Source organism: Streptomyces sp. NPDC020875 (assembly GCF_040641415.1).
Taxonomy (GTDB): Bacteria; Actinomycetota; Actinomycetes; order Streptomycetales; family Streptomycetaceae; genus Streptomyces.
Window position 1 is genome coordinate 1 of sequence record NZ_JBFADP010000021.1, and the last position, 54,128, is coordinate 54,128.

Annotated in this window: 57 protein-coding genes and 2 pseudogenes (1 of these 59 running past the window's edge); 26 read left to right on the forward strand and 33 right to left on the reverse strand. The window is 72.6% G+C overall.

The features are described from left to right. Positions 1–284: 284 nt before the first annotated feature. Positions 285–965, reverse strand: coding sequence for a response regulator transcription factor (locus tag AB0G74_RS14235; protein WP_358823127.1), 681 nt, complete (start codon positions 963–965; stop codon positions 285–287). Further along, entirely contained in the window at positions 962–2,236 is a 1,275-nt protein-coding gene (locus tag AB0G74_RS14240) for an ATP-binding protein (RefSeq protein WP_361145043.1), read from the reverse strand. The genes AB0G74_RS14235 and AB0G74_RS14240 overlap by 4 nt, the downstream gene beginning before the upstream one ends. 219 nt (positions 2,237–2,455) lie before the next feature. Here AB0G74_RS14240 and phoU point away from each other — a divergent pair, with 219 nt between their 5' ends. Together phoU and AB0G74_RS14250 are read left to right on the forward strand one after the other, a co-directional pair. Continuing rightward, the gene (gene phoU, locus AB0G74_RS14245) at positions 2,456–3,181 is read left to right on the forward strand and encodes a phosphate signaling complex protein PhoU (protein WP_361145046.1); all 726 of its coding nucleotides are present in this window, start codon (positions 2,456–2,458) and stop codon (positions 3,179–3,181) included. A gap of 173 nt (positions 3,182–3,354) precedes the next feature. Beyond that, positions 3,355–3,516 (forward strand): hypothetical protein, encoded by a 162-nt coding sequence (locus AB0G74_RS14250; RefSeq protein ID WP_361145049.1) that lies wholly within the window; start codon positions 3,355–3,357, stop codon positions 3,514–3,516. Between the two features lie 73 nt (positions 3,517–3,589). Here the strand turns inward: AB0G74_RS14250 and AB0G74_RS14255 are convergent, their stop codons facing one another. Further along, complete coding sequence (locus tag AB0G74_RS14255; RefSeq protein WP_361145052.1) at positions 3,590–4,960, reverse strand: MFS transporter; 1,371 nt, start codon at positions 4,958–4,960, stop codon at positions 3,590–3,592. A gap of 148 nt (positions 4,961–5,108) precedes the next feature. Here AB0G74_RS14255 and AB0G74_RS14260 point away from each other — a divergent pair, with 148 nt between their 5' ends. Continuing rightward, positions 5,109–5,870: a phosphoglyceromutase gene (locus AB0G74_RS14260; RefSeq protein WP_361145055.1), complete on the forward strand. Its 762-nt coding sequence runs from the start codon at positions 5,109–5,111 to the stop codon at positions 5,868–5,870. Between the two features lie 487 nt (positions 5,871–6,357). On the opposite strand, the gene AB0G74_RS14265 is transcribed toward AB0G74_RS14260, so the two are convergent. Together AB0G74_RS14265 and AB0G74_RS14270 are read right to left on the reverse strand one after the other, a co-directional pair. Beyond that, positions 6,358–7,593: a helix-turn-helix transcriptional regulator gene (locus AB0G74_RS14265; RefSeq protein WP_361145058.1), complete on the reverse strand. Its 1,236-nt coding sequence runs from the start codon at positions 7,591–7,593 to the stop codon at positions 6,358–6,360. Then, positions 7,574–7,888: an antibiotic biosynthesis monooxygenase gene (locus AB0G74_RS14270; RefSeq protein WP_361145061.1), complete on the reverse strand. Its 315-nt coding sequence runs from the start codon at positions 7,886–7,888 to the stop codon at positions 7,574–7,576. Before AB0G74_RS14270 ends, AB0G74_RS14265 begins: the two co-directional genes overlap by 20 nt. A gap of 215 nt (positions 7,889–8,103) precedes the next feature. On the opposite strand from AB0G74_RS14270, the gene AB0G74_RS14275 reads away from it, so the two are divergent. From AB0G74_RS14275 to AB0G74_RS14285, 3 genes are read left to right on the forward strand one after another with little or no spacing between them, the layout of a single operon-like run. Further along, complete coding sequence (locus AB0G74_RS14275) at positions 8,104–8,502, forward strand: ATP-binding protein (RefSeq protein ID WP_361145064.1); 399 nt, start codon at positions 8,104–8,106, stop codon at positions 8,500–8,502. Next, positions 8,496–8,852 (forward strand): hypothetical protein, encoded by a 357-nt coding sequence (locus AB0G74_RS14280; protein ID WP_361145066.1) that lies wholly within the window; start codon positions 8,496–8,498, stop codon positions 8,850–8,852. The genes AB0G74_RS14275 and AB0G74_RS14280 overlap by 7 nt, the downstream gene beginning before the upstream one ends. Continuing rightward, positions 8,849–9,166: a hypothetical protein gene (locus tag AB0G74_RS14285; protein ID WP_361145069.1), complete on the forward strand. Its 318-nt coding sequence runs from the start codon at positions 8,849–8,851 to the stop codon at positions 9,164–9,166. Before AB0G74_RS14280 ends, AB0G74_RS14285 begins: the two co-directional genes overlap by 4 nt. Positions 9,167–9,211: 45 nt before the next feature. Here AB0G74_RS14285 and AB0G74_RS14290 read toward each other — a convergent pair whose 3' ends face one another. Next, positions 9,212–9,478, reverse strand: a complete 267-nt coding sequence (locus AB0G74_RS14290; protein WP_361145072.1) for a hypothetical protein — start codon at positions 9,476–9,478, stop codon at positions 9,212–9,214. Positions 9,479–9,558: 80 nt separating this feature from the next. Between AB0G74_RS14290 and AB0G74_RS14295 the strand changes: the two genes are divergently transcribed. Continuing rightward, positions 9,559–9,822 (forward strand): hypothetical protein, encoded by a 264-nt coding sequence (locus AB0G74_RS14295; protein ID WP_361145074.1) that lies wholly within the window; start codon positions 9,559–9,561, stop codon positions 9,820–9,822. A gap of 28 nt (positions 9,823–9,850) precedes the next feature. Here AB0G74_RS14295 and AB0G74_RS14300 read toward each other — a convergent pair whose 3' ends face one another. Next, positions 9,851–10,399 carry a hypothetical protein gene (locus AB0G74_RS14300; protein ID WP_361145077.1) on the reverse strand — a complete coding sequence of 183 codons (549 nt, stop codon included), beginning with the start codon at positions 10,397–10,399 and terminating at the stop codon, positions 9,851–9,853. Positions 10,400–10,589: 190 nt separating this feature from the next. On the opposite strand from AB0G74_RS14300, the pseudogene AB0G74_RS14305 reads away from it, so the two are divergent. Further along, positions 10,590–10,937: pseudogene (locus AB0G74_RS14305) on the forward strand (hypothetical protein); the annotation flags it as partial. 274 nt (positions 10,938–11,211) lie between these two features. Here the strand turns inward: AB0G74_RS14305 and AB0G74_RS14310 are convergent. Together AB0G74_RS14310 and mshA are read right to left on the reverse strand one after the other, a co-directional pair. Further along, positions 11,212–11,733, reverse strand: coding sequence for a YbjN domain-containing protein (locus tag AB0G74_RS14310; RefSeq protein ID WP_361145080.1), 522 nt, complete (start codon positions 11,731–11,733; stop codon positions 11,212–11,214). Beyond that, positions 11,726–13,105 carry a D-inositol-3-phosphate glycosyltransferase gene (gene mshA / locus AB0G74_RS14315; protein WP_361145083.1) on the reverse strand — a complete coding sequence of 460 codons (1,380 nt, stop codon included), beginning with the start codon at positions 13,103–13,105 and terminating at the stop codon, positions 11,726–11,728. Before mshA ends, AB0G74_RS14310 begins: the two co-directional genes overlap by 8 nt. A gap of 395 nt (positions 13,106–13,500) precedes the next feature. On the opposite strand from mshA, the gene AB0G74_RS14320 reads away from it, so the two are divergent. From AB0G74_RS14320 to AB0G74_RS14330, 3 genes are all read left to right on the forward strand, one after another. After that, complete coding sequence (locus AB0G74_RS14320) at positions 13,501–14,310, forward strand: class I SAM-dependent methyltransferase (RefSeq protein ID WP_361145086.1); 810 nt, start codon at positions 13,501–13,503, stop codon at positions 14,308–14,310. Between the two features lie 411 nt (positions 14,311–14,721). After that, complete coding sequence (locus tag AB0G74_RS14325; RefSeq protein WP_361145089.1) at positions 14,722–15,864, forward strand: NlpC/P60 family protein; 1,143 nt, start codon at positions 14,722–14,724, stop codon at positions 15,862–15,864. Positions 15,865–16,280: 416 nt separating this feature from the next. Then, entirely contained in the window at positions 16,281–17,684 is a 1,404-nt protein-coding gene (locus AB0G74_RS14330) for a PP2C family protein-serine/threonine phosphatase (RefSeq protein WP_361145091.1), read from the forward strand. A gap of 106 nt (positions 17,685–17,790) precedes the next feature. Here AB0G74_RS14330 and AB0G74_RS14335 read toward each other — a convergent pair whose 3' ends face one another. The 3 genes from AB0G74_RS14335 to AB0G74_RS14345 form a co-directional block, all read right to left on the reverse strand. Further along, entirely contained in the window at positions 17,791–18,135 is a 345-nt protein-coding gene (locus AB0G74_RS14335; RefSeq protein WP_361145094.1) for a DUF2516 family protein, read from the reverse strand. Positions 18,136–18,258: 123 nt separating this feature from the next. Further along, positions 18,259–19,002 carry a hypothetical protein gene (locus AB0G74_RS14340; protein ID WP_361145097.1) on the reverse strand — a complete coding sequence of 248 codons (744 nt, stop codon included), beginning with the start codon at positions 19,000–19,002 and terminating at the stop codon, positions 18,259–18,261. Positions 19,003–19,035: 33 nt separating this feature from the next. After that, positions 19,036–19,590 carry a helix-turn-helix transcriptional regulator gene (locus AB0G74_RS14345; protein WP_361145100.1) on the reverse strand — a complete coding sequence of 185 codons (555 nt, stop codon included), beginning with the start codon at positions 19,588–19,590 and terminating at the stop codon, positions 19,036–19,038. A gap of 349 nt (positions 19,591–19,939) precedes the next feature. Between AB0G74_RS14345 and AB0G74_RS14350 the strand changes: the two genes are divergently transcribed. From AB0G74_RS14350 to AB0G74_RS14400, 11 genes and pseudogenes are all read left to right on the forward strand, one after another. Next, on the forward strand, positions 19,940–20,170 hold the full coding sequence (locus tag AB0G74_RS14350; protein WP_361145103.1) for a hypothetical protein: 231 nt from the start codon (positions 19,940–19,942) through the stop codon (positions 20,168–20,170). A gap of 155 nt (positions 20,171–20,325) precedes the next feature. After that, entirely contained in the window at positions 20,326–20,604 is a 279-nt protein-coding gene (locus AB0G74_RS14355) for a DUF6228 family protein (protein ID WP_361145106.1), read from the forward strand. Then, positions 20,601–21,074 (forward strand): hypothetical protein, encoded by a 474-nt coding sequence (locus AB0G74_RS14360; protein ID WP_361145109.1) that lies wholly within the window; start codon positions 20,601–20,603, stop codon positions 21,072–21,074. The genes AB0G74_RS14355 and AB0G74_RS14360 overlap by 4 nt, the downstream gene beginning before the upstream one ends. Before the next feature lie 126 nt (positions 21,075–21,200). Next, positions 21,201–22,118 (forward strand): alpha/beta hydrolase, encoded by a 918-nt coding sequence (locus AB0G74_RS14365; RefSeq protein ID WP_361145112.1) that lies wholly within the window; start codon positions 21,201–21,203, stop codon positions 22,116–22,118. Between the two features lie 92 nt (positions 22,119–22,210). Continuing rightward, positions 22,211–23,319 (forward strand): annotated as a pseudogene (locus AB0G74_RS14370) (MerR family transcriptional regulator). Further along, positions 23,316–23,636, forward strand: a complete 321-nt coding sequence (locus AB0G74_RS14375) for a hypothetical protein (protein ID WP_361145115.1) — start codon at positions 23,316–23,318, stop codon at positions 23,634–23,636. Before AB0G74_RS14370 ends, AB0G74_RS14375 begins: the two are co-directional and overlap by 4 nt. A gap of 120 nt (positions 23,637–23,756) precedes the next feature. Continuing rightward, complete coding sequence (locus tag AB0G74_RS14380) at positions 23,757–27,056, forward strand: FG-GAP-like repeat-containing protein (RefSeq protein WP_361145117.1); 3,300 nt, start codon at positions 23,757–23,759, stop codon at positions 27,054–27,056. Between the two features lie 236 nt (positions 27,057–27,292). Continuing rightward, positions 27,293–28,231, forward strand: a complete 939-nt coding sequence (locus AB0G74_RS14385; protein WP_361145120.1) for an aminoglycoside phosphotransferase family protein — start codon at positions 27,293–27,295, stop codon at positions 28,229–28,231. Between the two features lie 38 nt (positions 28,232–28,269). After that, a complete protein-coding gene (locus AB0G74_RS14390) occupies positions 28,270–28,857 on the forward strand; it encodes a DinB family protein (protein ID WP_361145122.1) in 588 nt (195 codons plus the stop codon). Between the two features lie 108 nt (positions 28,858–28,965). Further along, a complete protein-coding gene (locus AB0G74_RS14395) occupies positions 28,966–29,469 on the forward strand; it encodes a helix-turn-helix transcriptional regulator (RefSeq protein WP_361145125.1) in 504 nt (167 codons plus the stop codon). 10 nt (positions 29,470–29,479) lie between these two features. After that, entirely contained in the window at positions 29,480–29,899 is a 420-nt protein-coding gene (locus AB0G74_RS14400; protein ID WP_361145128.1) for a VOC family protein, read from the forward strand. Positions 29,900–30,165: 266 nt separating this feature from the next. Here the strand turns inward: AB0G74_RS14400 and AB0G74_RS14405 are convergent, their stop codons facing one another. From AB0G74_RS14405 to AB0G74_RS14430, 6 genes are all read right to left on the reverse strand, one after another. Next, positions 30,166–31,263, reverse strand: coding sequence for a selina-4(15),7(11)-diene synthase (locus AB0G74_RS14405; RefSeq protein ID WP_361145131.1), 1,098 nt, complete (start codon positions 31,261–31,263; stop codon positions 30,166–30,168). Between the two features lie 669 nt (positions 31,264–31,932). After that, positions 31,933–34,098 (reverse strand): AAA family ATPase, encoded by a 2,166-nt coding sequence (locus AB0G74_RS14410; protein WP_361145312.1) that lies wholly within the window; start codon positions 34,096–34,098, stop codon positions 31,933–31,935. A 198-nt stretch (positions 34,099–34,296) separates the two neighbouring features. Next, positions 34,297–35,076, reverse strand: a complete 780-nt coding sequence (locus tag AB0G74_RS14415) for a TetR family transcriptional regulator (protein WP_361145134.1) — start codon at positions 35,074–35,076, stop codon at positions 34,297–34,299. Positions 35,077–35,279: 203 nt separating this feature from the next. Continuing rightward, the gene (locus AB0G74_RS14420; protein ID WP_361145137.1) at positions 35,280–36,359 is read right to left on the reverse strand and encodes a phosphotransferase; all 1,080 of its coding nucleotides are present in this window, start codon (positions 36,357–36,359) and stop codon (positions 35,280–35,282) included. A 197-nt stretch (positions 36,360–36,556) separates the two neighbouring features. Further along, positions 36,557–37,315, reverse strand: a complete 759-nt coding sequence (locus tag AB0G74_RS14425) for an HAD family hydrolase (protein WP_361145140.1) — start codon at positions 37,313–37,315, stop codon at positions 36,557–36,559. A 160-nt stretch (positions 37,316–37,475) separates the two neighbouring features. Further along, complete coding sequence (locus AB0G74_RS14430) at positions 37,476–38,474, reverse strand: winged helix-turn-helix domain-containing protein (protein WP_361145315.1); 999 nt, start codon at positions 38,472–38,474, stop codon at positions 37,476–37,478. A gap of 323 nt (positions 38,475–38,797) precedes the next feature. Between AB0G74_RS14430 and AB0G74_RS14435 the strand changes: the two genes are divergently transcribed. Then, positions 38,798–38,965, forward strand: a complete 168-nt coding sequence (locus tag AB0G74_RS14435; protein WP_361145143.1) for a hypothetical protein — start codon at positions 38,798–38,800, stop codon at positions 38,963–38,965. A 139-nt stretch (positions 38,966–39,104) separates the two neighbouring features. On the opposite strand, the gene AB0G74_RS14440 is transcribed toward AB0G74_RS14435, so the two are convergent. The 3 genes from AB0G74_RS14440 to AB0G74_RS14450 are packed head-to-tail and all read right to left on the reverse strand — an operon-like array spanning position 39,105 to position 42,224. Then, positions 39,105–40,433, reverse strand: a complete 1,329-nt coding sequence (locus AB0G74_RS14440; RefSeq protein WP_361145145.1) for a GNAT family N-acetyltransferase — start codon at positions 40,431–40,433, stop codon at positions 39,105–39,107. Positions 40,434–40,456: 23 nt separating this feature from the next. Then, entirely contained in the window at positions 40,457–41,458 is a 1,002-nt protein-coding gene (locus AB0G74_RS14445) for an asparaginase (RefSeq protein WP_361145148.1), read from the reverse strand. A gap of 52 nt (positions 41,459–41,510) precedes the next feature. Further along, the gene (locus tag AB0G74_RS14450) at positions 41,511–42,224 is read right to left on the reverse strand and encodes a hypothetical protein (RefSeq protein WP_361145151.1); all 714 of its coding nucleotides are present in this window, start codon (positions 42,222–42,224) and stop codon (positions 41,511–41,513) included. Between the two features lie 152 nt (positions 42,225–42,376). Between AB0G74_RS14450 and dtd the strand changes: the two genes are divergently transcribed. Further along, the gene (gene dtd, locus AB0G74_RS14455; protein ID WP_358823165.1) at positions 42,377–42,814 is read left to right on the forward strand and encodes a D-aminoacyl-tRNA deacylase; all 438 of its coding nucleotides are present in this window, start codon (positions 42,377–42,379) and stop codon (positions 42,812–42,814) included. Between the two features lie 70 nt (positions 42,815–42,884). On the opposite strand, the gene AB0G74_RS14460 is transcribed toward dtd, so the two are convergent. The 6 genes from AB0G74_RS14460 to AB0G74_RS14485 all read right to left on the reverse strand — a co-directional run bounded on the left by AB0G74_RS14460 (position 42,885) and on the right by AB0G74_RS14485 (position 47,638). Then, complete coding sequence (locus tag AB0G74_RS14460; RefSeq protein WP_361145154.1) at positions 42,885–43,877, reverse strand: folate-binding protein; 993 nt, start codon at positions 43,875–43,877, stop codon at positions 42,885–42,887. 136 nt (positions 43,878–44,013) lie between these two features. Then, positions 44,014–44,547, reverse strand: a complete 534-nt coding sequence (locus tag AB0G74_RS14465; protein WP_361145157.1) for a transcriptional repressor — start codon at positions 44,545–44,547, stop codon at positions 44,014–44,016. An 87-nt stretch (positions 44,548–44,634) separates the two neighbouring features. After that, complete coding sequence (locus AB0G74_RS14470) at positions 44,635–45,207, reverse strand: FABP family protein (RefSeq protein ID WP_358823168.1); 573 nt, start codon at positions 45,205–45,207, stop codon at positions 44,635–44,637. A 357-nt stretch (positions 45,208–45,564) separates the two neighbouring features. Continuing rightward, positions 45,565–46,509, reverse strand: coding sequence for a hypothetical protein (locus AB0G74_RS14475; RefSeq protein WP_361145160.1), 945 nt, complete (start codon positions 46,507–46,509; stop codon positions 45,565–45,567). Beyond that, complete coding sequence (locus AB0G74_RS14480; protein WP_361145162.1) at positions 46,506–47,249, reverse strand: hypothetical protein; 744 nt, start codon at positions 47,247–47,249, stop codon at positions 46,506–46,508. The genes AB0G74_RS14475 and AB0G74_RS14480 overlap by 4 nt, the downstream gene beginning before the upstream one ends. Continuing rightward, positions 47,246–47,638, reverse strand: coding sequence for a hypothetical protein (locus AB0G74_RS14485; RefSeq protein WP_361145164.1), 393 nt, complete (start codon positions 47,636–47,638; stop codon positions 47,246–47,248). Before AB0G74_RS14485 ends, AB0G74_RS14480 begins: the two co-directional genes overlap by 4 nt. Positions 47,639–48,114: 476 nt before the next feature. On the opposite strand from AB0G74_RS14485, the gene AB0G74_RS14490 reads away from it, so the two are divergent. Then, complete coding sequence (locus AB0G74_RS14490; protein ID WP_361145167.1) at positions 48,115–48,477, forward strand: DsrE family protein; 363 nt, start codon at positions 48,115–48,117, stop codon at positions 48,475–48,477. Positions 48,478–48,507: 30 nt separating this feature from the next. Here the strand turns inward: AB0G74_RS14490 and AB0G74_RS14495 are convergent, their stop codons facing one another. The 4 genes from AB0G74_RS14495 to AB0G74_RS14510 form a co-directional block, all read right to left on the reverse strand. Next, complete coding sequence (locus AB0G74_RS14495; protein ID WP_361145170.1) at positions 48,508–48,828, reverse strand: DUF3099 domain-containing protein; 321 nt, start codon at positions 48,826–48,828, stop codon at positions 48,508–48,510. 151 nt (positions 48,829–48,979) lie between these two features. Further along, entirely contained in the window at positions 48,980–49,267 is a 288-nt protein-coding gene (locus AB0G74_RS14500; protein WP_004986406.1) for a DUF1416 domain-containing protein, read from the reverse strand. A 66-nt stretch (positions 49,268–49,333) separates the two neighbouring features. Beyond that, complete coding sequence (locus AB0G74_RS14505; RefSeq protein WP_361145173.1) at positions 49,334–50,179, reverse strand: sulfurtransferase; 846 nt, start codon at positions 50,177–50,179, stop codon at positions 49,334–49,336. Positions 50,180–50,484: 305 nt separating this feature from the next. Beyond that, positions 50,485–50,568: a putative leader peptide gene (locus AB0G74_RS14510; RefSeq protein ID WP_350807544.1), complete on the reverse strand. Its 84-nt coding sequence runs from the start codon at positions 50,566–50,568 to the stop codon at positions 50,485–50,487. Between the two features lie 228 nt (positions 50,569–50,796). On the opposite strand from AB0G74_RS14510, the gene AB0G74_RS14515 reads away from it, so the two are divergent. Continuing rightward, complete coding sequence (locus AB0G74_RS14515; RefSeq protein WP_361145175.1) at positions 50,797–51,462, forward strand: TetR/AcrR family transcriptional regulator; 666 nt, start codon at positions 50,797–50,799, stop codon at positions 51,460–51,462. 504 nt (positions 51,463–51,966) lie between these two features. On the opposite strand, the gene AB0G74_RS14520 is transcribed toward AB0G74_RS14515, so the two are convergent. Both AB0G74_RS14520 and AB0G74_RS14525 read right to left on the reverse strand, forming a co-directional pair. Next, positions 51,967–52,719, reverse strand: a complete 753-nt coding sequence (locus AB0G74_RS14520) for a DUF2993 domain-containing protein (RefSeq protein WP_361145178.1) — start codon at positions 52,717–52,719, stop codon at positions 51,967–51,969. A 168-nt stretch (positions 52,720–52,887) separates the two neighbouring features. Beyond that, positions 52,888–54,128, reverse strand: the 3' portion of a protein-coding gene (locus AB0G74_RS14525) for a hypothetical protein (RefSeq protein ID WP_361145319.1). 211 nt of this gene lie beyond the right edge of the window; 1,241 of the gene's 1,452 nt are visible here — the last part of the coding sequence; the start codon falls outside the window, past its right edge; it ends in the stop codon at positions 52,888–52,890.

Below are 54,128 nucleotides of genomic sequence, written 5' to 3' on the forward strand. Positions count from 1 at the left end.
ACCTCGGAGGGCACCGGCACACGCCGATGGGCAGCCGAGAACCCGACGAACGCTGTCGACACGCTGACAGCGGGGGGCGCCCTTCGCGTACCCGGCGGACGGCCGGGGTCGGCGGCTCCCGTTCGGGTCCGGGGGCGCGGCGAGCGCCGGAGCCCGTACGGACTCGTACGCCACCGGTCCCGGACCCGTACGGACCATTCCGCCCGCGCCGCCCGTCCGGCCCGTTCAGCCGGTACGGGCCGTTCAGCCGGTACGGGCCGTTCAGCCGGTACGGGCCGGACGGCCTACGGCTCGAACTTGTAGCCGAGGCCGCGGACCGTCACCAGATACCTGGGCGCGCCCGGGTCGGGTTCGATCTTGGCGCGCAGCCGCTTGACGTGGACGTCGAGGGTCTTGGTGTCACCGACGTAGTCCGCGCCCCAGACCCGGTCGATCAGCTGCATCCGGGTGAGGACCCGGCCCGCGTTCCGCAGCAGCATCTCCAGCAGGTCGAACTCCTTCAGCGGGAGGTCGATCTTGCCGCCGGAGACGGTGACGACATGCCGGTCGACGTCCATCCGGACGGGACCGGCCTCCAGGGCCGCCGGGGCGACCTCCTCCGGTTCGCCGCGGCGGCGCAGCACGGCGCGGATCCGGGCGACCAGTTCGCGTGAGGAGAACGGCTTGGTGACGTAGTCGTCGGCGCCTATCTCCAGGCCGACGACCTTGTCGATCTCGCTGTCCTTCGCGGTCACCATGATGACCGGGACGTTGGAGCGGCCGCGCAGCTGCCGGCAGACCTCGGTACCGGGGAGTCCGGGCAGCATCAGATCGAGGAGGACGAGATCGGCGCCGTTGCGCTCGAACTCGTCGAGTCCTTCGGGTCCCGTGGACGCTACGGCGACCTCGAACCCCTCTTTGCGGAGCATGTAGGAGAGCGCGTCACTGAACGACTCCTCGTCCTCGACGACAAGCACTCGGGTCACGGAAGGACCTCCGGGGCAGGGATCTCGGTATGTGGATCGGTGGGGGGATGGGGCCGGTCGGCTCTGTGGGCGCGATCCGGTTCCGGTGGGAATGCGGATTCGGTACGGGCCCGTCCGGATACGGATCCCGCTTCCGGGAGTCGCAGGGTGAAGGTGGAACCCTGGCCCTCGGAGCTCCAGACCGTGACCTCCCCGCCGTGCGAGGCGGCCACGTGCTTGACGATAGCCAGCCCGAGGCCGGTGCCTCCGGTGGCGCGGGAGCGGGCGGGGTCGACGCGGTAGAACCGTTCGAAGACCCGCTCGCGGTCCTTCTCGGAGATGCCGATGCCCTGGTCGGTCACGGCGATCTCGATCAGGTTGCCGCCCGGTGCCGGGACACGGCGCGCCGAGATGCCGACGCGGGTCCTGGCCGGGGAGTAGTTGACGGCGTTCTCGACCAGGTTGCCGAGGGCGGCGGCGAGCTGGCCCCGGTGTCCCCAGATGTAGAGGTCGTCGGTGCCGCCGGAGACCATGGTGATGTTCTTGGCGGACGCCGGCTGACGGGACCGGTCTATCGCCTCGGCGACCACCTTGTCGACCCTGACGGGCTCGGCGCCGTCCAGCGGGTCGTCGTTCTGGACCCGGGAGAGGTCGATCAGTTCCTGGACGAGGCTGGTCAGCCGGGCGGCCTCGATCTGCATCCGCCCGGCGAACCGGGAGACCGCCTCCGGGTCGTCCGAGGCGTCCATGACGGCCTCGGCGAGCAGGGAGAGCGCGCCGACGGGGGTCTTCAGCTCATGGCTCACATTGGCGACGAAGTCCCGGCGTACGGCTTCGATCCGGCGGGCCTCGGTGAGGTCCTCGACCAGCAGCAGGACGAGCCGGGAGCCGAGGGGCGCGACCCGGGCGGAGACGGCCAGCGCCTCGCCCCGGCCGGTGCCCCGGCGCGGCAGATCCAGCTCGACCTGGCGGATCTCGCCGTCGCGGCGGGTGTCGCGGGCCATCTTCAGCATCGCTTCGACGGTCAGCTTCCCGCCGCGTACCAGCCCGAGGGCGTACGCCGCCGAGCTGGCCTTGACGACGGAGTCGCTTTCGTCCAGTACGACGGCGGAGGAGCGCAGCACGGAGAGTACGGTGTCGACACCGGGCGGCAGTATCGCGTCGGTGTGCAGCGACGACCGGGTGGGCCGGCGCTGTTCCCGCTCGCTCCAGCGGAACGCCAGCACGGCGAAGACGCCGGTCAGAAGACCGGCGATCGCCGCCGCTGCGGCGACCGCCGCGTTCACGTCCATGCCTCAAGGTTAGGCATGGTCATCGCGTCGGTCCCGGTCGTGGACGTTCCGCACGGGACTCGTCGCCCAGAGTTCACCGGGGGGACGGGGCCGGTTCACCTGTGCGGATGGGCGGCGTCGACTGGGGCGCCGACCGTGGGAGCGTAGGGCCCGAACCCGAGGCCCTGCCCGGATCCCGGTCACCGCGACCGGAGCACGGTCACCGAGAGAGGGAGCTCCATGCGGGACGCGTACCACGAGGAACTGGACTCGATCAGCGAGAGTCTGGTGGAGATGGCCCGGCTGGTCGGGTCGGCCATAGGGCGCGCCACGACGGCGATGCTCGACGCGGATCTGAAGCTGGCCGAGAGTGTGATCGCCGCCGATCAGAAGGTCGACGATCTCCAGCACGATCTGGAGGGGCGGGCCATCGCCCTGCTGGCGCGGCAGCAGCCGGTCGCCACGGATCTGCGGATCGTGGTGACGTCGCTGCGGATGAGCGCCGACCTGGAGCGCTCGGGCGACCTGGCGCAGCATGTGGCGAAGCTGGCCCGGCTGCGGTTCCCGGAGTCGCCGGTTCCGCGCGACCTCCAGGCGACGATTCTGGAGATGGGCCAGCTGGCGCAGCGGCTGATGGCGAAGGCCGCCGAGGTCATCATTACCAAGGACGTCGATCTGGCGCTCCAGCTGGAGACCGACGACGACGAGATGGATCTGCTGCACCGGACGCTGTTCCAGCATCTGATGGACGACCGGTGGAAGCACGGCATCGAGACGGCGGTGGACGTCACACTGCTGGGCCGGTACTACGAGCGGTTCGCGGACCACGCGGTGTCGGTGGCGAAGCGGGTGGTGTACCTGGTGACGGGGGAGCACGCGGACGAGCTCCAGCCGGACACCATGGCCGGGGTGGACCCGGCGGACCCGGTGGACACGATCGACCCGCAGGGGCCGGTGGAGCCGTAGGGACGCGGGTGAGGGGCGGGACTCGGGGACTCCGCGGTCCGGCCTCCCGGGGCCGGTTCCGTGCCCCTGCGCGCGGTTGACGCGCCTGTCGGGGCGGGCATCAAGATGGGGAGAGGCGGAAAGGCGTGCGCGCCGGGGGCGGGCGCGCCTCCGCATCCCTTGAGGAGGAGTCCATGGCCGAGTCCCCCACTCCGGACCCCCGGCGGGAACCACCCGCCGACGGGTCCCGCGACGCGATCCGACTTCCGCTGCTGGGCGCCTGCGGCTGCGGCTCGGGCTGCGGCTGCGGCTGCCAGTCGGGGTCGCCGTGCCAGTGCGGCGGCTGCTGCGGCTGAGGTCCGGCCGCCACGGATGTGAGTACGGGGGAGGGCCCGCCGGTCGTCATGACCGGCGGGCCCTCCCCCGTACTCAGTCGGCGGTCTCCCGGGCGGTCTCCCGGGCGTGGGCGCGGCCGTGGGCCGGGCGCGGCTCGGGCTCCCCGGCCGCCGGTTCGGTGACGGGGACGAGGCCCGGGGTCTCCACCAGGCCGGGGATCTTCGCGGTGCCCTCGGCGACGGGCCCGGCGTCCTCCCCCGCCCCGAGACGGCGCATCAGCACCCAGTACCCGGCGGCGGCGACGGTACCGAGGGCGGCACACATGGCCCAGAGCCATTCGGCGCCGTAGCGGTCGATGACCAGCCCGGCCATCAGGGGCGCGACGAGGGTGGCGACGGACCAGGTCATGTTGTGGACGCCCTGGTAGCGGCCGCGCCCGTGGAGCGGGGAGAGCCGGACGACGAGCCCCGCCTGGGTGGGGGCGCTGATCATCTCGCCGAGGGTCCAGACGGCGACGGTGAGGGCGTAGAAGGCCATGGAGCCCGCGAAGGCGGTGAGCCCGTAGCCGTACCCCGCGAGCAGGGCGGAGGCGATCAGCAGCGGGCGGGGGTCGCGGTGCTCGATGAAGCGGGTGACCGGGATCTGGAGGGCCACGATCAGTACCCCGTTGAAGGCCATGACCAGGCCGAACTGCGACGAGGAGAATCCGTCGTCGCCCATCGCGAGGGGCAGTCCGACATAGCCCTGGGTGAAGATCAGCGCCAGCAGGAACCAGAGGCCGACGAGGCTCATGAACTTCCCGTCGCGGGCGACGGACCACATGCTCACGGAGGTCTCGGCCGGGTCGGCGCCCTTGCCGCCGGGCTGCTCGGGCCGGGACTCGGGCAGCTTGACGAAGACGATGATCGCGCAGGCCAGGGTCATCACGGCCTCGCCCAGGAAGCCGATCAGATAGCTGTACTCGGCGATGAACCCGGCGGCGGTCGCGGAGACGGCGAAGCCGAGATTGATGGCCCAGTAGTTGAGGGAGTAGGCGCGGACCCGGTCCTCCGGGGGCACGATATCGGCCATCATCGCCTGGACGGCGGGCCGGGACGCGGTCGTCACCACCCCGACGAGCGCGGCGACGGCGGCGATGGCGGCCGGATGCTGGACGAAGCCGAGCACACCGACGGCGACGGCGGACGCCAGCTGGGTGACCAGCAGGGTGGGCCGCCGGCCGAGCCGGTCGGCCATGATCCCGCCGCCGATCGCGCCGACGACGCCGCCGAATCCGTAGAGGGAGACGACGAACCCGGCGAAGGAGGCGGAGTGCCCCTGCTCGGCGGTGAGGTAGAGCACGAGGAAGGTGGCGACGAAGCCGCCGAGCCGGTTGACCAGGGTGCTGGTCCAGAGCCACCAGAACTGCGGGGGCATCCCCGCCACACTCTCCCGTACGGCGCGCCGTACCCCCGCCCAGACCATGCGACGTCCCCCCGACTCCCGCTCGATGTAAGTGTCTCTATCTGCTTCCGCACATTACACACACTGTGGTGGGGACACCAGACGTTTGACGGCCGTCGTCAACCGTCCCGGAGGTGGGCCGGGGAAGGGTTCCATTAGGCTCGTACGCATGGCCGACGCACCGTACAAGCTGATCCTCCTCCGCCACGGCGAGAGCGAATGGAACGCGAAGAACCTGTTCACCGGCTGGGTGGACGTCAACCTCACCGAGAAGGGCGAGAAGGAGGCGGTCCGCGGCGGTGAGCTGCTGAAGGACGCCGGGCTGCTGCCCGACGTACTCCACACGTCCCTCCAGAAGCGGGCGATCCGCACCGCCCAGCTCTCCCTGGAGTCCGCCGACCGGCACTGGATCCCGGTCCACCGCTCCTGGCGCCTCAACGAGCGCCACTACGGCGCCCTCCAGGGCAAGGACAAGGCCCAGACGCTCGCCGAGTTCGGCGAGGAGCAGTTCATGCTCTGGCGCCGCTCCTACGACACCCCGCCGCCCCCCATCGAGGACGGCTCCGAGTACTCCCAGAGCGCCGACCCCCGCTACGCGGACATCCCGCCGGAGCTGCGCCCCCGCACCGAGTGCCTGAAGGACGTCGGCGTCCGGATGCTGCCGTACTGGTACGACGGCATCGTCCCGGACCTCCTCGCGGGCCGCACGGTCCTGGTCGCCGCCCACGGCAACTCCCTGCGCGCCTTGGTCAAGCACCTCGACGGCGTCTCCGACGAGGCCATCGCGGGCCTGAACATCCCCACCGGCATCCCCCTCTACTACGAGCTGGACGCCGCCTTCAAGCCGCTCACCCCCGGCGGTACGTACCTCGACCCGGACGCGGCGGCAGCGGCGATCGAGGCCGTGAAGAACCAGGGCAAGAAGAAGTAACGCCTTTCCAAGTCTCTTCGACCGAGCCCCCTGCCTGCACCTTTCCGCAGGCAGGGGGCTCGGTGCTTAGCCGGAGCCCGCCCCGGGGCCGCCAGGGGGGATCACACCCTGGGCGGAGGGCCTGAGGATCTCGATCGAATCCGGGCGGCACCACACGCGCGAGAGCCGTCGGCAGACCGGTCGCGGCAGCCCTTTCAGCGGGCTGAACAGCAGTCAGTGCGGAACGCCGACCCGGCGGCGGCACGCCTCCGATGTCCGCAGTGGCCGCACGCGTCCCCGACCCACAGGGGCCTGATACGGACGGTGTAGCGGGGGTGGCGGTTCAGTGTCACGGCGATCACTCCTCTCAGAGGCGGGATCCACGTCATACGCGAAACGGCAATCGCACCCCCTGTCCCCGGCCGGGACACCGACCTACCGGTCGGTCACAAGGGGAGCCTGCCGACACCCTCCACGGTAACTCGCACACGAAGTACTGTCTAGTACTTCAGGTACCAGTCCGCACTTCTTGTACGCCCAACTCCCTTGCGAGCTCACGAAGCTGATCGGACGGCAGGGGGCTCATCGCCAGCAGGTCGGAGACGAGCTGCTTGACCGTGGGCTTGGCGCGGAACATCTCGGGCAACAGTTCGCGGGCCCTGACCAGGGAGTCGACCGCCTGGTCGATCTGACGACGCTGGGCGTGTGCCTTGGCGAGGTCGATGCCGAAACGGGCCTGGCGCTCCGAGGACAGCCCGGAGGCGTCCACGTCCTCCGCCGCCCGCAAGGCGATTCCGGCATCCCCCAGGTCGACGGCGACGGCGACTTCGTGGAGTGCGACGTTGGTGGGCCCGAACTCCGTGTTGTAGTCGTTGCGTCCGTCGCCGACCCGCGCGGCCAGCTCCTTCGCCAGGCGGAGGTAGGCGTAGGCGTCGTCCGCGTGGTTCAACCGGCCGGCGGCCACGGCGCGCTGAAGGGTGAGAGCCCCTCGCATCGCGACGGCTCCGGGCTCGCCGCCTTCGGCCAGCGGCGCGAGCGCGTCCGCGGCACTTCCCGATACACGGGCGGCCTGCTCGTAATGACGTGCCCCGAGGAAGACGATCGAGAGCCGGAACTCACCGGCCGCCATCAGCAGGGGATCCCCTGCCCGCTCGGCCGCGACCACGGCACGGTCCACCGCGATCCACGCGGCCTCCGGCTCGCCCGAGTTCGCCAGCGCCGCACTGCACGTGTGGTACATCGCGGCGAGCAGCCGGAACAGCCCGGGACGCTCTTCTTCGGCGCCTCCGCGGGTAGCCGACTCCAGGCGCGGGACCAGGTCCTCCAAGAGGTCGGCCAGATCGGCGTAGTTACCTTCATGTGTCAGGGACCAGGCCCGATCGACATCGGCCCGCAGTGCGGGGATGTCCGGCGGTGCGGACTGCCCGAGAATCGCCTTGAGCGAGTGGGCCGAGCTGAGTACAAGCCGCAGCCGACTCGCCCCCGGGGGCTCGCCTTCGGCGACGGATGCCACGATCGGCGCCTCCGCCGCCAACTCGGCTACGGGCATATCGAGGACTTCGGCGACCTTCTCCAGGACCGTCATCCGGTCGACACGGCGAACGCCGCGCTCCACCTGGGAGACCCAGGCTTCCGACCGGTCCAGCAGACCGGCGAACTCCTTCTGTGACAGCCCCCGTCGCTTGCGGTTGAAGGCGATCTTCCGCCCGAGGGACTTCTCGTACTCAGCGCTCAACGTCCACACCCTTGCCCGAAACGAAGTCCAGGCGATCCACCTGGGTCGAGGAGAGGTACCGCTCCCGCTCTTCGAGGAACTCCCTTACGTAGCCCTGCGACTCATGCGCCTCGAAGGCGGCGGCGTCGCGGTAGAGCTCGTAGAAGATCCGCTCCAACGGCCGCCCGTCAACGCGATGCACGGCGTAGATCACCGTTCCAGGTTCGTTCGCACGAATGTGCTCTCCGGTCCGCGCCACCAGCTCGTCGAACGCGGCAGCGGCAGCCTCGTCCTTGCACGTGAACCGCACCATCAGCCCGAACATCCGGGTCCCCTTCTCCTCGGCGAAACGGCCAGGCACCGACCTACGGCGAACGCTATGCGGCATCCATCCGCACGAAAAGTTCGATCCCGCACTTCAAGTGCCCGCACAGCAAGTACGGTGCTAGTACTAATTCTACGGCTCATGAGGGTTCGCGTCAGCCGATGGCCGCAGAGCCGTACGAACCAGCAGGTCACCAGGGATGGAGGACACGCACCGTGCCGACTTATCAACGCCTCTTCACCGGGCAGCCCCAAGAGGTCAGCCGCGCCCGCCACTGGACCCGGGTCGCCCTCGGCCCCCATCCGTGCATGGACGAAGCACTGCTGGTCGTCACCGAACTCGGCACCAACGCCATCGCCCACAGCCGTGACGGTCGCGGAAGTTTCCACCTGACCGTCACCTACACGGAGACCACCGCGACCATCACGGTCACCGACTCCGGCGGTACCGGTAGCCGCCCCCGCGTCACACACGCGGACGAAGACTCCCTCGGCGGCCGGGGCCTGGCCCTGGTCAGCGCCTACGCGGCCGAGATCCGTATCAGCGGCGACCACCACGGCTACACAGTCACGGCCGAACTCCGCGCCGAGGCCGCGGGGGTGGGGGCATGCTGACCATGTCGCGGATGCCTCGGCTGGAGCTTCGACTGGTTTTCTGGTGCCGGGCGATCGCCTACACCCCCTGCACCAACCGAACGTTCCGACTCGGCTCACACCCTGCCGCGACCCCACGCCTCGCGGTCCGCTGGCTCCACATGAGGGCCGACCACATCGCCGAGCAACTCGACCTACAGGCAGCCACCGCGGTCCGCCACTGGCTCACCAACCGAGCCGAACAGGAGAACGCCTTAAGCCTCCTGGCAAGGGGCGAGCCGTACAGCCGCGCCATCCAAGACGACGGAATCCGCTACCTTCTGTCCGCATTCCCCATCAGCCGTACCGCGCGCCGCCAACAGGCCCCGTGACTATCCCCACCGCCTGCGACGGCGACGGCCGGTCCGACGAGCGCCCCCTCCGCCCGGAGGTCGAGCAGGGCTATCAGGACGACTTCCGCGCGTCTATGAACGCGGTCGTCCGCTTCTGTCGCGATGTGGTCAACGAGCACAGCCACCACGGCAACTGGTCTCCCCGAGGCGACAGCCCGACCCATGACGAACTGATCGCCCAAGCGCGCCGCGACATCCTCTCCCGGCTCCACCTCGTCCTGACCTGCGCCGAGGCAGTCGCCACCGAGATCGAACGCGACCGCCAACGCCCACACCGCCGCCGGCCGGAGTGAGTTGCAGCTCTCTCCACTACTTCAAGGCGCCTCGCGGGTCTCTGATCAGAAAGGCCGAGGAATCCCGTGCGCTGCCAGCGCTTCGGTATAGCGCTGAAGCCTGGCGTCCAGTTCGTCCAGCAGCAGGGCCGCCGTCTCCCGGGCCTCGGCCAGGTCGCCCGTGGCGCACAGGTCGGCCAGTTCGGCGACGTCCGACCGGATCGTGCTGAGGGTGTCGCCCTGGATCAGGACCCCGGGGAACCGCCGTCCGGGAAGGCGGACCACCGCGTCGTTGCCGCCGTCGGTGAACAGTTCGGCTGCCACGCGTTCCATCGGTGCCTCGCCTCGGTCTCATGGGGTCATGGGTCATGGCCATCGGCCGACGCGTGTCGGCCGGTGGCTAGGTTGAGATCATGAAAGATGACGAGGCAATCACCATCAAGCTCACGCGTGATCAGGCGTTCGTGCTGTCGGACTGGCTCTATGAGGTGATGTTCCGATCCGACGCGCTTCAGGAGATCGTGTCCGACCGGGCCGTCTGGTCGCCGGTCTACGCGATCTCGGGGACGTTGGACAAGTCGTTGAGCGAGCTGTTCCAACCGGACTACGCCGAGCGCCTCGAAGCGGCGCGGGCGCGCCTTCGCGCGGAGATGTACGGGGACGACGAGGAGGGCTGAGGGGCGTTCTCCGAGGGGGCGGGGGTTTCTAGCGGCGTACCGGTGGCGTGTGCCGGTCGGCTCGGGCGCGGTTGAGGAGCCACACCAGCCCGGCGACCAGGAGCGCCACCCCCAGCGCGTAGACCGGGAGCCAGCGGGTCGTGGTGAAGGCGAGGCAGTCCGCGACCGCCTCGTGGGATGCCTTTTGGACCGCGAAGGACAGGGACTCGGGGTTCGTGGGGAGGGACGCCCGGGTGCGGAGGGCGGCGTACGTGCCCAGGGACGGGCAGTCCGCGCGGGTCGCAGGCATGGGGAAGAGCCACGACCAGCGCTGTATCGCGGGGGCCAGGGCCAGGGCCGCGCTCAGGCCGATGATCAGGGCGTAGGCCGTCAGATCGCGGGCGTAGGCGGGGGTGTCGCCGGGGGTCGGGGCCGGGCGCGGGTAGAAGCAGACGATCAGGGCGATCAGCGTCAGGCCGATGTACGTGGAGAACCACTCCCACGAGCCTTGCGCGAAGGCCGCCGCCAGGACCGCCGCGAGGGCGAGGCCGACGACGGCCGGTTCGCCCGGGGACGCCGGTCGGGCGGGGTGGGGCATGGTCCGCTCCTGAGTGGGACGGGTGGAAGGGTTCTCAGGATGCGCGGGTGCATCTCGCGGCCGGTGCGCCATGCCGGGGCGGGGCGGGAAACTCCGCCGGTCGGCGGGGAGGAGAGGGGAAACCCTGTGGTGGGAGGAGCGGCGGGGCGATAGCGTCCCTGGTCACCGACCGCGACCGGAGAGCCGAGCCATGACGACCGTACGACCCACCACCACCCTCTGGCGGCCCACCGGGCCCGAGGAGCTGGCGTTGGTGGCGGGGCTGGAGTGGCGTGCGTGGCCGCCGAGGCTGCCCGAGCAGCCGATCTTCTATCCCGTGCTGAACGAGGAGTACGCGATCGCCATCGCGCGGGACTGGAACGTCAAGCACTCCGGCTCCGGGTTCGTCACCCGGTTCGAGGTCGACTCGGAGTTCCTGCGCCGGTATCCCGTACAGCAGGCCGGTGGGCGGACCATTCTCGAACTGTGGGTACCCGCCGAGGAGCTGGACGAGTTCAACACGCACATCGTGGGGCGGATCGAGGTCGTGCACGAGTTCCACCGGGACCCCGGTGCCGCGCGGGACGCGCGGATCGCCGCCGTGGTGGAGCTGGCGCGGCCCGGGTGGGAGGCGGCCCGGGACACCGACGCCCTCCAGGCGTTCCTCAAGGAGAACGGCTGTCATGGCGCGGAGGCCACCCGGGTGACCATGGCCCTGCTGGGGTGCGGGCTCCGGGAGGCTTCCGAGGCGTACTTCCGGGCGCCGTGCCGACAGGACGACGCCGCCTTCCACAACGGGGTGATCGACGCGCTGGAGGAGGCCGCCGACGAGGTCAGTCCTTCGCCGGGGTCTCGCCCGTGAGGTGGGTGAAGGCCGCCAGGTTGCGGGTCGACTCGCCGCGCGAGACCCGCCAGGCGTACTCCTTGCGGATCGCGCTCGCGTAGCCCAGCTCCAGCAGGGTGTTGAACGCGCCGTCCGAGGCTTCCAGGACCGCCCCCAGCAGCCGGTCGAGTTCGCCGGGGGTGATGACGGTGAGCGGGAGGCGGCCGGTGAGGTAGATGTCGCCGAGGTGGTCGATGGCGTACGAGACCCCGTACAGCTTGAGGTTCCGCTCCAGCAGCCAGCGGTGGACCGCCGCGTCGTTCTCGTCCGGGTGACGGATGACGAACGCGTTGACGGAGAGGGAGTGCGCGCCGATCCGCAGGGCGACGTTCGTCGTCAGTTTGCGGCTGCCGGGGAGGCTGACCACATACGAACCCGGCTCCGGGCTCTCCCACTCCGCGCCCGTCTCGCGCAGGGACCTTTCAAGGGTCTCGGCGGGGGACTCCGATGCGGATACGCCGTCGTCAGACATGGTGCGAGCGTACCCGGCGGCGGTGTTCCTGCATGGCGGCGGTGTAGACCTCGGCCGTGGCCGCCGCCGCCGCGTCCCAGCCGAAGGACTCCGCGTGCCGGGCCGCAGCCGTGCCCATCCGGTCCGCCAGCGCCGGATCGTCCAGCAGCCGGCGGAGCGCGTCGGCGTAGTGGGCCGGGTCGTGGCCGTCGACGAGGATGCCCGTACGGCCGTCGCGGACGGCGACGGGCAGTCCGCCGACCGCCGCCGCGACCACCGGTGTGCCGGTGGCCTGGGCCTCGATCGCCACCAGGCCGAAGGATTCGCTGTACGAGGGCATCACCAGCACGCTCGCGGCCCGGAACCAGTCCGCGAGCCGGTCCTGGCCGACCGGCGGATGGAAGTGGACGACATCGGCGGTGCCGAGCCGGGCGGCCAGCTTCTGGAGGCCCTCGGGTTTGGCGAGGCCGCTGCCGCTGGGGCCGCCGACGATCGGGACGTACAGCCGGGAGCGGAGGGACGGGTCGCGGTCCAGCAGGACGGCGACGGCGCGGAGAAGGACGTCGGGGGCCTTGAGGGGCTGTATTCGTCCGGCGAAGAGGGGGACGAAGGCGTCCCGGGGGATGCCGAGCCGGTCCCGGGCCCGGTCGCGGGACGTACTCCCGGACGCGGTCGGGATGAGGCCGGGCGCCGGCGCCGGGACCGGGCGGAACCGGTCGAGGTTGACGCCGGGGTGGACCACGGCGACCTTCGCCGGATCGGCGTCGTAGAAGCGGATCAGTTCGTCCGCCTCCTCCGCCGTGTTGGCGATCAGCCGGTCGGCGGCGGTCACGATCTGCGTCTCGCCGATGACCCGGGAGGACGGTTCGGGGGTGTCGCCATCGGCCAGTGCCGCGTTCTTGACCTTGGCCATGGTGTGCATGGCGTGGACGAGGGGGACGCCCCACCGTTCGGCGGCCAGCCAGCCGACATGGCCGGAGAGCCAGTAGTGGGAGTGGACCAGGTCGTAGTGGCCGGGGCGGTGGCGGGCCCAGGCCCGCATCACACCGTGGGTGAAGGCGCAGAGCTGGCCGGGCAGCTCCTCTTTTGCCAGGCCCTCGTACGGACCGGCGTCCACATGCCGGACCAGGACCCCGGGGGCCAGTTCGACCGTGCCGGGCAGACCGCCCGCGGTGGACCGGGTGAAGATCTCCACCTCGATGTTGATGGCGGCGAGCCGCTTCGCCAGCTCCACTATGTAGACGTTCATCCCGCCCGCGTCGCCCGTGCCGGGCTGGTGGAGGGGTGAGGTGTGGACGCTGAGCATCGCGATCCGGCGCGGCTTGCGGTGCGCCCCGGGGAATCTGAGCCGGGGGGCCAGACCGGTGGAGATGCGGGAGACGTACTGGCTCACGCGAAGGCCCTCCTCGTTCCGGACACGGCAAATCGGCGGCAGCTCTCGGACTTCCGCCACCGCACAACAGCGGAGGGCATCCTTCCATTTCCTATCGTCCAGCACTTTGCCAAATCGTGACCGGACGGGCACGCGGGGTACGGGCACAAGCACGGCCGGAAGCACGTAAAGAGGCAGGTAAAGGGGCACAGACGGGGGCAAGGGGGCGGGTGGGCCGGGGCGCGGGTCCCGGCCGTACGGGGGCACGGGTTCAAGCCGTCCGGGGCACGGGTTCGGGCCGCCCGGGGCGCGGGTTCGGGCCGCCCGGGGGCGCCCTACCGGGGCCGTCGGGGGCGTCCGGCGGGGGCCGCCGGGCGTTGCGTACCGCCGGTCCCGGCGCGGCATACCCTCGGTGCATGAGCTCCCGCCCCGTCGGTACCGCCACCCGCGGGACGACCAACCCGAACCGGCTGCGCCGGATGGACCGCTGGATCGCGGCCGTCCACGGCCGCGCGCTGCGGGCGAGCGGGCGGCCGCTCGCCGTGGACCTCGGGTACGGCGCCGCTCCGTGGACCACCCTCGAACTGGCCCGGCGGCTGCGCGCCGAGGCCGACCCCCGGTGCGAGGTGGTCGGGATCGAGATCGATCCGGAGCGGGTGCTGGCGGCGCGGCCGTACGAGGAGCCGGGGCTGACCTTCCGGTACGGGGGCTTCGAGGTCCCTGTGGACGTACCGCCGACGCTGATCCGGGCCGCGAACGTACTGCGGCAGTACGACGAGGAGGAGGTGGCGGCCGTCTGGGCCCGGCTGTGCGGGCGGCTGGCGCCGGACGGGCTGCTGGTCGAGGGGACGTGCGACGAGATCGGGCGGCGGCACGTATGGGTGGCGCTGGGTCCCGAAGGGCCGCGTACGGTCACTTTCGCGACCCGGCTCGGCTCCCTCGACCGCCCCTCCGACCTGGCGGAACGACTGCCGAAGGCGCTGATCCACCGCAATGTGCCGGGTGAGCCGGTGCACTCCTTCCTACGGGATTTCGACCAGGCGTGGGCGGCGGCGGCGCCGTACGCGTCGCTCGGCGCGCGGCAGCGGTGGATCGCGGCGGTGGGGGCGCTGGCGGCGGACTGGCCGGTCGGGGACGACCGGAGGCGGTGGCGGCAGGGGGAGGTCACGGTGGCATGGGAGGCGCTGGCGCCGCGCGGAGGGCAGAGGGAGCACGCCGGGGAGTGAAGGGGGCGGCCGTTCACCCGTTCGAATGACGTGCGGGTGGGCGGGAACCCTGGCGGGCGGCGATGCGTATGGAAGGTGACAGGGAATCGCTTCGCGGTGGTACGGCGGCGGAGAAGGGGGTTCGGAGGGGGTTCGCGGTTTGACGGGCCGTCGGTTCCGGGGTGTTTTTGGGGAGTGTTCTCGGGGGTCTCTGCCGAGGGTCTTTCCGGGAGTCCCTCCCGGGGGCGCGGGCGGCCTCATGAGCGGCGGTTCTCCGTGGCGGGTCCCCTGTCCGTTCCGGTGCGGGCGTGGCGCCGTCACGGCAGCGCCGGAATGTCACTGACGGCAATTCAGGACCGATACGGATGTCTGATGTCGTACGCGCGACGAGGCGTACGGGCTCATGCGGGAGCAGGAGCAGGAGGGGGAATCGTGACGCGACGACTCTGGGCCGCGGCGGCGGCCGTGCTGGTCAGCGCGCTGACGCTGTCGGCGGCCTCAACCGCGACGGCTTTCGCGGCACCGGGCGAGCCGACTCCCCCGGTGGCCCCGGCGGCCCCCGGCTCGGTCGGCGGGGCGACCGGCGGCCCGCCGGGTATCGGCACGGGCGCGGGGACGGGGACGGGCGCGGGCACCGGCGGCAAGACCCTGGAGCAGATCAGGGTCGAGATAGAGGACCTCTATCACCAGGCCGTGTCCGCGACCGACGCGTACAACCTGGCGGAGGAACGGGGCGAGCGGCAGTCCGCGGAGATAGCCGAGCTCGGGAAGGACGCCGCGCGGGCCCAGGAGCGGATCGACGATCTGCGGGCGGCGGCCGGGGCTGCGGCCCGGTTCCAGTACCGGACGGGCGGAATGCCGCCCCAGGCCCGGTTCCTGCTGGCGAACGACCCCCAGACCTTCCTCGACGAGGGGAACCGGCTGCTCCAGGGCCAGAAGGCGACCAAGGACCTGCTCGGCAATCTGGAGCAGGCCAGGACCGAGCTGGACGTGTACGCGACGAACGCGAGTACGCAGTGGAAGCGGCTGGAGACCGAGCGGCTCCGGATGGCCGACGCGAAGAAGCGGATCGCCGCGAAGATCGCCGAGGCCAGGAAGATCGAGGACCGGCTGGCCGAGAAGGAGAAGGCCAGGCTGCTGGAGCTGGAGAAGCAGGCGGCCGACCGGGCCCAGAGCGACTGGCTGCGGTCCGGGGCGCTCCAGCGGGTCGAGGGGACGATCACGGTCGAAGGCGGCCGGGCCGTGGAGTTCGCCCTCGACCAGGTCGGGCTGCCGTACGAGTGGGGCGCCGAGGGCCCGGGGTCGTACGACTGCTCGGGGCTGACGTCCAAGGCGTGGGCGGCGGCCGGGGTGCCGATACCGAGGACGTCCCAGGAGCAGTGGCGTCAGCTGAAGCGGATCGACATCGGGGAGATGCGCCCCGGTGACCTGATCATCTACCACGACGACGCCAGCCATGTCGGGATGTACATAGGCGACGGCAAGATCGTTCACGCCCCGCGCCCCGGCCGGACCGTCACCGTCGCGGGCGCCGGTGCCAACAAGATCCTGGGCGTGGTCCGCCCGGGGGCGTAACGGGACGCGGCGGGGGCGCGGCGGGTACGTGACACCGGCGCGGCGGGACCGGCGCCCGCGCGGGCGCGGTCGGTACGGGGTGGGGCGGGTGGCGCCGCAAGGGGCGCGCAGGGCTGAAGGGAGCCGATGGCGTGGGGGCGCATCGGGACAGGTGCGGATGGAAGGGGCGTACGGGGCGCGCAAACCCTGTCCGGCGGGGCTGGTGGGGCGCGTGGGGCGTGTCACTCGCGGCGGGGCGTATCGCGTGATGTATCTCATGGGGGCGGGGTCAAGTTGCGGTACCCGGCGGGAAGATGGCCCCTGTCCTCCCCGTAACGGCATTCCGCTGTACCGCGCGCTACCGCTATGGTCCCCGTCGGCGGACCGTCGATCGTCGGCCCGCCGCGCCCTCGGGGGAGGGAAAGGAAACCGGACCCATGCCCGTACCAGTACCGCGACAGAGGAACTCCTCCGTCACGGAGAACAGTGCGCCCGTGCCGACGCGGTCGCCCGCCGACGGCGATCCGCACGGCACCGGTGACCCCGGCCCGGCGGACACCGGGAGCGCCGTGGCCGCCGTGGAAGCCCCGGACGCCTTGGACGCCTCGGACTGCGGGGCCGTGCCCGGTGCCGTGAGCGGCGCCGAGCCGACCCAGCTCACCCTGCTGGTCATCGAGGACGACCCCACGGGCACGTTCTCCGTACCCGAGCTGACGGAGTCGGGCGGCGGCACGGCGACCCGGGTACGGATCCGGACCGCGCGGAACCTCACCGAGGCGGAGCGACTGCTCACGGACGACGTGCACTGCGTACTGCTCGACCTGGCGCTCTCCGGCGGCGGGACCGGCGGGGGCGGGGCGGCCGCCGCGGACGGGCTCGGCCCGCTCCGGCACGTACTGAGGATCGCGCCCCGGCACGCCGTACTCGCCCTGACCACCTCCGGGGACGGCGAGCGCGCGGCGGCGGCGGTCCGGCTGGGGGCGCAGGACCATCTCTTCCGGGACGAGCTGGACGGCCGGCTGCTGAGCCGTACGGTCCGGTACGCGGTCGAGCGCAAGCGCGCCGACACCGCCCAGATGAAGCTCGCCGAGTCCCGGCTGCGGGCCCAGGAGAACGCCCGGCTGGAGCGGGGGCTGCTGCCCACTCCCCTGCTGGAGGGCTCGGAGCTGCGGTTCGCCTCCCGCTATCGGCCCGGCCGCTCCCGCGCGCTGCTCGGCGGGGACTTCTACGACACGGTCCGCACCCCCGACGGCACCGTCCACGCCATGATCGGCGACGTCTGCGGCCACGGCCCGGACGAGGCGGCGCTCGGGGTGGAGCTGCGGATAGCCTGGCGGGCCCTGACCTTCGCGGGCCTGTGCGGGGACGAGCTGCTGTCGACGCTCCAGCGGGTGCTGGAGCACGAACGGGAGAGCGACGAGATCTTCGCGACGCTCTGCGCGATCGATATCGCCCCCGACGGCCGCCGGGCCGGGATCTGTCTCGCGGGCCATCCGTCACCGCTGGTCATCCGGGGCGGCCGGGCGGCCCAGCTGCTGCCGCCCGAGGACGGCGGACCGGCGCTCGGACTGCTGCCCCGGGCCCGCTGGCCGCGCCACCAGATCACCCTGGGCGGGGCCTGGTCGCTGCTGCTGTACACGGACGGGCTGATCGAGGGCCGGACCGGACCCGGCGAGCGGACCCGGCTGGGCCAGGAGGGTCTCCAGTCCATGATCACGCGGCAGCTCGCGGCGGGCCACGAGGGCGAGGATCTGCTGGAGACGGCGGTCGAGGAGGCCCGGGCGCTGAACGGCGGGGAGCTGACGGACGACCTGGCCGTCCTGCTGCTGAGCCGGGGCTGAGGCCCCTCTCCGGGGCCGGAACCGGGAAACGGCGAGGGCCCGGGCGAACCCGGGCCCTGTACGCGCGTACGCGTGGGTGCTTCTCGGTACGGAACCGCCCCGAGGGTTATCGGCCGCCGTTGTACGGGCCGTACGGACCGTCGCTGCTGGATCCGCCGCCGCGCCGCCGTCCTCCGCCGCTGACCTGCTGGACCGCGGGCCGGACGTCGACGAAGAAGACGATCGTGGCGACCAGCCCGATCAGCTTCAGGAAGAGCATGGACGGGAGCAGCAGATTCACCAGTACCGTGACGCCCAGGATGATCAGCCAGAACGGCTTGGTCTTCTTGTCGGCGGCGCGAAAGGCGTCCTCACGCGTCATCGCGGCCATCACCAGGGCGACCACGGCGGTGCCCAGAAAGACCCAGTAGAGAAAGAACCACAGGGTCAGGTCGAAGTTCGCGCGCAGCATGCGTGGCACCGCCTAGGGGATCGATGAATGTAGTGCCCTCCCGACAACCGTACCCGGCGGGGGCGGCGAGCGGACCGGACGCCTGAAAGGTGCCCGGTCCGTGTTCTCGTACACCCGTTTGAGTCACTCCGCGGGCGGCGGGGTCTTCTTTCCGGCCGTCTTACGGGCGGCGGGGGCCCGGCGCGGGGCCGGGGTCTTCTTCGCGGCGGCGCCCTTGGGGCGCTCGGTCTTCCCGGCCTCGGCGGCGCCCTCGGCACCGGCGGCCGTACCCGGCTCGGCCTTCGGGGAGCGGGGCCGCGGCCGGGTGGCGGCGGGCCGGGTCCCGGCGGCTCCGGCCCTCGGGCGCCGCTTCGGCGCGGGGGTGGCGGGCGTGGGCTCCGGCTCGACGGCGACCGCGATCTCGGTGATCTCCTCGGCGGCCTCGCCGCGCCACGACCGTACGGTCTGCTCACCGTGCTCGGCGACGCGCTCGTACGTCTCCCGGGCCTTGACGGCGTACTCGGCGGCGACGCCGACCCCGCGCAGGGCCAGGTCCTGCGCGTTCTCGCCGAACTTCCGCAACTCGTCATCGAAGCTGCCGAAGCCGCCGATGACCTCGTTGACCTTCGCCGAAACGGTGGCCTGGGCCTCCTTGGCCTGGCCGGAGACCCGGTCCTGGACGGCCTTGGGGTCGGTGTTGCGCAGCTCGTTCAGATCGTTGCGGATCCCCTCGATCCGCTCCGGCGCCTCGGCGGCCAGCTGCTCCAGCAGGGCAGGCACCTTCCGGGCCTGCTGCACGGCGAGATCGGCGGTACCGGCGGCGAAGTAGAGGGGGGTGGGGTCGCTGAGGTTCTTGCGCAGTTCACGCAGGTCGTCGGTGATGGCCATGGGTGGTCCTCCCGGAACGCGGGGCTGACGATTTCAGGCGGCTCCGTCGGAGCCCGGAGGCGTATCGGCGGCGCGACCAGCGCGCTGCCGTCCGCCCCGGCGGCTCCCGTCCGCTTCGGCTTCGGCGGGCTTCTCCAGCGGGTCCCGGTCACCCCGGGCCCCCGGCCGGTCCTCCACGACGTCCGCGCCCGTCGAGGCGTCCGTCGCTGCGGGGTCGGCGGCATCAGGACCGTCCGCGACCTCGAACCCGTTCTCCTTGCGGAAGGACTCGTAGATCTGGAGCAGAACGGCCTTCTGCCGCTCATTTATGGAGGGGTCGGCGATGATCACCGCCCGGGTCTCCAGCTCCTCCCGGTCCCGCTCGTCGAGGATCCCGGCCCGCACGTACAGCGTCTCGGCGGAGATCCGCAGCGCCTTGGCGACCTGCTGCAGCACCTCCGCGCTCGGCTTGCGCAGCCCTCGCTCGATCTGGCTCAGATACGGATTCGACACCCCGGCGGCATCGGCGAGCTGCCGCAGGGACAGCTGCGCACTGCGCCGCTGCTCGCGGAGGTACTCGCCGAGATTGCCGACATTGAGTGATGCCATGGTTCGATCGTGCCCCAGCCTTGCTAACTATTGCAAGCAGATGCTTGCAAAAGTGCGCTACGCAACACGGGGCCGGATTGCGACTTCACGCGGCAGATGTCATCTTTCAGCGATTCTCGTCACTAGTGCTCCCGCGCATGTCCCGGGAGTGGAACGTCGGAGAGCCCGGATGACTGGTCAGAGCGCGAAGATCGCATCGCCCTGCGAGTGCGGCAGCATGGCGGTGCGGCAGGTGAACCAGTTCATCCTTCACGATGAGTTGTGGTGGGATTCGGAGCTCTCATGCGGGTCCTGTGGCAGCTACCTGTGCGAACACTCTGGTCCGGGTCCAGCACCTGAGGAGGTTCGGGTGGCTCTCCTGGCCGCGCATGATCCCGTCAGGCTGCGGCTGGTCGGTCCGGTTCCCAGTCTCGTCCTAGCTCTGAAGGTCTTTCGGGAGGACACGGCAGCCTCGTTGTCACGGGCTCGTGAACTGGTCGGGGAACTGAGCCGTGACGGTCTGGTGGGAACGTTGCCGGAGATGGAGTTCCTGAAGGCCCGGCTGCAGATGCGGGGAGTTCCCGTCGACGTCGATCGATAGCGGTCCTGGGGGACTGGACGGACTGCGGATCTCCGAACCACGCGGGTTCGCGGACCCACCATGGAGCGCGCTCGTACGGTCTCCGAAGCCGCTCGCCTCTCCACCGACGGCGAATCCGAATGACGTCGAACAGCTGCTGGCCTAGCGTTCCGCCCATGACCACAGCAGACGTCCGCACCGACGATGAGGCCGGTGTGACCATCCGCTGCCGGGACAACGCGTCCGTCGGCGTGACGTTCCGCGACTGGTTCAGCTTCGACGCGGACTCCGTCCACTATGCCGTCGAGCTGCGGGCCCCGGGTCTGACCGCTCGCGTCAACGAGGTCGTCGCCCGGATCCGGGACGGCGATCTCGCCCCGTTCTTGGAGGCCGACGAGCAGATGACATCCCTCGCGGCCGATGTCCGGGCCTTCCTCGCCGGGGAGCACCAGTGACATCCGGCCTGCGCATCACCTGGACGTTGGCGGGTTCCGGGTGGGCCGACTGCGCCCTTGAAGATCACCGGGCGAGAGTCGAGCTCACCGCGTCCCGCGTCTCCAGCGCGCCCGAGGAGCTCCTGACCGCGGTGGCCCGGCTCGTCGCGGGCGAGCCGGAGACCCGGGCCCGGTTCGAGGCCGAGCCGACCGCCTATCGGTGGATCCTCCGCCGCGAAGGCGTGAACACCTGGATCCGCGTACTGGAACTCCGGCACGGCGGCGATCCCGACACCAAGGGAACCGAGATCTGGTCCGGTCGGCTCGGGATCGACCAGCTTGCTCGCACCGTGATCCGTTGCTTCGACGAGGTCGCGCGGACTTACGGAGAGAGCGGCTATCGAGGCAAGTGGGGCGAGCACTTCCCACGGACAGAGCTTGAAGCACTCAGACGAATCCGGCGTGCCCACCACAGCAGTGACGGCACATAGCCGCGGCAGTCCGCTGCCCGGGGTTGATCGAGGCGGAACAGGTTCCGCCCCGTGCGCCCCGAACCCCTGATTGCGGTGCCGGGCCGCGCTACCGTGCCAAGGGGAGCCGAACGAGGGGGAGGGCCCGTGCGATTGGCGTTGGATGCGTTACTGGCCGAGGTACCGGCGGAGCAGATCGACGAGGTACGGGCCTTCTACGGGGCGAGAGCGCCGGGCCGGGCGCCCGGTTCGCCGGAGGAACTAGAGGAGGCGCGGGCCGGGCTGCCGGTGCCTCCCCGCGTCGATCCGCCTGCCGTCGAGGAGACCGTCGGGGCCGGGGAAGCGGGCGTACCGGTGCGGATCTTCCTGCCGGTCGGCGGGCCGCCGCTCGGCGTTTATCTGGACATTCACGCGGGTGGGTTCTACATGGACTGCGCCGCGCGCGGAGACGTACGCAATCGGGCACTCGCGGACACCCGGCGCCTCGCCGTGGTCAGCGTCGACTACCGGCTGGCGCCCGAACACCCCTGGCCCGCCGCGCCCGACGACTGCGAGGCGGTCGCCCGCTGGCTGATCGAGGAGGCGGAGAGCCGGTTCGGGACCGGACGGCTCGCGATCGGGGGGAACTCCGCCGGAGCCAATCTGGCCCTGGTGACCCTGCTCCGGCTGAAGGACAGAGGGGTCGTGGGGCGGTTCAGCGGCGCCGCGCTCTACTTCGGCGCCTACGACCTCAGCGCGCGGACACCGGCCGGCCGCGCGATCGCGGACGAGTACTTCATCCAGGCGTACGCCGGGCACGTCGAGGACCGTACGAATCCCGGTATCTCGCCCCTCTACGGCGACCTGGCCGGGCTTCCTCCGACGCTGCTGGTCGTCGGCGGCGCGGACATCCTGCTGGAGGACAATCTGGCGCTGGCGGGCCGGTTGTCGGCGGCCGGGAACGACGTCGAGCTTCGCGTCTACCCGGAGGCGCCCCACGGCTTCATCAGCCACCCGACGGCCATGGCCGCGACGGCACTCGACGGAGTGGGCTCCTGGCTCGGGGACCGCATCGGGCCGGGCTGACGGGCCGCCCGGGAGCGGTGGTTGACCTTCACCCTTGGGGAAGCCGCAGCATCGGTGGAGCCGGGCGACGGGCCCGGTGCGAGGAGGGCGGGATGGGGCTGTTGACCATCGGGGCGTTCGCGAAGGCGTCCCGGCTGTCGCCGAAGGCGTTGCGGCTCTACGACGAGTCGGGGCTGCTGACGCCCGTACGGGTCGATCCGGTGACCGGTTACCGGTTCTACGCGCCGGAGCAGTTGGAGCAGGCCCGGCTGGTCGCCTGGTTGCGGCGGCTGGGGATGCCGCTGGCCCGGATCCGTTACGTCCGTACGTTGGACGCGGGGCGGCGGCGCTGGAGATCCGGGCGTTCTGGGCCCGGGTCGAGGCCGATACCGCGGCCCGGCGGGATCTCGCCGGCTTCCTCGTCGATCATCTGTCCCGGAAGGACTCCGCCATGGTGACGACATCCGAACCGCTGGAACTCCGTTACGCCGCCCTGTCCGACCAGGGCCTGGTGCGTGCGGGCAATCAGGACACCGCCTATGCCGGGGCCCGGCTGCTCGCGGTCGCCGACGGATACGGCGGCGGCGGGGGGCCCGCGAGCGCCGCCGCCGTCGAGGTGTTCAGGCGCCTCGAATCCGGCGACGTACCGGTGGGCGATCTGCTCAATGTCCTCGAAGACACCGTGGCGGAGGCGAAACGGGCCGTCGACGGGGTCTCCGCAGGCTCTTCGCCCCCCGACAAGACGCCCGCGGAGACGGGTGACGAGGCGGGGACCACCCTCACCGCGATGCTCTGGACCGGGTCCCGGCTGGCTCTCGTCCACATCGGCGACTCCCGTGCCTATCTGCTGCGGGACGGCGAGCTGTTCCGGATCACCCATGACCACACGGTGGTGCAGGCGATGGTCGACGAGGGGCGGCTCAGCCCGGAGGAGGCCGTCTCCCATCCTCAACGGTCGCTGCTGGCCCGGGCCTTGGGCCCCGGGGCCGACGGCACCCCCGAGCTGCGGCTGCGCGAGGTCCGGCGGGGGGACCGGTATCTGCTCTGCTCGGACGGGCTGTCCGCCGTCGCGTCGGAGGAGGAGATCCACCGGGTGCTGGCCGGGGCCGGGGAGCCCGGGCCGACCGTCCGTGAGCTGGTGGATCTCGCCAACGGCTCCGGCGGCCCCGACAACATCAGCTGTGTGGTCGCCGATGTGGTGGAGTCCCGGCGGCCGGGGTGAGCGGCGACTACGCCGTCTGGCATCTGGTCCGTTCACGGGAACTCCACCGCGCGGCCGAGGAGTACCGGCTCGCGCGGCAGGCCGGGAATTCCGGGGCCGGGGTCCGTTCCGGCTCCGGACGCCGGAGCCGGAAGGGGTGGAACGTCGGCGGGATCAGCAGGCTCGTACGGCGGCCGGAAAGCGTCGGGTCCGGAGTCGGGCCCGGCCCGGGCGGGGTGACGGCGGCGGCCGGGCCCGTACGTCCGGGCCGCCGACCGGTCGCCGTCGCCGACCCGCAGGTCATCCCCGGTACGGCGGCGGGTCGGCAGAGGTCTTGAACTCGTTCGAAACGGGTGTCGCGTGATGTTCGCCTCCTGCTAATGTCGCGCTGCTCGCGCTGAGGAGATGGCCGATTCCACTGCCCCCTCGCGCCGGTTGCCCTGGGGAGGGACCACTTCATGACTCGTCCGCCGGACCAGCGGGCCTCGCGTCGTCGGCGCCTGGCCGGACCTATCGCTCTCACCGTCGCGCTCGCCGTGACCGCCGGGATCGGCGTGACGGCGGGGACCGCCGTCGCCGCCGGTTCCGGTACCGGCTCCACCGGGACCGGCGGCAGCTCCGCCGGTCCCGTGGTCGTCAGCCCCGGCGCGCGGTTCGTGCCCCGGGCCACCATCGTTCTGAATACCGGGGAGACGGGCTTCCTCACCGCCCGGGAGGGGGACGACCGGCTCCGCTGGACCGACTACGCCACCGGTGCGGCGACCGTACTCGCCCACCGGCTGCCGGAGCCGCTCGCCTATGACGTGGACGGGTTCCGGTTCGCCTCGTACCCGAAGGACTTCGGGCACGGCTCCGACACCGTCGCCGTCTACTCGGAGTCCCCGTCGCCGCGGGTGACGCTTCAGCGGGGCGCCGGTGGCGGCGGTCCCGTCACCACGATTCCGCTGCCGGAGGGGCAGACGTACGTCGGGACGTACGGCGACACCGTCGTCACCCGGACCGGGACCGAGCGGGAGACCACCGGACTGCATCTGCTCGACCTGGTGAACGGGGAGGTACGGGACCGGAAGCTGACGGGCCTACCCGAAGGCTGGAATCTCACCATCAGCGAGGGCGACGCCCGCTCCGTCGCCGTACGCGGTATCAAGTGGGTGGACACCACCATGTCCCAGGGGTGGTGGGTGGTCGACCTCGCCACCGGCTCCCTGAAGACGCTCTCCACGGCGGGCGAGAGCGTCTCGTTCGACCGGGACACCGTCTTCCACCACGGAGCCCCCGGCAACCAGAGCGCCCAGGTGTACCGCCGGGACGATCTCGGCGCGGAGCCGGTCACGGTCGATCTGCGGGACGTGGGCGGATACGACGCCGTCGTCCGGCCCTTCGCCGGTGGCCATGTCACGGTCTCCCCGCCCAACCCGGGGAACAACGAGTACCGGGGCAATGAACTCGTCTTCCACGACAGCGCCGGTGAGCGCAGGGCGCTGCTGGCCGTCGCCGCCACCTCCGTACACCGCACGCCCGACGGTTCGCTCCTGGTGACCGGCGCCGAGACGCACACCTGGGAAGGCGCCCTCGACTGGGGCCACTACCTCTTCAGCACCGGCCCCGGCGGCGAGATCATCCGCAAGCGGCTGGCCGACGTCGAGGACCGGGAGGCCAGGCCCGCGGGCATCGCGCTCGGCAGCGGCATCCTGACCACGGCCGACGACTCCCGGCTCTACAGCCCGCACACCTATATCGGCGCCTACCGCAGTACCTGGCTCAAGACCTCCGGCCGGCCGGAGGAGCTGCGGTCGACCGTCGACGCCCTCGCGTCCGGCCGGGACGCCGACTGCGGCAGCACCGACGGCGTCTACTGCGTGACCATGTTCGCGGGCGGTGACGGACAACATGGCCGGGAGGCGGCGACCGAGCAGGGCGCCACGATGCTCTACCGGAACGGCTCCGACGCCTGGGGTCCCCGGATCACGTCCGGGCTCGGCAACCCCGAACTGGTCGACCTGTCCGGCCGGTACGGGATCGTCGACCAGGGCTGGGGCGGGCAGCAGGCGGTGCTGCATTTCAAGGACGGCGCCACCGGGAGCGTCGTGAAGAAGCGGAAGCCGGTCGCGGCCTCCGTCTGGGGCGACACCCTGTGGAGCGCCGCCGGGGCGTGGAACGACACCGGCTCGGGCGTCCCGACCCGGGTGGCGGCGGAGAGCCTGGCGACGGGCGCCGCGGGTGAGTCCTTCGACGCGGGCTGTGTCGCCCGCGACCTCCAGGCTGTGGGCCGCTGGGTCTACTTCCGGTGCAGTAACTACTGGCACGACTTCAAGGGCGCCGGGGTCTACGACCGGCAGACCAAGCGGACCCTGCCGCTCGGCGCCGACGAGACCCTGCTCGGCGACGGCTATCTGGTCCGCCGCTCCGACGCGGCCGGGCTCACCCTGGTCGATCTGGGGAACGGCTTCCCGGCCGGGGCCGCCGAGCGCGATCTGCCGAGCCGGGTGGTCGCCACCGCCGCCGAGCTGGGCGACCGGACCGTACGCAGGTCCGGCTGGACCGTCGACCGCTTCGGCGGTCATATCGCCTACACGGGCGCGGACCGGCGGGTGCGGATCGTCCCGTCCGGGGTGACCGCATCCCGGATCGCGGCCGTCGACGCCGACGTGCCCGCCGCCGCGCAGGTCGGCGCCGTCCAGGCCGGCGGCGTCCAGGCCGGCGGCGTCCAGGCCGGCGGCGGGGTGTGGAAGCCCCGGTGGTGGCTGTCGAAGCCCGGCGCCTCCTGGTCCCTCGCACTGCGGCACAAGGGGACCGGCACGGTCGTCAGGACCGTCACCGGGGGCGAGGCCCGCGGCCTGGTCGACGCGTCGTGGGACGGCCGGGACGCGAACGGGCGGCCCGCGCCCGACGGGGCGTACGACTGGACGCTGACCGTGAAGCCCGCCGACGGGCAGGGCGCCGACCTCTCGGTCTCCGGGGCCCTCGCGGTCAGCGGCGGCGCGGCCGTATGGCGGGACATGACCGGGGCCGACGGCTACGGCGATCTGCTGGTGACGGACTCCGCCGGGGCCGCGTCCCTCTACCGGGGGAACGGTACGGGCGGGCTGTCCGCCCGGATCCCCGGTACGGGTACCGCCTTCCCCGCCGACACCGTCCTCGTCCCCTACGGCGATGTCGACGGCGACCGGTGCGGGGACGTCCTCGCCCGGGTCGGCGACCAGCTGCGGGCCTACCGCCCCGGCTGCGGGAAGGTCGTCGGCGCATCGTCGCCGTACACCGTGATCGGCAACGGCTGGGCGCAGTACGACCAGATCACCTCGGCCGGTGATACGAACGGCGACGGGTACGTCGATCTGATCGCCCGCCAGAAGTCCACCGGTGATATGTACTACTACTCCGGTACGGCCGATCACCGGGTCAAGGCCCGGCTGCGGATCGGGACCAACTGGAAGCTGTACCCGCGGATCACCGGGGCCGGTGACCTCAACGGCGACGGGCGCGGCGATCTGATCGGGATCGACTCCGCCGGGGTGCTGTGGCGCTACTACGGGACCGCGACCGGCGGTGTGACCGCGCGGGAGCGGATCGGCCACGGCTGGAACATCTACTCGGCCGTCGTCGGCACCGGCGACTTCTCCGGTGACGGACGGCCCGAGCTGCTGGCCCGGGACACCACGGGCAAGCTGTGGCGGTACTCGGCGAACGGGGCCGGGGCGTACGGCGGCCGGGTACTGGTCGGCAGCGGGGGCTGGAACACGTTCAAGGGCCTGTTCTGATTCCGGACCGGGACCGGGACCAGGACCGGCATCCCGATCCGGACCGGGGCTGAGAGCGGGAGGGGGTACGCCGCCGACACGGAACGTCGTGTCGGCGGCGTACCGCTGTTCCGGGCCGGACGCGGGGCCGGGCTACGGGCCTGGCCGTGGGCCTCGTACCGCCGGGGAAAGTCGGTGGCTTCCGCCCCGCCCGGCGATGAGACTGCCCCGGTGACCCCTGCGAGCCGAGGACGCCCGTGACGCTGCACGAGAACGAGATCCCCGCCGACCCGGCCCTGGTCCGGTCGCTGCTGTCGGCCGAACGCCCGGAGTGGGCCGGTCTCCCGCTCTCCGCCGCGGGCGCGGGAACGGACAACACCATGTACCGGCTCGGCGACGAGCTGCTGGTCCGGCTGCCGAGGACCGCCGACAACGCCGATGCCGTACGGAAGGAACAGCGCTGGCTGCCCCGGCTGGCGCCGCTGCTCCCCCGGCCGGTGCCCGAGCCCGTGCACGCCGGGTCGCCGAGCGCCGCCTTCCCGCTGCCCTGGTCGGTCTACCGCTGGATCGACGGGGAGGTCGCCGGTCCCGGCACCGTCGGCGACTGGGCCGCCTTCGGGGCCGATCTGGCCGCGTTCGTACGGGAGCTGCACGGCGCCGATCCGATGGGCGCGGTACGGGCCGACGGCCTCGACTGGTACCGGGGCGGCACCCTCGCCCCGTGCGACCCCTCGGTCACCGAGGCCCTCGCAGGCTGCCGGGCCCTCGTGGGGGACCAACTCGACGTCGACGCCCTTGAGGAGCTGTGGCGGGCCGCCCTCGCCCTGCCGGACCCCACCGCGCCGCACGGCTGGCTGCACGGCGACCTCAAACCGAGCAACCTCCTGGTCCGGGACGGCGCCCTGTACGCGGTCATCGACTTCGGCGGGCTCTCGGTCGGCTTCCCCGACGCCGAACACTCCACGGTCTGGGATCTGCCGCCCGAGGCGCGCCGGTCCTACTGGGACGCCCTGGACCTCGACGACACGACCTGGTTACGCGCCCGCGCCTGGGCCGTCGCGGTCGCCGTCAGCGGTGTCCCGTACTACTGGAACACCTACCCCGCCTTTGTCGCCGAGTGCCTGGCCCGGCTGCGGTCGGTACTCGCCGACGCCGCCGAGCGGGCAGCGGCCGGGGACGTGACCGGCGGGCCATGACCGGCGGTTGATGATCGACCTGGCGGGAGACTATTCGTATGACCATCACTCAGGATGCCGACAAGGCCGATCTCCTCCGCTATCTGAGGGACGCCCGCGAAGCCCTGCTGTGGAAGCTCGACGGGCTCCCGGAGTACGACGTCCGGCGGCCCATGACCCCGACCGGGACCAATCTGCTGGGTCTGGTGAAGCACGCGGCCACCGTGGAGCTGGGCTATCTCGGGGACACCTTCGGGCGGCCGTCCGGCGAGCCGCTGCCGTGGGTCGCGGAAGGGGCCGAGGCCAATGCCGATATGTGGGCCGCCGCCGACGAGTCCCGCGCGTTCGTCACCGGGCTCTACCGGCGGGCGTGGGCACACGCGGACGCGACCGTGGCTGCCTTGCCGCTGGACACCGTCGGACGGGTGCCGTGGTGGCCCCGGGGACGGGACGAGGTAACCCTGCGGCATGCCCTGGTCCGGGTGGTCGCCGACACCCAGCGGCACGCGGGGCACGCCGACATCCTCCGGGAGCTGATCGACGGCTCCGTGGGGATGCTCCCGGCCAATGCCGGGGTGCCGGACGGGGACACCGCGTGGTGGGAGCGGTACCGCGAGCGGCTGGAGCGGACCGCGCGAGAGGCGTAGAGCCCTGCGGGGCGGCTCGGTACGGGCGGACCGCGCGGCGAAAGCAGGGCCTTACCGGCTATACCGACAATTCGGTCATTGTCAGTCGTGGTCGTTACCGTGGAGAGCATGTCCAGTGTTCCCCTGGCCGATCTCGTCCGGCTGCGCCGCGCCCGTGACGTGATGGACCGCGATTACGCCCAGCCCCTGGACGTCCCGGCGCTCGCCAGGGGCGCCCATATGTCGGCCGGGCATTTCTCCCGGAGCTTCCGGGCGGCCTACGGCGAGACGCCGTACAGCTATCTCATGACCCGGCGGATCGAGCGGGCCAAGGCGCTGCTGCGGCGGGGCGATCTCGGGGTGACCGAAGTCTGTATGGCCGTGGGCTGTACGTCCCTGGGGTCGTTCAGCTCCCGTTTCACCGAGCTGGTCGGCGAGAGCCCGAGCGCCTACCGGGCGCGGGACCACGGCGCCGGCGCGGCCATACCCGCCTGTTACGCCAAGATCCGCACCCGGCCCGTACGGCGTACCGGGACCGGGACCGGGGCTGGAACCGGGCCCGGGACCGGGGCGGCGGTCCCGGCCGGGCAACCGGTCAGGATCGGAGAAGCGTCCTCGGTTCCCCGGCCGTAGCGTGAAACGCATGGACATCAAACTCTCGCAGTGCTTCATCGCCGTCGACGACCACGACAAGGCCCTCACCTTCTACCGCGACGCCCTCGGCCTGGAGGTCCGGGGCGACGTCGGCTTCGAGGGGATGCGCTGGGTGACCGTCGGCTCCCCGGAGCAGCCCGATGTGGAGATCGTGCTGGAACCGCCGCTCGCCGACCCCGGTGCCTCGGACGACGACCGGAAGGCGGTGGCCGAGCTGCTGGCGAAGGGGCTGCTGCGCGGGGTGATCTTCCGTACGGCCGACTGCGACGCCACGTTCGAGAAGATCCGCGCGGCGGGCGGCGAGGTGGCTCAGGAGCCGATGGACCAGCCCTACGGCGTCCGCGACTGCGCGTTCCGGGACCCCGCCGGAAACATGATCCGGTTCACCGAGCCGCGCGGCGGCCGGTAGGAACCGGAGGACGGGGCCCGGACAACGGGACCGGGACAGCGAGGCCCCGGACAGTAAGGAGCCGGACAACAGGACCCTGACAGCAGGAGCCGGAGGACGGGAGCCGGGGCCGTTTCCGGGCCGCGCCGATCGGTCCGGACCGGCCGCCGGACGCCGGACAGCCCCCGTTACGGGCCTGCCGCGTACGGCCCGCGACGGGGGTGCGGGCCGCACGGGACGGGACCGGGGCGGGGCCCGGCCCCGCCCGGGGGTCGGTTTCGGTTCGGTCAGCGGCCCGCGACGGCGGGCCTGCGTAACGGCGTCTCGTCATCCCGGGCTCCTTCCGGTTCGGGCAGCAGCGACCACCACCACCGGATCACCGGAATGTCCAGCGGCTCCGTGCCCGCGTCCGTCGGGGTGCTGCGGAAGCTGCTCGGCAGGTCGGCCGGGTTGTCGGGGGTGGTGTAGCGGCGGGAGCTGACGCTCCAGTCCTGGGTGGCCCGGACGAAGTGCCGCAGGCTCGACAGATAGCGGCGCAGCCGGGGGCTCGCCGTCCCTGCCCGGTGGTCGTGGAGCCGGAGGTAGAGGCACATCACCCGGTCGCGCTGGGCGATGGCCGTGGCGAGCGCGGCGGCCGGGGAGAGCCCGTCCTGGTGCTGGAGTACGCGCAGGGCGTTGAGGTAGAAGCCCTTGCCGGACACCTCCTTGTGGTGCGAGAAGATGTCGTTGTCCCAGCTGATGATGAAGGACGTCATCTCGCAGAGCGCCCGGGTCGCCGGATGGTCCCGTTCCTGGGGCGTCAGCTCGTAGTCGTGCCCCATCTCCAGCAGGGGGAACACGACCGTGGCGGCGCCGTCGTAGAGCCGCATCAGGGTGTAGTCGTCGAGGTTCGGCACCGTACCGGCCCGGCGGTGGTCGGCTTCCCAGACCACCGAGAAGAAGTACTCCCGCAGGGCGTCCACCCACCGGGTGGCCTGGGCGTACGTACCGAATCTGTCGATCCGGGCCCGCAGGTCGCGCAGCCCGTTGGCGAGCGGGTCGGCCAGCAGGAAGGGCCCCTCGGGGTCCTGGGCGACCCGCAGCAGCCGGTGGAGGACCCCGACGAGATCGCCGGGCCGGTGGCCCAGGTCGCTCTCCTCGCAGTAGCCGTCGTCCACGCCGAACAGCCAGAGCACGAAGTCGGCGAGAAGGCTGACCACCTCCTCTCTGCCCTCCGGCAGGATCCGGGCGCAGAAGGTGCCGATGTCGTGCCGGACGAGTCTGCTGCGCAGTTCGGGCGAGCCGATCTCGAACGACTCCGCCCAGGCCGCCGTACGCGCGTCGATGACGGCGTGTCTTGGATGGATCGCCGGAGGTATCGGCGCGTAGATCGGCGGAACGGTCAAATGGGGTCCCACCCTGGATCACCTCATAGCGGAGACGACGATTGGCGGCGAACGATCACACACGGAGCGCGGAAGTGCGCGGGGCGTTAGCTGTATAGATCAACGACGGCGCATAGTACTTGCGGGCCGGGCGTCGTCCAATGGGGTCTTTCCGCCACATTCCCGGAGGGCGTAGAGGGTTCACCGGCGCGACCCGGGCGGGCGGCGGCCCCGAACCGCTTCCCCGGGCCGGGTGGCCGAGGGGCGGGCCGTCGGGCGAAATAGCTGGTGGGGCCCGCTCGGGCGGTCGGTGAGTCGCGTTGTGCCGGGGGAGTACCCGGGCCCGTGCGGCGGTAACCGCCGGGGGGTTGCGGGAGAGTTGCGAAGGGTGCAATTTGCGCCGCGCGCCGTGGACAGCCGCTCTGATTGGCGTAGTAAAGACGGCCACTTCGAGCCGCGGGTGGCTGGCGTCGGGCGTACATGTGACACGCATGTACCGAACGGCCGTACGGAACGGCCGCCACCGGTCGACCGGGTGTCCGGAATCCCGCCCCGGGGGGGGAGAGGGCGGCGGGGTGGGCGGGGCCCGGTGCGGGCGGCGGGGACCGTGGGGGCTACGGGCCGTTACCGGACCCGGGGCCGGGGGCGCGGCCGGGGCGCGGTCGGTCGGGCCGGAACGCCCCCTGTCCGTCAGTCCGTCAGTTCGCGCGGGAGCGGCCGGGCGTGGACCACGGTCAGCCGGGAGACGGCCCGGGTGAGGACCACGTACAGCCGGTGCGGCCCCCGTTCCTCCGCCGCCGCGATCGCCGCGGGCTCGGCGACGACGACATGGTCGTATTCGAGGCCCTTCACGAGATCGGCGGGGAGGACGGCCACCCGGTCCGGCTCGTCCGGGCCACCCCCGGATCCGCCCCCGAGTCCGCCCGCGGCCCCGGACCCGAGCCCGGCCGCCGCCAGTGCCGTACGCAGCCGGGCGGCGTCCCGGCGGTCCGCGATCACGGCGACCGAACCCTCCCGGGCGAGCGCGTCCCGTACCGCCGCCACCACCCCGGCGGTCAGTTCGGCCACCCGCCGGACCGTCAGTTCGCCGCCGGGCCGGGCCGACCGGGCGGGCGGTACGTCGACCCCGAGGGAGCCCAGCAGCCGGTTCGCGTACTCCAGTACGGCGCCGGGCACCCGGTATCCGGTGGTCAGCGCCGTCACCTTCGCGTCCGGGCGTCCCAGCAGGGCCAGTTGCTCCGGCCAGGAGCGGGCGGCCCAGGGGCTGGTGCCCTGGGCGAGGTCGCCGAGGACGGTCAGCGATCCGAAGGCAGTACGGCGGGCGACCGCCCGGCACTCCATCGGCGACAGGTCCTGGGCCTCGTCGACGACGACATGGCCGTAGCCGTCGGGGCGGGCCATCAGCCCGGCGAGTTCGTCCAGGAGGACGCGGTCCGCCGGGGTCCAGACCGGGGGCCGGGCCTTGCGCCGGGCCCCCGTACGGGACCGGGCCGGGGCCGAAGCCGAAGTCGAGGCCGAAGTCGGGGCCGGGGCCGGGGCCGGGGTCGGGGCCGGGCGGCGGATCGCGGCGCGCTCCGCCGGGGTGAGCGCCGGGTCCGCCGGATCGGCGAGGAACGCGGTCAGCACCTCCTCCGGCGTCGTCCTCGGCCATACCGCGTCGAGGAAGGCGCCGACCGGCCGGGACCGTTCGATCCGCCGGACCCATCCGGTGCCGCGCGGGCCCGCCCGGCGTTCGGCGGCGAGCCGGATCTCCCGTACGGCCCGGTCCCGGACCCGCTCGCGCCCGGTCTCGTAGGGCGGCTCCCCGGCCCTGACCTCCGCGACGATCCGGGTCAGCGTCTCGGCCGGGATCCGCCAGCGGTACGAGCCGTCGGGGACGACGAGCCCGGCGCCGGGACCGTCCGGGAGCGGGCCGCCGACCCGGGCGTACAGGGCGCGGCGCAGGACGTCCGCCATCCGTACGTCGTGCTTCACGACGGCGGCGGCCGGGGTGTCCTCGGCATCCGGGGTGCCGCCCGGGGCGGGGGCGGCGGCCGGGTGGCGGGTGATCTCCTCGGCGAGCGTCGACTGGCGGACCCCGGTCTCGCCGAGGGACGGCAGCACCCGCTCGATATAGCCGAGGAAGGCCCGGTTGGGGCCGATGACCAGCAGTCCGCCCCGGCGCAGCCGCCGGGGGTGGGTGTAGAGCAGGAACGCCGCCCGGTGCAGGCCGACGGCGGTCTTGCCGGTCCCGGGGGCGCCCTGGACGCAGACGGTTTCGGCGAGGCCCGAGCGGACCAGGTCGTCCTGTTCGGGCTGGATGGTGGCGGCGATATCGCGCATCGGGCCGACCCGGGGGCGCTCCAGCTCGGCCGTGACGAGCGGACTGAGCGGGCCGAGCGGCTGCCCGGCGTCGGCGGCATCGGCGGTGGCGGCGGGAGCGGGGGCGCCTTCGAGGTACTCGTCCTCGAAGCCGGTCAGTTCGGCGGAGAGACCCGTGGCGAGCGGGGCCCAGCCGTACCGGCGGCGGATCCGGACGCCGTACGCGGCCCGGGGCCCGGCCTGGTAGAAGGTGCGGGCCACCGGGGCGCGCCAGTCGATCACCAGCGGCGGCGCGGTCCCCGGGCCCGTACCGGGGCCGGATTCGGGGCCGGGGTCGGTGATCCGGCGGCGGCCCAGGTAGTAGCGCTGGCCCCGGTGGTCACCGGCGGCGGGCCCGTCGGTGAAGTCGAGCCGACCGAAGAAGAGGGGGCCGCCGGGGTCGTCGGCCAGTTCACGGGCGCGGCTGCGGAGTTCGTAGCCGAGTACCTCCGCGTCGGCGCCGGAGGCGAAGGCGTGCTCCCCGGTGACGACCCGTTCGGCGGCGTCACCGGCCATGGCGGTCAGGGCGGCCCGGCACCGGTCGTGACGGGCCCGCTCACGGTCGAGAGCCGAGTCGGGGGCGGAGTCGGAAGCGGCGGAATCGGCGGAGGCGGGGACAGCGGCGGGAGCGGGCACGGGCACGGCGGACGGCTCGGGCGGTGTCATTCCGCCGAGCCTAATACAACTCGGTTCAGTTTTTAACTCGGTTACATTTTACGGCTCCGGCGACTCGGCCCACTCCGACGGGTCCGACAGCTCCGACGGCTCCGGACGCACCGGCTCGTCCCCCGAGCCGTCCCCCAGGCCGTCCCGCAGTCGCGCGAACGCCGCGTCGACCGCCGCCAGGGCGTCCGGCCGGATCGCGGCCACGCTCTCGCCCGCCGCGATCCGCCGCCCGTTCTCCTCGGCCAGCACCCGCAGTACGGCCACGATCTGGGCCGCCGCCTGCCGGGCCCCGGGCCCCGCGCCCAGGGCCGCCGCCAGCGACTCCTCGGACCGGCACTGGTACGCGTACAACCGGGCGACCAGACCAGGAGTCCCGTACAGCAGCCGCAGAAAGGCCGGGATCTCCGGGGCGTCGCCGAGCCCGGTCACCGGATCGGACCGTTCGACGCCCGCCCGGACATGGCGGCGCAGCGCCTCCAGCGGCGGCACCCCCGCCCGGCGCGCGGCGGCCACCACCCGGGCGGGCTCGCCCTCGTGGTCGGCGAACCGGTACAGCACGAGGTCTTCCTTGGCCGGGAAGTACCGGAACAGCGTCGGCTTGGACACCCCGGCGGCGGCGGCGATCTCGGTGACCGGGACCGCGTCGAAGCCACGCTCGACGAAGAGCGCGATCGCCGTGTCCGACAGGGCCCGTCGGGTGCGCTCCTTCTTCAGCTCGCGCAGTCCGGGGGACCACTCCCCTTCGGCGCCGGACCCCGCCTCGCCGCCCTTGCCCTGCCGTTCGGCCGTCCCGGCCCCCGCCCGCGCGCCCGCGCCCGCCTGGCCCATCCGCCCGCCTCCGCACCCGTCCGCCGCAGTTCAGCGCCCCGGGCCGGGGCGGGGCCGCTCCGGGGGCGGCGGCCATCCTAAGACGTGCCGTACGGCTCCATAGGGCTCCGTACGGGTACGCGGTCCCCACACCGCGACGGACGCAAGGACCGGAGCCTCGACCGGGCCCCGCGCCCGGGTGCCGCACGGGCGCCCGGACGGGCTCAGGCGGGCGGTCCCGCGCGCCAGGCGGTCAGCGCCTCGGCGATCCACCCGACCGTGGGTATCTCCGCGAGCCCCAACGGCTCCCCGGCGCGGGCCAGTACCGTACGGACGCGCCGGGCGGCCCCCGGCGCCGCGCCGGAGCCGCCCGCGGCCGACCCCGCCGACCCGGCGGCCCCCGCCGCCCGGATGACATCCGTATAGACCGACTGCACCCGCTTGTAGTCCAGCAGCAGCGGCAGATCCCGGCGCCAGCCCCGGGCCGCGCCCGGCCGGACCGACTCCACCGCCGCCGCCCAGCGCGCCGCGACCGCCGCCTCCTGCCGGGCCGGATAGCGCATCAGATGCAAATGGGTCGCCAGGTCGTACAGCGGATCGCCGAACATCGCCAGCTCCCAGTCGATGGTCCAGAGCCGCCCGTCGGCGTCCACCACCAGATTCTCCCGGTGCAGATCGCCGTGGAGCAGACAGAACGGGCGGGTGGTGAGCGCCGCCGCCCGCGCCGCCAGCCGCCGCAGCCCCCGGTCCGTCACCCCGAGCGCCGCGAACAGCTCCCCGTACACCGGGAGATGGGCCAGATAGACCCGCTCCTCCGTGAACCGCATCAGCGATACGGCGAACGCGGCGCAGTCGCCGTCGGCGACCCACTCCTCCGCCGGGCCCAGCCGCTCCACGGCGAGAGATCGCGGGGTGATGGCCGCGAGTTCCCGGAAGAGCCGGCCGATCTGGTCCAGATGCGGCTCGGCGACCGCCGTACCCGGGCCCCGGTACGTGCCCAGGGTGGCGCCCTCGATGAACCGCTGCAGCCGTACCTCGGCCACCTCGATCGTCTCCGGAACACTGCTGACCCGCCCGGCCAGCGCGCGGACCAGGGCGCCCTCCCGGACGAAGCTGCGGAGATCGAAACGGGGTACGTCCAGGCGCGGCTCACGGCACTTCCAGCGCACCGTGCCGGCCCATCCGCTGCCTTCGGGATCGGGCAGCGGGAACACATACGTCTCGTGGTGGTACCCCTGGAGCGGGCCCTCGATCAGCGCCCCGGCGGCGCTGAGGCGGGCCGCGCGATCGCGGACTCCCGACACCGACTCGACATTCATCCGCCCCGGCCCGGTAGGAATGGGCGACCTCCTTCCGTACTCGCGTACGGCGCACTTTGATCGTGCCTGGTGGAGAGGGTGCGGGGGAAGGGCACAACGAGGCAGCCGCCGCTCGCGTTCGCGGCGTCGCCCGTGGCCTGTCCCGCGGTTCCCCGAGAACAACCACGACGGCCGCGCGGCGCTCAGGGGCGGACGAACGGCGGGAGCGCGGTCATCGCCGGGACGACCAGAGGCGCGCCCGACTCCCGGAGCAGGGCACGGCCCCCCGGCGTGGCGTGGTAGCCGCAGAACCGCATGCCCGCGGCCCGCGCCGCCTCGAAGTCCGTCACCGCGTCGCCGATCATCAGATGCGCGTCGCCCGGGATGGCGTCCGCGCGGGCCGCGCGGAGCGCCCACGGGTGGGGTTTCATCCGCCGGGCGTCGCGGGGGCGGCCGACGATCGGGCCGTCGAAGTGGGCGAGGACGCCCATCCGTTCGAGGATCCGCTCGGCGGCGCCCGCGTGGTTGTTGGTGGCGACGGCCAGTCGCCGCCCCGAGCGGTGGCAGGCGGTGATGAACTCGGCCGCGCCCGGAGTGGGTCCGGCGGTCTCCGCCGCTTCCCGCTCGTAGTGGTCGAGCAGGTCGTGGAGGGCGGCGACGGTCTTGTCCCAGCCGTCGGCGGCCCCCGCCCGTTCGCGTTCCTCCGACTCCCGGGTGTAGCCGCGCAGTACGGCGATGGGGTCGGTGCAGTCGCGGAGTCCCTCCACCACACAGCCCCGGCGTTCGGCGGTCTCCAGCATCAGCCGGGCCGCGCCGGAGGCGGGCCGGCCGCCGAAGACGTCGGCGACGGGGCCGTCGAGGTCGAGGACGACACACCGGGCGCGGTCCAGCGCTTCGTTCAGGGCTTCGTGTGTGGCTTCGTGCGGGACGGGTGCCGGTGGCTTGGAGGGCATGGCGGGCATGGCGGGGCTGTCTCGGTCTCTCGGATACGTTTCGCGGATACGGTGTCGCGGATACGGGATCTCGGCCTCGGGAACGGACGGTACGGACCCGGACCCGGCCCCGCCCCGGGGCGACGGGTGGTACGGACAGCGGCGCGCGACCTGCGTCCGCCGCCCCTGTCTAAGCGCCCCCGCCCCCGGCTCCGGGCCCGGCCCCCGAGGTCCCTCCGGTGCCGCCCGTCACGCCCGCCGGGTCGCCGTACGGTTCGTCGGCGGGCTCCTTGCCCATCAGCTGCCAGGTCGCGTCGAAGTACTTCTGCGCGGCCTGGACGATGCCGGACTGTTCGGGCGCCGAGTCACGGAAGGGGAAGAGGGAGGCCCCGGTGCCGTACGAGTCGAGGATGGTCACCGTGTCGTAGTTCGGCGGGACCCTGACCGTGCCCTCGGTCGGAGGGTAGAAGCCCTGGAGGGCCAGTCGGCGGTTGAGGATGTAGAGCTTGATCTGGAGCGAGAACGGCACCAGCCGGGTCTCGACCGACACCTCCTCGACGAAGCCGCGGTCCAGCAGTTCGTAGAGGGACGACCGGAGCAGTGTCACATGGCTCTGGAGGATGCCCCGCAGCCTGGTGCGGACCCTCGGGTCGTCGCCGCCGTCGACCGGCCGGGGCATCGCGAGGTGGGGCGAGCGGGTGTCCGGCAGCAGCAGCCGGGCGGTGATGCTGCGGGGTGGCCGGATCCGGCCCGCGACGATGCGTTCCTTCTGGTCGGAGACCCTGGTCGCGAGGGATTCGGTGGTCATCGAGCAGACGTCGAGGGTGACTTCGGGGGCCTCGAACGCCTCCGCCAGATAGGGCTCCAGGATGACCGGGGAGACCCGGTCGGAGACGAAGACGTCGGTCTCGTCCAGGCCCTCGGCCCTGAGCCCGGATTCACCCTCGCCGCCCGGCCCGCCCTTGACGAAGGTACCGCTGCCCTGGCGGGTGACGATCAGACCCTCGTCGCGGAGCATCTCCAGCGCCTGGAGGACGGTGAAGCGGGAGACGCCGTACCGCTTGGCCAGGTCGTACTGGGTGGGGAGCCGCTCGTTGGGTCCGTAGGTCTTCTTGTTGATCTCCTTGCGCAGCTTGTCGGCCACCCGCCGGTACCGGTAGGTGGCTTCCCTCGGGATCGCCCCGTCCATCGTCACAGCACAACCTTACAACCCACGGCTGTACGGAGGCAGATGGTCCGCCCGAACCGCCACCCGCCGAACCGGGTTGGGAGTTGGACTCAGCCGGACGACCGACCGAAGACAGACAACCGGATGAGTTTGCCGCCCGCCCGGCCGGGAACATTGCTCGGACAGGTCAACCAGACTAATTTGTCTGGTAGTTGAGCAACCACAGCGGAGCCCGTGACAACCCCCGGCCCCGGCGGTGTCCCCCGTCGGCGGGCCGGCCACGCGCGTACGACGGTGTACGGGTCTCGGCGCCGCCCCGGCGGGATTCAGAAGGAGTGACGGCCATGACCCTGCTCACCATCGGGATCGAACAGCTCGTGCAATGGCGGTACGGAGTCGTCGCCGCCCTCGGTTTCACCCTGCTGGTCTGGGGCGTACGGACCGAGAACGCGACCCGGACCGGGATCGGCGGGCTGCTGCTGATCGGCCCGGCCCTCTCCCCCGGCACCTGACCCCGTGACCGGACCGACGGACCATCCAGCCGCCGGACCGACGGACGGCCGCACCGGCGGGTACCGGACCGCCACGACACGGGTTCGTCCGGACAACTTCGGAAAGTTGTCCGGACGAACCCGATGACCTGCGGGAACCTCAGAAGACGTCCGGGCACCACGGGCGGCGGGCGGTCCGGAACAGCCGCTCCGCCACCGCCGCCGCGCCCGGGCGCTCCTCCCGGACCGCGCCCAGGGCGGTCAGCCGTACCGGCGACGCGTCGCCCAGATAGAGGGAGCCCAGCTCACGGATGTCGAGGGTCAGTTCGGCGGCGTCCCCGGTCGGGACGCAGCTCGCCCCGTCGGGACCGGCCTCCAGCCGGAACCGGCCCTCGGCCAGGCCGAGTCCGTCGGTCACGCCGAGGACCAGGGAGCCCTCGCCCTCGTACGTCCGCCCCTCCAGCGCCCGGGTGACATCGAGGATCCGCAGCCAGAGGAAGTCCGCCTGGGTCTGGATCCTGGCGGCCCGCGGGTCCGGCAGCAGGTCCGGGAAGAGGTCGTCGGGGGCGCGCTCCCCCGAACGCACCCGGCTCGCCCAGTCCAGGGAGCAGACGTACTCCCACAGCGCCCGCTCGGCCGCCGTGGAGACCGTGAACAACTGCTGCACGGTGACCGTGTTGTCCGGCTGCTTGGCGTCGTCCCACTTGCGGTCGGAGGTGTAGGCGGCCAGGCCCTCCAGCTCCCCGGAGGCCGAGCGGTACGCCGCCCAGAACGGTTCGGTCCACGGCATGCTCGGTACCTGGATCTCGCCGGTGGCCAGCTTCCACCACCGCTCGTCGCGGGAGACCGCGCCCGGCTGCCCGGCGAGGAAGCGGCCGTACAGCTCGGGGGCGGTCTTGCGGACCTCTTCCAGCGGTACGAGATCGATCCGGCCGCCGTCCCGGGGGCCGGACCAGCGGCCGTCGAGTCCGGTCCTGGCCAGTTCGGCGGTCCACGCCGTGGCCTTGGTGGCGGGCCCGTAGCCGAACCGGCCGTAGATCAGGTATTCGGCGGCTATCAGCGTCGAGACCGGGGTGCCCGCCTCCTTGGCGGCGGCCAGGTCGGCCGTCATCATCCGGCTGAGCAGCCCCCGGCGGCGATGGGTCGGCGAGACGGTGACATTGGTGACCGCGTGCGACGGCAGGGTGCCGCCGGGAACCGCCAGCGTCTGGGGGAAGGAGCGGTACGTGGCGACGAACCGGCCGTCGTCCAGCGCGCCGGTCGTCCGGGCCAGGTCGACTCCGCCCCGGCGGCCCTCGATCTCGGCCTCCGCCGCCGACGGGGTGGAGAGGAAGCCGACGCCGACCGCCCTGATCCAGTCGGGGAACTCGTCCTCGGTGACGTTGCGGATCTCGATGCCGTCGCCCCGCCCGGAGGCGGCGGCGGTGGCGGTGGACGGGATGGTGTCGGTGGTGGGGGTGGGGGGTGTCGTGGCGTCGTCAGGGGTCATGCCTTCACGCTAGGCACAGCCCCTCAGAAAGTCGCCTCGATTTCTCCGACCTCGACGCCGCCGCCCAGCAGCGGCGCCCGGCGGATCCGCTCGACCACCGGCCCCGTCACGCCCATCAGCTCCAGGGCCCGGCCCAGGACGGGGCCGAGCGCCCGGGACGCCCCGTCGTCGATCTTGAAGGCGAGGGCCCGGCCGTCCGCGAGGGCCACGGCCTGGACTGCCTCGGCACCCATCTTCGACAGCGCCCCCGGTACTTCCCGCATCAGCCAGGTGTCGGCCCGCCGGGTGCCCGCCACATACTCCGGGTGGGCCCGCATCGCGTCCGCGACCCGCCGCCCGGCCGTGCCCTCGTCGGCCATGACGAGGGAGCGGAAGGAGCGGGCCAGGCCGGTCAGGCTGACCGCCATCAGCGGCGCCCCGCAGCCGTCGGTGCCGACGGCCGCGACGGGCTCGCCCGCGGCCTCCTCCACGGCCTCCCGGACCAGCCGCTGGATCGGGTGGTCCGGGTCGAGGTAGCTCGCCCGGTCCCAGCCGTTGAGGCCGCAGGCGGCGAGCCAGGCCGTGTGCTTGCCGGAGCAGTTCATGGTGATCGGCTCGCGGACCCGCCCGGCGGCGAGATAGCTCTCCGCCTCCCGGGGGTCCAGCGGCAGGTCGGGCGGGGTGAGCAGCTCGTCGGGCGCGATGTCGTACTCGGCGAGCATCCGCCGGACCAGCGCCAGGTGGAAGTCCTCGCCGGAGTGGCTGGCGGCGGCCACCGCGAGCCGCTCGCCGGAGAGGTCGAGCCCGGCCCTCAGGGTGGCCACGGCCTGCATGGGCTTGCCCGTGGAGCGGGGGAAGACGGGGGCGGTGACATCGCCGAGCGCCGTCTCGACCGTGCCGTCCGGGGCCAGCACGACGAGGGAGCCGCGGTGCCGTCCCTCCACGAACCCGGACCTTACGATTTCGGCCAGTACCGGCGATACGGTCCCGGAGCCACCGGCCCCGGGGGATATCCGGGGGACGGGGGAAACGGGGCTGGTACTCATCGCGGGGTGGCCTTCCGATGCGGTGGGGAAACCCGCCGCCGGAGGGATCGCCTCAGGTCAGCAGGTCGTCTACTTGTGCCTCGCCTTCACGGTACCTGCGGGCGATCTCGGCACCGCAATCGTCGGCTGTACGTTGCAACAATTGTCGCCGCAGGGATACCCGCCGCTCATATCCGGCCAGCTTCCCCATCGCGGCCGCCAGCTCGTCGTCGGTCCGCGCCCCCAGGTCGGACAGCTCGACGTCGGCGAGCATGTCGGCCGCGAGCCGCCGGTACTCCTCGCGGTGCGGGGTCGACACCGTCACATGGCGGGCCGAGGTGCGGTGGGCGGACGGGGCGTCGGCGAGGATCTCCGGGAGCCGGTCCACGACCCCCGGGTCCCGGCCCTCGTCCCGGCCACCGGGGTCGCGGTCGGCACCGTCCGCCGGGCCGCCGGGCGGCGGCCGGTGGCCGGTACGGCGGGCCACCTCGGCCCGGATGATGTCGATCCGCCCGTGCAGCAGCCGGCGGATGTAACTGAGGTCGGCCTCGTCGCGCTGCGAGCCCCGGAGCAGGGTCCGCAGCTCCGGCAGCCGCAGGGCGGACAGCTCGTACCGAGGGGGGTCGGGGAAGAGGTCGGCGGTCCGGCACTCCACCGCCTCGCGCTGCTGCGGCGGCCGGGCGGGACCGGCGCGGCCCGGGAGCTGCGGCGGGGGGTCGGAGTGGGGTGCGGGGCCGGTGGGCCCGGCCGGGTCGGCCGTCGTGTGCCCGGTGCCCGAAGTGCTCATAGTGGTCGTTCCGTCCCCTCAACCGGCGCGGAGGTCTCCCCCGGTCCCCGGAAGGCCGGGGCGGGGGCCGCGCCGCCTTGGTGCATCGTGCCATTGGGGAACCGTTCCACGCAGGTGCTCTGCACCCGTTCAGCCCCGATAGGTTGGGCTGTATGCGTGCGGTGGTACAGCGGGTCGACGGCGCGAGCGTCGACGTGACGGACGAGTCGGGGACCAGGACGGTCGGGGAGATCGTCGGCGAGGGGTTGTGCGTCCTGGTGGGCGTCACCCACGACGACACCCCCGCCCAGGCGGAGCGGCTGGCCAGGAAACTGTGGTCGCTGCGGATCCTCACGGACGAGCGGTCCTGCTCCGACGTGGGCGCGCCGCTGCTGGTGATCTCCCAGTTCACCCTCTACGGCGACGCCCGCAAGGGCCGCCGCCCCACCTGGAACGCGGCGGCCCCGGGGCCGGTCGCCGAACCCCTCGTGGACGAGGTGGTGGCCCGGCTGCGGGAGCTGGGGGCTCGGGTGGAGACGGGCCGGTTCGGCGCGAGTATGCGGGTGTCGCTGACGAACCAGGGCCCGTTCACGGTGCTGCTGGAGGTCTGAGCCGTAGGGCCCGTACGGCTCCGGAGTCGTACGGGCTCGGCGGGGGCGGACGGGCCCGGAACCGTACGGGCTACGGCTCGACCACGGTCTCCTGGGCCGCCGCCGTGTCCCCGGCCATCAGCTCGGCGTCGACCGGTACGTTCCGCTTCACCAGCGCCAGGGCGATCGGCCCCAGCTCGTGGTGGCGGGCCGAGGTGGTGACGAAGCCCAGCTTGCGGCCGTCCTCGCCGTCCGATGCGAGCCGGACCGGGGTACCGGGCCCGGGCAGATGGACATCGCTGCCGTCGAGGTGGAGGAAGACCAGCCGGCGCGGGGGCTTGCCCAGGTTCTGCACCCGGGCGACGGTCTCCTGCCCCCGGTAGCAGCCCTTCTGGAGGTGGACGGCCGAGCCGATCAGCCCCAGCTCGTGCGGAATGGTGCGGTGGTCGGTCTCGAAGCCGAGCCGGGGGCGGTGGGCCTCGACCCGCAGCGCCTCGTAGGCCAGGATCCCGGCGAGCGGCCCGTTGGCGTCGGCGTACGGCTCCAGCTCGGCCCGGGGCAGGAAGAGGTCCCGGCCGTACGGGGTCTCGCGGACGACGGCGCCGTCCGGGACGGGGGCGATGGAGCCCGCGGGCAGATGGACCACGGCGTACTCGTCGGTCCGGTCCGCGACCTCGACCCGGTAGAAGAAGACCATCGACTCCAGATAGGCGATCAGCTCGCCCCGGGTGCCGGGCTCGACATGGGCCCAGACGGTCTCGCCGTCGTCGACCAGGTAGAGCGCGTGCTCGATGTGCCCGTTGGAGGAGAGGATCAGCGCCTCGGTGGCCTGCCCGGGGGGCAGGTCCGTGACGTGCTGGGTGATCAGCAGATGCAGCCAGCTCAGCCGGTCCGGGCCGGTGACGGCGACGACACCCCGGTGGGAGAGGTCGACCAGGCCGGTGCCGTCGGCGAGGGCGGCTTGTTCACGGAAGAGGTCGCCGTAGTGCGCGGCCACGCCTTCGTCGGCCCCTTCGGCGGCGACGGCGCCGGGACGGGACAGCAGGGGGCTGGAGGGAGCCTTCGGGGTCTTCACATCGGCCATGGGAAAAGCCTACGACCCTACGGACGAAGACCCGGGGTCGCGGCCACCGAACCGGCCGCCGGATCGGTCTCCGGGCCTGCCGCCGGGCCTGCTCGCCAGCGGTGCGGGAGCCGGTGGGGGCCGGTGCGGGGCCCGGTCAGGAGCGCTTCCCGGCGCCCTTCGGCTTCGCCCGGGCGGCCCCCGCGCCGTCGCTCCCGTTCGCGCTCTCGCTCTCGCTCTCGCTCTCGCCGGACGATTCCGCGCCGGTCTCCTTCGCCGCCGTACAGGACCCGCAGCGGCCGAAGATCGCGAAGTGTTTGAGATCGGTGTCGAACCCGAACTCGCTCCGGAGCTTGGCGGCGAAATCGGCCGCGACACCGGCGTCGGGGGCGATGACCTCGGCACAGTCCCGGCAGACCAGATGGAGATGGTGGTGCCGGTCGGCGAGATGGTAGGCGGGGGCGCCGTGGCCGAGATGGGCGTGGGAGACCAGCCCCAGCTCCTCCAGCAGCTCCAGGGTCCGGTAGACGGTGGAGATGTTCACCCCGGACGCGGTCTTCCGCACCTCGCACAGGATGGCGTCCGGTGTGGCGTGCTTCAGTGTGCCGACAGCCTCCAGCACCAGCTGTCGCTGCGGAGTCAGCCGGTAGCCGCGCTTGCGCAGATCGCTCTGCCAGTCGGTGGTCACCACCCTCCCAGTGTAGGGACGGCGGCGGCGATCACCGGGCCGCCGACCGGGATCCGGTCACGGCCGGGGCCGTACCGGCCGGAAGGCGTCCTACTTGAAGAAGGCGATGCCGTCGTCGGGGAGGTCGCCCAGGTTCTTCGCCCAGTCGGCGACCTCTTCCGGGGTGACCGTCTTCTTCAGATGCGCCGACATGTACGGCCGCAGCGGCACCTCGGGGGTGGCCTTCTCGCCCACCCACATCAGGTCGCCCTTCACATAGCCGTAGAGCCGCTTGCCGCCGCTGTACGGGCCGGACGCGGCGGTCCGCGCGACCGCGTCCGTCGCCAGGTCGATCTGCGGCTTCTTGTCGGCCAGCTCGCCGTACCAGATCTCCACGACGCCCTGGTCCCGGACCATCACGACCTCGACCTTGCGGTCCTTGTCGATCCGCCAGTAGCCGTGCTCGCTCTCCAGCGGCCGGACCTTGTTGCCCTCGGCGTCCAGCACCCAGCTGTGCGAGGAGTACTCGACGAAGTCCCGGCCGTCGTGGGAGAAGGTGACCGACTGGCCGAAGTTGCACTTCTCCGAGCCCGGGAAGTCGGAGACGCCCGCGCCCTCCCAGGTACCGAGGAGGAAGGCGAGGGGGACGAGGTCCGGGTTGAGGTCGGACGGGATCTCGATCATGAGCGGCTATCCGTGGTGGGAGCGGGTGTTCCGGAAGGGGGCGGGGTCGGTCAGCGCTGACCCTGGTACAGCTTCTTCACGGCCAGCACGGCGAAGGCGGTGACGCCGACGCAGACCAGGACCAGAAGGGCCTCGAAGAATGCAATAAGCACGGAGTGCTCCTCGTTCGAGCGTGAGCGAATACGGCGGACCTACCGCGCCCCAGCCTAATGGGTCGGGCTCCGGCGGCCCCTGCGCGGGGCCCGTCCGGGTGGACCGGCGCCGCCCGGTGCCTCGTCCCGGGCGGCGCGTCGGGCGGCCGACCGGGCGTACGACCGGTCACCGGACCGGACGCCCGGCCGTACGCCGCCCCGGGCCTCAGCCCAGGAGCTGGTTCTGGAGGACCAGCGCCTGGTGGAAGGGGACGGCCGCGACCCCGGCCGCGCGCTCCTGGCGGACGAAGGCGACCGTGTCGCCCGCCAGGACGTACGCCTGCCGGACCCGGGGCCGCGCGGCTTCCTGCTCCCGGTAGGCGAACGCCTCGGTGCCCTCGGGACCCGCCGTGGCCTCCCACGCCGGATCGGCCTCCAGGGCGACCCCGCCCGAGAGCGGCCGGCCGGGCTCCGCGCCCGCCAGCAGCCGCGAACCGAGGAACCAGTCGGCGGCCCCTCCGGTGGGGAACCGCAGCAGATGGATCCGGGTCACCGTGCCGTCCGGCATCCGCCAGCCCCGGGCCGCGATATGCCGTACGCCCGTCTCGCGGAGCGCCAGCGTCACCTCCGCCCGCTCGTCGGGCGCGTACTCGGCGGCGTACCGCTGGGGCGTGATCCAGCCACCGGCCTGTCGCGGGTCGACGGCGGCGCCCTTCGGGGCGGGCAGCAGAAGGTCCCGTACGTCCGCGTGGTGGACGTTGTACTGGTTGTCGGGGTGGTACGGCCCCGGGACGCCCTCGGGGAGGGCGGGCAGGGCGAGGCGCGGATACTCCCACCGGCCGTCCGACCGGGTGGCGAGACCGGGCAGGTCCTCCCGGTCGGCGGCGGCGACGGCGACGGCGCTGCCCGCGCCGAACACGGCGAGGACGAGCCCGGCGACGGCCCACCGCGCGGCGGCGGACAGCCGCCGGGACGGCGGGGCGGGAACGGGCCCGGTGGCCTCGGCCGGGGCAACGGGTCCGGCGGCCTCGGCGGAGGCAACGGGCTCGGTCGGGGCAACAGGCCCAACGGCCCCGGTGGCCTCGGCGGAGGCAAGGGGCTCGGCGGCCTCAGCGGGCTCGGCCGGAGCAACGGGCTCGGTCGCCTCAGCGGGCTTCGCGGTGTCGGTCATGTGTTCTTCCCCGGTGAGGCGATCAGTTCCAGTTGGTGCCGCAGGACTTCGGTCACGGCGGTGTTCTCCCCGACGTCCTCCGCGCCGTAGGCGGAGACGAAGACCAGCAGGCCGCCCCGTTGGGCGGCGCACATGACGCCGTGCAGATCCTCCGGCGCCGGGTCCTCCACCAAGGGACCCGCGTGGCAGACCGCGTTCCCCAGCCCCGGGCCGAGCCGCTTCTCGGTCAGGGGCTGCCGCTTCATGGCGTCGACCCTGACCTTGTGCAGCAGTTCGGCCCGGCCGGGGTCCGCGAGCCGGACGAGACTCACGTCGATGACGACGCCGTCGTTCACGGACATGAACGAGCGGGAAGCGAGCCCCAGGACCCCTGCGGCCGGTATCCGCTTCTCGTAGTCCCGGCGGGCCTGTCCGGAGAGCCGGGCGCCCTCCGCGAGCATCCGGGCCTCGGCCTGCTCCTCGTTCAGTTCGGTGGCCGGTTCGGCCGGATCCGGCTGGGGGCCTTCGACGAAACCGACGGGCACCGGCAGCAGCAGCTTGCCGAGGGGCCCGGTCGGCGCCGGGGCGGAGCCGGGCTTCTGGTGCGCCGACGAGGCGGGCAGCTGCCCCCACAGCGGGGTGGGGACCGTGCGGTCGGCGGAGCCCGCGGTGTCCGCCGTGTACGCCACGGTCCCGCCGAGTACGGCGACGACGAGCCCGGCGGTCAGCAGGGTCCGCTTCCGGTTCCGGAAGGTGGTCACAGGCGCTCCAGCTGTCGTTCGGCGAGGCCGCGGATGAACGCCGCGGGGACGGGGGACTCGCTCTCCACCTCGATGTGGACGGCGATGTCGCCGACGTAGCCGACGGCGGACGCCGCGTGGGTGTCGACCCAGTCGCCGGGGCCCAGCACGTAGTACTTGCCGTCGCCGGTACCGCGCAGCGGACGGCCGTCGTTCAGCTCGTTCAGCTCCTCACGGAAGCCCGAGGTGTAGGCCGTCGCCCCCAGGTGCTCCCGGAACTGGAGCAGGGAGACCTCGACGAACCGCCCGTCGGCATCGATCCAGGAGCGGTGCGCGATCCGGCGTACGCCGTTGTGGAGCAGCCCGCCGAAGACATACCGCGGATCACCGAACCGGTCGGCGTACTCCATGGCCGTCAGCCAGCCGTCCCGGGTCGCCAGCGCCGTCCGGCCCGAGGTCTTGCCCGGCTTCGGCAGCAGCAGCCGGGTGAGATCGCCCTCGGTGGTGACCCGGCGGCCTTCAGCGGCGGCCGGGAGACCGCCCCCGGCAGCGGCTTCGGGGGGTACGCGAGCCCCGGCGCGCTGAGCGCCGGAAGCGGGGCGGGTTCCCGGCCCGCCTGGACCGTGTAGCCGACCGCCGTACCCACGGCCGTACCCAGGACGGCCGCGACCGCGACGAGGACCGTCGTCGCCCGCGTCCTCGACCGGCCCCCGGCCGCCGCTCCCGGCACTTCCGTCACTTCCGGCGCGCCCGGTCTTCCGGACGGCGCGCCGCCTTCCTCGTACTCCACGAACCCCCCAGGGCCATCGCTGTGCGTCAGGTGCCGAGGTATAGCGGAGAAATCCCGCCAACGTCATACGGATTCGGCCCGGACTACAGTTCCGGCATGGCCAAGAAGCTCGTGATCAAGGTAACCGCCGGTGCCGACGCGCCCGAGCGGTGCTCGCAGGCGTTCACCGTCGCCGCCGTCGCCGCCGCCAGCGGGGTCGAGGTCTCCCTCTGGCTGACCGGGGAATCGGCGTGGTTCGCGCTGCCCGGGAAGGCCGCCGAGTTCGAGCTGCCGCACGCGGCGCCGCTGCCGGAGCTGATCGACGCGGTGCTGGCGGCGGGGGGTGTGACCTTGTGCACACAGTGTGCGGCGCGGCGTGATATCACCGAGAAGGACGTGCTGGAGGGCGTACGGATCGCGGGGGCGCAGGTCTTCGTACAAGAAGCGATGGGCGACGGCGTACAGGCCCTCGTCTACTGAGAGTCCCCGCCCCGATGCCGGGAGCGGGGGTCAGTTCGGGCCGTCGTCGCCGTGTTCCTCGCGGCGGCGGCGCTCCCGTTCGGCCGCGGAGTCGCCGGGGCGGCGTTTGCCGTCGAGTTCGTCCCACCACTCGTCGGACTGGGGATCGCCGGAGGGGTCGTCCCACCAGCGGTCGTCGGGACCCCGGCGGTTGGCGATCATCGCCGCGATCGGCGGGATGACCATGGCCACCACGCACATCCCGACGGCGACCGGGACGGACCAGAGGCGTACGAAGGCCCAGGCGGATACGAAGAGGACCAGACATCCGCCCATGAGCAGGAAATAGGCGCGTCGCCGCCGTGCGTACACAACTCAAGGGTACGGCGGACGGGCCCGTCGGGACCGGAACCGTACGCCCGGAAAAAGGCCGGAGGGCCGCACCCGGACCCAGTGGCGTCCAACCCCTGGGGTGCGGCCCTCCGGCACGCCTGCCGCCGTGTGGCGTACGGCGTGGCGTACGTCAGACGGCGATGGCGACCTCCGCCAGGCCGCCCTGCTGGGCGACGACGGTACGGTCCGCGGTGCCGCCGGGCACCAGGGCGCGTACGGTCCACGTGCCCTCGGCCGCGTAGAAGCGGAACTGGCCCGTGGCCGAGGTCGGGACCTCGGCGGTGAACTCGCCGGTCGAGTCCAGCAGCCGGACGTAACCGGTGACGGGCTCGCCGTCGCGGGTCACCTGGCCCTGGATGGTGGTCTCACCGGGCTTGATCGTCGAGGCGTCGGGCCCTCCGGCCTTGGCTCCACACATAACAGCTCTCCTACTGATCCTGCTGACGTACGGTCTGTTGTCCGCCGGGGTGTCGGCCCGGGCGGATTACTTGGCGGCGCCCAGCTCGATCGGCACGCCGACGAGGGAGCCGTACTCGGTCCACGAGCCGTCGTAGTTCTTGACGTTCTCCACACCCAGCAGCTCGTGCAGGACGAACCAGGTCAGGGCGGAGCGCTCACCGATGCGGCAGTAGGCGATGGTGTCCTTCGCCAGGTCGACCTGCTCGTCGGTGTAGAGCGCCTTCAGCTGCTCGTCCGACTTGAAGGTGCCGTCGTCGTTGGCGTTCTTGGACCACGGGATGTTGCGGGCGCTCGGCACGTGGCCGGGGCGCTGCGACTGCTCCTGCGGCAGGTGCGCCGGGGCGAGCAGCTTGCCGCTGAACTCGTCGGGGGAGCGCACGTCGACCAGGTTCTGGGTGCCGATCGCGGAGACGACGTCGTCCCGGAAGGCGCGGATGGCGGTGTTCTGCGCCTGCGCCTTGTACTCGGTGGCCGCGCGGTCGGGCACCTGGGAGCCGTCGACCAGGTCGCGGGAGTCCAGCTCCCACTTCTTGCGGCCGCCGTCGAGGAGCTTGACGTCCTGGTGGCCGTAGAGCTTGAAGTACCAGTAGGCGTACGAGGCGAACCAGTTGTTGTTGCCGCCGTAGAGGACGACCGTGGTGTCGTTGGCGATCCCCTTCGCCGACAGCAGGCGCTCGAAGCCGTCCTGGTCGATGAAGTCACGCCGGACCGGGTCCTGGAGGTCCTTCGTCCAGTCGATCCGGATGGCGTTCCGGATGTGGTTCTTGTCGTACGCCGACGTGTCCTCGTCGACCTCCACGATCGCGACCTTCGGGTCGTCGAGGTGGGCCTCGACCCAGTCGGCGTCTACGAGGACGTCGCTGCGGCTCATGTTCCTTCTCCTCCGGGGCAGTTGCGGCGGTGTGGTGCCAAGGTGGCCCGGGCATCGCGCTGTGGTGCGGTGGCCGGTCGGTGATGCGGTGGACTGTGCGGTGCGTTGTGCGGCGTACCAGTGGCCGGCGAACGGCGGTCGGGCCTTGCGGGGTGCTCTCCCGGGGCTGCGATGCCCGGCGACGGGCGCCGGGCGGCGTACGACGGTCGGTGGAACGGGCGCGGTACGGGGACCGCACAGTCGGCGGCGGCCCTGATCGGCGGTTCAGCGGTCGAAGGGCCAGGGGCGCGGAAGCGGGCTCCCGCTCAGACGGCGCGACAGAGCATGGCGGCGACGCGGCACAGGTCTACTGCCCGCCGCTTCGTGAGGTCCGCCTGTCGCTGCTTCATGCGTCCGATCGTAGGGACGACTCGGCCGGGATGTCACCGGTGTGTCGCATATTGAGACTCGATCGTCCGCCATGCGGAATTTGCCAAGGTCATCCGAGGTGGCGGAGGTCGGCGGCCGACCGCCCCGACAGCCGGTGTCCGCCCGCCGGTCAGACGTGTCTCACCATGCGGCCCGGCGGGCGGGCTTCTGTAGTGGACGTTCTATCCAGCGCCTGTATCGTGGTCCGGATGAAGACCAGGGCCCGGCACGACGCGACGACGGACACGACCCCCGCTCCCGGTTCCTCCGGCGCGGCCGGGGAGCCGGAGGCGCCCGGGACGCGGGAGCGGATCATCCGCGCGGCGTCCCTGCTGATGCAGCGGCAGGGGTACGACGCCACGGCGATCAAGCAGATCTCCCAGGAGGCGGCGGCCACCCTCGGCTCCGTCTACCACTTCTTCCCCGGCGGCAAACAAGAGCTGGCGGTGGCGGCCGTCCGGCGCGGCGACGACGAGTTCGCGGAGATCCTCGCCGAGATGCTCGACGCGGAGGACGACCCGGCGGCGGCGATCGTCGCACTCACCGCGAGCCTCGCCGACGGACTCGCCGCCTCCGACTGGGCCGACGGCTGCCCCGTCACCGCGACGGCCCTCGGCACGGCGGGCCGGCTCCCCGACATCCGCGACGCGGCCGACGCGGCGTTCGAACGGTGGCAGGGCCTGGTCGCCGCGAAGCTCAAGGCGGCGGGGGTCGCGGACGGGGAGGCGGACGACCTGGCGTGCACGGTGATCAGCACGCTGGAGGGGGCGGAGTTCGCGTCCCAGGTGGCCCGCAGCGCCCGCCCGCTCCACGTGGCGGGCCGCCACCTGGCCCGCCTCATCACCCTGACCCTCCCGTCGGCGCCGGACGCCTGATCCCCACTCCTCAAGACCGATGCCCGGGAGGGGCTTTCAGGGGCGCGGGAACTGCGCGACCAGCCACGCACGGTCCGCAGACCGACGCCTGCCCCCGTTGGCAGACGCGACCGCCCCTTGGGGTACGGCAACGCGCCGTAGGGCGTGATGTGGTGTTCCGGCTCACCGTCGCCGGTGGTTGCTCGCGCAGTTCCTCCCCCTATGCCTTCGGCAATGGGGGGACCCCCAGCGCCTTGGCCCTCCACGTGAGGCCCACAACCCCGGATCTCGCCCAGCAGCCTGATGTTGTCGGCGGTCCGCACCACCGCCGTGGCTGGTCGCGCAGTTCCCCGCGCCCCCAAAAGCCTCTCCCCGGCCCCGCCCCTGAGTAAGAGGGCCCGTCTCTCTCCGAGGGCGGCGAGAGGGGCAACCAGAGGCTCGGGGAACTGCGAGACAAGCCACGGACGGGCCGCGGACCGCGAACAACACCAGGGCGCCGGGCGGAACCCGGTTGTCGGGGTGCGGTCAGCCGATCAGGGAGACGTCGCGGCCCTGGCCCTTGAAGTGCAGGCCCTGCTCCGTCGCCGACACCTGGTCCAGCTTCAGCGGCGTCGGCAGGCCCTCCAGGGTGAGGTCGTAGTCGAGTACGTCACGGAGGAGTCCGTGCAGCCCGGGGATGGGGATCCCGCCGGGCAGGCTCTCCGCGGTGAGCCGTACCGTCTTCCCGTCCACCAGCTGGACCTTGCTGTACACGGTCACTTCCTGGTTGAGCAGGTCCCCGAGTCCGCTGCCGCCGCTCGACCGGTCGGACCCCTTGAGCAGGTCCATCAGCGGCCCGACGACCTTGACCTGTCCCTGCGCGGCCCGTTCGGGGCCCGCGTAGGCGATGGTGGCGCCCTGGGGGGCGGCCCGGGTGAGGTCCTCGTACGTCACCCGGCCGGAGCCGTCGGCCGTACCCGCGACGGCGGACGAGAAGTTGCTGTCGAACTTCACATCGGCCAGCTCCGCCTTGACCTCGGTGATCTTCACCGGGCGCCCGTCGGCGGTGGCCTCGACACCCTTCAGGCTGACCTCGACCTCGTCCAGGCTCTTCCCGGCGACCTGGGTCAGGAAGGGAAAGCCGTTGATGGAGACGTCGGGTGTCTTCGAGAGCCCCTGGCTGGTGCGGACCTTGTCCGCGACCTCGGACTCGGCGTAATTCACGGCGATACGGTCGGCGGCGACGAACAGACCGCCGAGGACGACCGCCGTGATCAGGGATATTCGTAGCGCGCGCATGATCCGGTGCCCCCTCCTCATGATCCGGCTGACACCGGCTGATGGCTGACGGCCCGGGCGTTCAGGGCCTGTTAGTGATCGACGTACGGCCGTGAGGGATGGTTCCGGCGGGAGAGGTGGTACGGCTCACCTCTCCCGCCGGCTCACCTCTCCCGCCGGACCGCGATTTCAGGCCAGGACGCGCCCGACGAGGTAGACCCCGGGCGCCGCGAGCGCCAGCGGCAGGGCGACACCGGCGGTGAAGTGGACGAACCGCGACGGGTAGTCGTAGCTGGCGACCCGCAGGCCCACCAGGGCGAGCAGCCCGGCCGCGGCGCCGAGGACGATGGCCTTGACGCCGTAGTCGGTCAGCGCGCCCGCGGCGGCACCGGCACCGGCGGCGGCCAGTACGGCGAGCGCCCCGGGGTCGGCCCACGGCGTCGGCAGGGCCCGGACGAAGGTCGCGGCGGCGACCGCGATCCCGCCGACGATCACCGCGTCGGGCGCGGCGGCCAGATAGCCGGTGGCGACGATGGTGAACGCGGCGGCCGCCACGGTCGCCATCAGGCCGTACATCCGCTCGTCCGGGGAGGCGTGGCTGCGCAGCTGGAGGACGACGGTGATCAGGACCCAGGCCCCGAGGGTGCCGAGGATCGCGGCGGGCCCGTCGTCGCGCCCGGCGGCCAGCAGTACGCCGTCGGCGACGAGGCCGCCCGCGAAGGCGAGGGCGATGCCCTGGCGCGCGGGCCACATCCCGTTGAGCCGGAACCAGCCCGCGGCGGTGACGGCCTGGAGCAGTACGAGCGGGATCAGCAGTCCGTACGGGCCGAGGGCGGCGCCCCCGGCGAGCAGCAGTCCGAGTCCGGCGGTGAGCGCGGCGGGCTGGATCCCGGGCGCGATGATCGGCGACCGGCCTTCGGCCCTGGCGCGCTGGGCGTCGGTGATCCGGGCGTTGCCGGTGGTGGTGGGCGCGCTGTAGCCGGTGGTGTCGGCGGCGCGCGCGCCGGGCGCGGCGGCCGGGGGTACGGCTCCGGGCGCCTCGGGCGGCAGGGGGTACGCCCCGCCGCCCTGCCGGGGGCCGGGCGCGTTGCCGGGGACGGGACGCAGCAGCGCCGTCTGTTCGGCGGCGGCTTCCGGCCCGGGGGCGTGCGCGGGCGCGTTCCCCGGCGGGGTCGCGGGGGTGTTCGTCGTGGGGGCGTTCGTCGCGGGCGGGTTCGCGCCCCGGCGCCGGGCCCGCCGACCACCACCGGGCGGCGGCGTGGGCGCGGATGCGGGAGCGGGCGCGACGGAGCCGTACGCCTGGCCGCCCGGCATGGGCTGGGGCGCGCCGGGACCGCCGTGGCCGCCGGTCACGGGCGGAAGATAGGCCGTCTGCTCGGCGGCCGAACCGGGACCACCGGGCGCCCCGGGGCCGGAGCCGTACGCCTGGC

Excerpts from the sequence above, each read along its gene's own strand:
- AB0G74_RS14410 (WP_361145312.1), bottom strand. The coding sequence starts at position 34,098 with ATGGCCGGTGACGCCGCCGAACGGGTCGTCACCGGGGAGCACGCCTTC.
- AB0G74_RS14450 (WP_361145151.1), bottom strand. The coding sequence starts at position 42,224 with ATGAGCACTTCGGGCACCGGGCACACGACGGCCGACCCGGCCGGGCCC.
- AB0G74_RS14340 (WP_361145097.1), bottom strand. The coding sequence starts at position 19,002 with ATGGCCATCACCGACGACCTGCGTGAACTGCGCAAGAACCTCAGCGAC.
- AB0G74_RS14460 (WP_361145154.1), bottom strand. The coding sequence starts at position 43,877 with ATGGCCGATGTGAAGACCCCGAAGGCTCCCTCCAGCCCCCTGCTGTCC.
- AB0G74_RS14295 (WP_361145074.1), top strand. The coding sequence starts at position 9,559 with ATGAAAGATGACGAGGCAATCACCATCAAGCTCACGCGTGATCAGGCG.
- phoU (WP_361145046.1), top strand. The coding sequence starts at position 2,456 with ATGCGGGACGCGTACCACGAGGAACTGGACTCGATCAGCGAGAGTCTG.
- AB0G74_RS14250 (WP_361145049.1), top strand. The coding sequence starts at position 3,355 with ATGGCCGAGTCCCCCACTCCGGACCCCCGGCGGGAACCACCCGCCGAC.
- AB0G74_RS14475 (WP_361145160.1), bottom strand. The coding sequence starts at position 46,509 with ATGACCGACACCGCGAAGCCCGCTGAGGCGACCGAGCCCGTTGCTCCG.
- AB0G74_RS14490 (WP_361145167.1), top strand. The coding sequence starts at position 48,115 with ATGGCCAAGAAGCTCGTGATCAAGGTAACCGCCGGTGCCGACGCGCCC.
- AB0G74_RS14335 (WP_361145094.1), bottom strand. The coding sequence starts at position 18,135 with ATGCTGCGCGCGAACTTCGACCTGACCCTGTGGTTCTTTCTCTACTGG.
- AB0G74_RS14510 (WP_350807544.1), bottom strand. The coding sequence starts at position 50,568 with ATGAAGCAGCGACAGGCGGACCTCACGAAGCGGCGGGCAGTAGACCTG.
- AB0G74_RS14240 (WP_361145043.1), bottom strand. The coding sequence starts at position 2,236 with ATGGACGTGAACGCGGCGGTCGCCGCAGCGGCGGCGATCGCCGGTCTT.
- AB0G74_RS14425 (WP_361145140.1), bottom strand. The coding sequence starts at position 37,315 with ATGCCCGCCATGCCCTCCAAGCCACCGGCACCCGTCCCGCACGAAGCC.
- AB0G74_RS14500 (WP_004986406.1), bottom strand. The coding sequence starts at position 49,267 with ATGTGTGGAGCCAAGGCCGGAGGGCCCGACGCCTCGACGATCAAGCCC.
- AB0G74_RS14260 (WP_361145055.1), top strand. The coding sequence starts at position 5,109 with ATGGCCGACGCACCGTACAAGCTGATCCTCCTCCGCCACGGCGAGAGC.
- AB0G74_RS14280 (WP_361145066.1), top strand. The coding sequence starts at position 8,496 with ATGCTGACCATGTCGCGGATGCCTCGGCTGGAGCTTCGACTGGTTTTC.
- AB0G74_RS14485 (WP_361145164.1), bottom strand. The coding sequence starts at position 47,638 with ATGGAGTACGCCGACCGGTTCGGTGATCCGCGGTATGTCTTCGGCGGG.
- AB0G74_RS14345 (WP_361145100.1), bottom strand. The coding sequence starts at position 19,590 with ATGGCATCACTCAATGTCGGCAATCTCGGCGAGTACCTCCGCGAGCAG.
- AB0G74_RS14270 (WP_361145061.1), bottom strand. The coding sequence starts at position 7,888 with ATGTTCGGGCTGATGGTGCGGTTCACGTGCAAGGACGAGGCTGCCGCT.
- AB0G74_RS14430 (WP_361145315.1), bottom strand. The coding sequence starts at position 38,474 with ATGGACGGGGCGATCCCGAGGGAAGCCACCTACCGGTACCGGCGGGTG.
- AB0G74_RS14290 (WP_361145072.1), bottom strand. The coding sequence starts at position 9,478 with ATGGAACGCGTGGCAGCCGAACTGTTCACCGACGGCGGCAACGACGCG.
- AB0G74_RS14445 (WP_361145148.1), bottom strand. The coding sequence starts at position 41,458 with ATGAGTACCAGCCCCGTTTCCCCCGTCCCCCGGATATCCCCCGGGGCC.
- AB0G74_RS14415 (WP_361145134.1), bottom strand. The coding sequence starts at position 35,076 with ATGGGCCAGGCGGGCGCGGGCGCGCGGGCGGGGGCCGGGACGGCCGAA.
- AB0G74_RS14470 (WP_358823168.1), bottom strand. The coding sequence starts at position 45,207 with ATGATCGAGATCCCGTCCGACCTCAACCCGGACCTCGTCCCCCTCGCC.
- AB0G74_RS14320 (WP_361145086.1), top strand. The coding sequence starts at position 13,501 with ATGAGCTCCCGCCCCGTCGGTACCGCCACCCGCGGGACGACCAACCCG.
- AB0G74_RS14390 (WP_361145122.1), top strand. The coding sequence starts at position 28,270 with ATGACCATCACTCAGGATGCCGACAAGGCCGATCTCCTCCGCTATCTG.
- AB0G74_RS14330 (WP_361145091.1), top strand. The coding sequence starts at position 16,281 with ATGCCCGTACCAGTACCGCGACAGAGGAACTCCTCCGTCACGGAGAAC.
- AB0G74_RS14310 (WP_361145080.1), bottom strand. The coding sequence starts at position 11,733 with ATGTCTGACGACGGCGTATCCGCATCGGAGTCCCCCGCCGAGACCCTT.
- AB0G74_RS14300 (WP_361145077.1), bottom strand. The coding sequence starts at position 10,399 with ATGCCCCACCCCGCCCGACCGGCGTCCCCGGGCGAACCGGCCGTCGTC.
- AB0G74_RS14440 (WP_361145145.1), bottom strand. The coding sequence starts at position 40,433 with ATGACCCCTGACGACGCCACGACACCCCCCACCCCCACCACCGACACC.
- AB0G74_RS14515 (WP_361145175.1), top strand. The coding sequence starts at position 50,797 with ATGAAGACCAGGGCCCGGCACGACGCGACGACGGACACGACCCCCGCT.
- dtd (WP_358823165.1), top strand. The coding sequence starts at position 42,377 with ATGCGTGCGGTGGTACAGCGGGTCGACGGCGCGAGCGTCGACGTGACG.
- AB0G74_RS14520 (WP_361145178.1), bottom strand. The coding sequence starts at position 52,719 with ATGCGCGCGCTACGAATATCCCTGATCACGGCGGTCGTCCTCGGCGGT.
- AB0G74_RS14435 (WP_361145143.1), top strand. The coding sequence starts at position 38,798 with ATGACCCTGCTCACCATCGGGATCGAACAGCTCGTGCAATGGCGGTAC.
- AB0G74_RS14255 (WP_361145052.1), bottom strand. The coding sequence starts at position 4,960 with ATGGTCTGGGCGGGGGTACGGCGCGCCGTACGGGAGAGTGTGGCGGGG.
- AB0G74_RS14395 (WP_361145125.1), top strand. The coding sequence starts at position 28,966 with ATGTCCAGTGTTCCCCTGGCCGATCTCGTCCGGCTGCGCCGCGCCCGT.
- AB0G74_RS14505 (WP_361145173.1), bottom strand. The coding sequence starts at position 50,179 with ATGAGCCGCAGCGACGTCCTCGTAGACGCCGACTGGGTCGAGGCCCAC.
- AB0G74_RS14400 (WP_361145128.1), top strand. The coding sequence starts at position 29,480 with ATGGACATCAAACTCTCGCAGTGCTTCATCGCCGTCGACGACCACGAC.
- AB0G74_RS14355 (WP_361145106.1), top strand. The coding sequence starts at position 20,326 with ATGACCACAGCAGACGTCCGCACCGACGATGAGGCCGGTGTGACCATC.
- AB0G74_RS14380 (WP_361145117.1), top strand. The coding sequence starts at position 23,757 with ATGACTCGTCCGCCGGACCAGCGGGCCTCGCGTCGTCGGCGCCTGGCC.